Source organism: Pseudomonas sp. S9, assembly GCF_000222125.1.
Taxonomy (GTDB): domain Bacteria; phylum Pseudomonadota; class Gammaproteobacteria; order Pseudomonadales; family Pseudomonadaceae; genus Aquipseudomonas; species Aquipseudomonas segetis.
In genome coordinates, this window is the sequence record NZ_AFFX01000007.1 from 1 (window position 1) to 57,671 (window position 57,671).

Annotated in this window: 54 protein-coding genes and 1 pseudogene (1 of these 55 running past the window's edge); 41 read left to right on the forward strand and 14 right to left on the reverse strand. The window is 57.3% G+C overall.

The features are described 5' to 3' along the window. Positions 1–422 precede the first annotated feature (422 nt). The 5 genes from PSES9_RS0114905 to PSES9_RS0114925 all read left to right on the forward strand — a co-directional run bounded on the left by PSES9_RS0114905 (position 423) and on the right by PSES9_RS0114925 (position 6,072). On the forward strand, positions 423–1,805 hold the full coding sequence (locus PSES9_RS0114905; protein ID WP_010488211.1) for an enolase C-terminal domain-like protein: 1,383 nt from the start codon (positions 423–425) through the stop codon (positions 1,803–1,805). A gap of 34 nt (positions 1,806–1,839) precedes the next feature. Beyond that, positions 1,840–2,823 (forward strand): tripartite tricarboxylate transporter substrate binding protein, encoded by a 984-nt coding sequence (locus PSES9_RS0114910; RefSeq protein ID WP_010488213.1) that lies wholly within the window; start codon positions 1,840–1,842, stop codon positions 2,821–2,823. Positions 2,824–2,886: 63 nt separating this feature from the next. After that, positions 2,887–3,372 carry a tripartite tricarboxylate transporter TctB family protein gene (locus tag PSES9_RS0114915; RefSeq protein ID WP_010488215.1) on the forward strand — a complete coding sequence of 162 codons (486 nt, stop codon included), beginning with the start codon at positions 2,887–2,889 and terminating at the stop codon, positions 3,370–3,372. Between the two features lie 11 nt (positions 3,373–3,383). Further along, positions 3,384–4,904 (forward strand): tripartite tricarboxylate transporter permease, encoded by a 1,521-nt coding sequence (locus PSES9_RS0114920; RefSeq protein ID WP_010488217.1) that lies wholly within the window; start codon positions 3,384–3,386, stop codon positions 4,902–4,904. Between the two features lie 250 nt (positions 4,905–5,154). Further along, positions 5,155–6,072 carry a LysR family transcriptional regulator gene (locus PSES9_RS0114925; RefSeq protein WP_010488219.1) on the forward strand — a complete coding sequence of 306 codons (918 nt, stop codon included), beginning with the start codon at positions 5,155–5,157 and terminating at the stop codon, positions 6,070–6,072. Here the strand turns inward: PSES9_RS0114925 and PSES9_RS0114930 are convergent. The 3 genes from PSES9_RS0114930 to PSES9_RS0114940 form a co-directional block, all read right to left on the reverse strand. Beyond that, on the reverse strand, positions 6,060–7,217 hold the full coding sequence (locus PSES9_RS0114930) for an L-talarate/galactarate dehydratase (protein ID WP_010488220.1): 1,158 nt from the start codon (positions 7,215–7,217) through the stop codon (positions 6,060–6,062). The two genes, PSES9_RS0114925 and PSES9_RS0114930, sit on opposite strands and share 13 nt — an antisense overlap. Before the next feature lie 129 nt (positions 7,218–7,346). Further along, entirely contained in the window at positions 7,347–8,369 is a 1,023-nt protein-coding gene (locus PSES9_RS0114935) for a LacI family DNA-binding transcriptional regulator (protein WP_010488221.1), read from the reverse strand. A gap of 32 nt (positions 8,370–8,401) precedes the next feature. Further along, positions 8,402–9,166 (reverse strand): FadR/GntR family transcriptional regulator, encoded by a 765-nt coding sequence (locus tag PSES9_RS0114940; protein WP_010488222.1) that lies wholly within the window; start codon positions 9,164–9,166, stop codon positions 8,402–8,404. Positions 9,167–9,507: 341 nt separating this feature from the next. Here PSES9_RS0114940 and PSES9_RS0114945 point away from each other — a divergent pair, with 341 nt between their 5' ends. The 9 genes from PSES9_RS0114945 (at position 9,508) to PSES9_RS0114985 (ending at position 18,430) form a co-directional block, all read left to right on the forward strand. Next, positions 9,508–10,839 (forward strand): MATE family efflux transporter, encoded by a 1,332-nt coding sequence (locus PSES9_RS0114945; protein WP_036988272.1) that lies wholly within the window; start codon positions 9,508–9,510, stop codon positions 10,837–10,839. A 24-nt stretch (positions 10,840–10,863) separates the two neighbouring features. Then, complete coding sequence (locus PSES9_RS0114950; protein WP_010488224.1) at positions 10,864–11,895, forward strand: sensor domain-containing diguanylate cyclase; 1,032 nt, start codon at positions 10,864–10,866, stop codon at positions 11,893–11,895. Positions 11,896–11,940: 45 nt separating this feature from the next. Then, the gene (locus tag PSES9_RS0114955) at positions 11,941–12,393 is read left to right on the forward strand and encodes a DUF2214 family protein (protein ID WP_010488226.1); all 453 of its coding nucleotides are present in this window, start codon (positions 11,941–11,943) and stop codon (positions 12,391–12,393) included. A gap of 38 nt (positions 12,394–12,431) precedes the next feature. Beyond that, positions 12,432–12,740: a DUF2845 domain-containing protein gene (locus PSES9_RS0114960; protein ID WP_010488228.1), complete on the forward strand. Its 309-nt coding sequence runs from the start codon at positions 12,432–12,434 to the stop codon at positions 12,738–12,740. Positions 12,741–12,899: 159 nt separating this feature from the next. Continuing rightward, positions 12,900–13,820 carry a LysR family transcriptional regulator gene (locus PSES9_RS0114965; RefSeq protein WP_010488230.1) on the forward strand — a complete coding sequence of 307 codons (921 nt, stop codon included), beginning with the start codon at positions 12,900–12,902 and terminating at the stop codon, positions 13,818–13,820. Positions 13,821–13,915: 95 nt separating this feature from the next. Continuing rightward, the gene (locus PSES9_RS0114970) at positions 13,916–14,890 is read left to right on the forward strand and encodes a hydroxyacid dehydrogenase (RefSeq protein ID WP_029529578.1); all 975 of its coding nucleotides are present in this window, start codon (positions 13,916–13,918) and stop codon (positions 14,888–14,890) included. 12 nt (positions 14,891–14,902) lie between these two features. Next, positions 14,903–15,601 (forward strand): RraA family protein, encoded by a 699-nt coding sequence (locus PSES9_RS0114975; protein WP_010488234.1) that lies wholly within the window; start codon positions 14,903–14,905, stop codon positions 15,599–15,601. Between the two features lie 83 nt (positions 15,602–15,684). Beyond that, on the forward strand, positions 15,685–16,974 hold the full coding sequence (locus tag PSES9_RS0114980; RefSeq protein WP_010488235.1) for a CitMHS family transporter: 1,290 nt from the start codon (positions 15,685–15,687) through the stop codon (positions 16,972–16,974). A 262-nt stretch (positions 16,975–17,236) separates the two neighbouring features. Continuing rightward, positions 17,237–18,430, forward strand: coding sequence for an IS4 family transposase (locus tag PSES9_RS0114985; protein WP_029529579.1), 1,194 nt, complete (start codon positions 17,237–17,239; stop codon positions 18,428–18,430). Between the two features lie 75 nt (positions 18,431–18,505). Here PSES9_RS0114985 and PSES9_RS0114990 read toward each other — a convergent pair whose 3' ends face one another. The 6 genes from PSES9_RS0114990 to PSES9_RS0115015 all read right to left on the reverse strand — a co-directional run bounded on the left by PSES9_RS0114990 (position 18,506) and on the right by PSES9_RS0115015 (position 24,265). Further along, on the reverse strand, positions 18,506–19,000 hold the full coding sequence (locus PSES9_RS0114990; protein ID WP_010488237.1) for a DUF2569 domain-containing protein: 495 nt from the start codon (positions 18,998–19,000) through the stop codon (positions 18,506–18,508). Between the two features lie 146 nt (positions 19,001–19,146). After that, positions 19,147–19,557 carry a hypothetical protein gene (locus PSES9_RS0114995; protein ID WP_010488238.1) on the reverse strand — a complete coding sequence of 137 codons (411 nt, stop codon included), beginning with the start codon at positions 19,555–19,557 and terminating at the stop codon, positions 19,147–19,149. 161 nt (positions 19,558–19,718) lie between these two features. Further along, complete coding sequence (gene speA / locus PSES9_RS0115000) at positions 19,719–21,632, reverse strand: arginine decarboxylase (RefSeq protein WP_010488246.1); 1,914 nt, start codon at positions 21,630–21,632, stop codon at positions 19,719–19,721. A 129-nt stretch (positions 21,633–21,761) separates the two neighbouring features. Beyond that, the gene (locus PSES9_RS0115005) at positions 21,762–22,133 is read right to left on the reverse strand and encodes a translation initiation factor Sui1 (RefSeq protein ID WP_010488248.1); all 372 of its coding nucleotides are present in this window, start codon (positions 22,131–22,133) and stop codon (positions 21,762–21,764) included. 509 nt (positions 22,134–22,642) lie between these two features. Beyond that, the gene (locus tag PSES9_RS0115010) at positions 22,643–23,194 is read right to left on the reverse strand and encodes an NUDIX hydrolase (protein WP_010488254.1); all 552 of its coding nucleotides are present in this window, start codon (positions 23,192–23,194) and stop codon (positions 22,643–22,645) included. A gap of 3 nt (positions 23,195–23,197) precedes the next feature. Continuing rightward, on the reverse strand, positions 23,198–24,265 hold the full coding sequence (locus PSES9_RS0115015; RefSeq protein ID WP_010488256.1) for a DUF2333 family protein: 1,068 nt from the start codon (positions 24,263–24,265) through the stop codon (positions 23,198–23,200). A gap of 1,518 nt (positions 24,266–25,783) precedes the next feature. On the opposite strand from PSES9_RS0115015, the gene PSES9_RS25720 reads away from it, so the two are divergent. The 24 genes and pseudogenes from PSES9_RS25720 to ureC all read left to right on the forward strand — a co-directional run bounded on the left by PSES9_RS25720 (position 25,784) and on the right by ureC (position 51,940). Then, the gene (locus PSES9_RS25720) at positions 25,784–26,551 is read left to right on the forward strand and encodes a methyl-accepting chemotaxis protein (RefSeq protein ID WP_443216057.1); all 768 of its coding nucleotides are present in this window, start codon (positions 25,784–25,786) and stop codon (positions 26,549–26,551) included. A gap of 164 nt (positions 26,552–26,715) precedes the next feature. After that, on the forward strand, positions 26,716–28,503 hold the full coding sequence (locus tag PSES9_RS0115025) for a protein-disulfide reductase DsbD (protein WP_010488259.1): 1,788 nt from the start codon (positions 26,716–26,718) through the stop codon (positions 28,501–28,503). A gap of 121 nt (positions 28,504–28,624) precedes the next feature. Beyond that, on the forward strand, positions 28,625–29,068 hold the full coding sequence (aroQ, locus tag PSES9_RS0115030; protein WP_010488261.1) for a type II 3-dehydroquinate dehydratase: 444 nt from the start codon (positions 28,625–28,627) through the stop codon (positions 29,066–29,068). 22 nt (positions 29,069–29,090) lie between these two features. Next, positions 29,091–29,552 (forward strand): acetyl-CoA carboxylase biotin carboxyl carrier protein, encoded by a 462-nt coding sequence (accB, locus tag PSES9_RS0115035; protein WP_010488263.1) that lies wholly within the window; start codon positions 29,091–29,093, stop codon positions 29,550–29,552. 17 nt (positions 29,553–29,569) lie between these two features. After that, positions 29,570–30,919 carry an acetyl-CoA carboxylase biotin carboxylase subunit gene (accC, locus tag PSES9_RS0115040; protein WP_010488265.1) on the forward strand — a complete coding sequence of 450 codons (1,350 nt, stop codon included), beginning with the start codon at positions 29,570–29,572 and terminating at the stop codon, positions 30,917–30,919. Between the two features lie 148 nt (positions 30,920–31,067). After that, positions 31,068–31,946, forward strand: coding sequence for a 50S ribosomal protein L11 methyltransferase (gene prmA / locus PSES9_RS0115045; protein WP_010488267.1), 879 nt, complete (start codon positions 31,068–31,070; stop codon positions 31,944–31,946). Between the two features lie 91 nt (positions 31,947–32,037). Next, positions 32,038–33,360, forward strand: coding sequence for a DUF3426 domain-containing protein (locus PSES9_RS0115050; RefSeq protein WP_010488269.1), 1,323 nt, complete (start codon positions 32,038–32,040; stop codon positions 33,358–33,360). A 179-nt stretch (positions 33,361–33,539) separates the two neighbouring features. Then, a complete protein-coding gene (gene dusB, locus PSES9_RS0115055) occupies positions 33,540–34,538 on the forward strand; it encodes a tRNA dihydrouridine synthase DusB (protein WP_010488271.1) in 999 nt (332 codons plus the stop codon). Continuing rightward, entirely contained in the window at positions 34,535–34,855 is a 321-nt protein-coding gene (fis, locus tag PSES9_RS0115060; protein ID WP_010488273.1) for a DNA-binding transcriptional regulator Fis, read from the forward strand. The genes dusB and fis overlap by 4 nt, the downstream gene beginning before the upstream one ends. Before the next feature lie 72 nt (positions 34,856–34,927). Then, on the forward strand, positions 34,928–36,535 hold the full coding sequence (gene purH, locus PSES9_RS0115065) for a bifunctional phosphoribosylaminoimidazolecarboxamide formyltransferase/IMP cyclohydrolase (protein WP_010488275.1): 1,608 nt from the start codon (positions 34,928–34,930) through the stop codon (positions 36,533–36,535). Positions 36,536–36,761: 226 nt separating this feature from the next. After that, complete coding sequence (gene purD / locus PSES9_RS0115070; RefSeq protein WP_010488277.1) at positions 36,762–38,051, forward strand: phosphoribosylamine--glycine ligase; 1,290 nt, start codon at positions 36,762–36,764, stop codon at positions 38,049–38,051. Between the two features lie 113 nt (positions 38,052–38,164). Next, positions 38,165–40,933, forward strand: a pseudogene (locus PSES9_RS23720) (response regulator). A 147-nt stretch (positions 40,934–41,080) separates the two neighbouring features. Next, positions 41,081–41,677 carry a MarC family protein gene (locus PSES9_RS0115080; RefSeq protein ID WP_010488288.1) on the forward strand — a complete coding sequence of 199 codons (597 nt, stop codon included), beginning with the start codon at positions 41,081–41,083 and terminating at the stop codon, positions 41,675–41,677. A gap of 194 nt (positions 41,678–41,871) precedes the next feature. Further along, on the forward strand, positions 41,872–43,140 hold the full coding sequence (gene urtA, locus PSES9_RS0115085; RefSeq protein ID WP_010488290.1) for an urea ABC transporter substrate-binding protein: 1,269 nt from the start codon (positions 41,872–41,874) through the stop codon (positions 43,138–43,140). 123 nt (positions 43,141–43,263) lie between these two features. Continuing rightward, a complete protein-coding gene (urtB, locus tag PSES9_RS0115090; protein WP_010488292.1) occupies positions 43,264–44,841 on the forward strand; it encodes an urea ABC transporter permease subunit UrtB in 1,578 nt (525 codons plus the stop codon). After that, on the forward strand, positions 44,841–45,932 hold the full coding sequence (urtC, locus tag PSES9_RS0115095) for an urea ABC transporter permease subunit UrtC (protein WP_010488297.1): 1,092 nt from the start codon (positions 44,841–44,843) through the stop codon (positions 45,930–45,932). Before urtB ends, urtC begins: the two co-directional genes overlap by 1 nt. After that, positions 45,929–46,780, forward strand: coding sequence for an urea ABC transporter ATP-binding protein UrtD (gene urtD / locus PSES9_RS0115100; RefSeq protein WP_010488300.1), 852 nt, complete (start codon positions 45,929–45,931; stop codon positions 46,778–46,780). Before urtC ends, urtD begins: the two co-directional genes overlap by 4 nt. Positions 46,781–46,849: 69 nt before the next feature. Next, a complete protein-coding gene (urtE, locus tag PSES9_RS0115105) occupies positions 46,850–47,548 on the forward strand; it encodes an urea ABC transporter ATP-binding subunit UrtE (RefSeq protein WP_010488302.1) in 699 nt (232 codons plus the stop codon). A 79-nt stretch (positions 47,549–47,627) separates the two neighbouring features. Continuing rightward, positions 47,628–48,479, forward strand: coding sequence for an urease accessory protein UreD (locus tag PSES9_RS0115110; RefSeq protein WP_010488304.1), 852 nt, complete (start codon positions 47,628–47,630; stop codon positions 48,477–48,479). Positions 48,480–48,518: 39 nt separating this feature from the next. Beyond that, positions 48,519–48,821, forward strand: a complete 303-nt coding sequence (gene ureA, locus PSES9_RS0115115; protein WP_010488306.1) for an urease subunit gamma — start codon at positions 48,519–48,521, stop codon at positions 48,819–48,821. A gap of 26 nt (positions 48,822–48,847) precedes the next feature. Further along, positions 48,848–49,369: a GNAT family N-acetyltransferase gene (locus PSES9_RS0115120; protein ID WP_010488308.1), complete on the forward strand. Its 522-nt coding sequence runs from the start codon at positions 48,848–48,850 to the stop codon at positions 49,367–49,369. Between the two features lie 6 nt (positions 49,370–49,375). Further along, entirely contained in the window at positions 49,376–49,909 is a 534-nt protein-coding gene (locus tag PSES9_RS0115125) for a GNAT family N-acetyltransferase (protein ID WP_010488309.1), read from the forward strand. Further along, on the forward strand, positions 49,906–50,211 hold the full coding sequence (locus PSES9_RS0115130; RefSeq protein ID WP_010488310.1) for an urease subunit beta: 306 nt from the start codon (positions 49,906–49,908) through the stop codon (positions 50,209–50,211). Before PSES9_RS0115125 ends, PSES9_RS0115130 begins: the two co-directional genes overlap by 4 nt. 28 nt (positions 50,212–50,239) lie before the next feature. Continuing rightward, positions 50,240–51,940, forward strand: coding sequence for an urease subunit alpha (gene ureC / locus PSES9_RS0115135; protein WP_010488311.1), 1,701 nt, complete (start codon positions 50,240–50,242; stop codon positions 51,938–51,940). Positions 51,941–52,021: 81 nt separating this feature from the next. Here ureC and PSES9_RS0115140 read toward each other — a convergent pair whose 3' ends face one another. The 3 genes from PSES9_RS0115140 to PSES9_RS0115150 all read right to left on the reverse strand — a co-directional run bounded on the left by PSES9_RS0115140 (position 52,022) and on the right by PSES9_RS0115150 (position 54,078). Next, on the reverse strand, positions 52,022–52,288 hold the full coding sequence (locus tag PSES9_RS0115140; protein ID WP_010488312.1) for a DksA/TraR family C4-type zinc finger protein: 267 nt from the start codon (positions 52,286–52,288) through the stop codon (positions 52,022–52,024). A gap of 78 nt (positions 52,289–52,366) precedes the next feature. Next, positions 52,367–53,230 carry an isocitrate lyase/PEP mutase family protein gene (locus PSES9_RS0115145; RefSeq protein ID WP_010488314.1) on the reverse strand — a complete coding sequence of 288 codons (864 nt, stop codon included), beginning with the start codon at positions 53,228–53,230 and terminating at the stop codon, positions 52,367–52,369. A gap of 77 nt (positions 53,231–53,307) precedes the next feature. Further along, a complete protein-coding gene (locus PSES9_RS0115150) occupies positions 53,308–54,078 on the reverse strand; it encodes a substrate-binding periplasmic protein (RefSeq protein WP_010488315.1) in 771 nt (256 codons plus the stop codon). Between the two features lie 345 nt (positions 54,079–54,423). On the opposite strand from PSES9_RS0115150, the gene PSES9_RS0115155 reads away from it, so the two are divergent. From PSES9_RS0115155 to PSES9_RS0115165, 3 genes are all read left to right on the forward strand, one after another. Further along, positions 54,424–55,152, forward strand: coding sequence for a VC0807 family protein (locus PSES9_RS0115155; protein ID WP_029529582.1), 729 nt, complete (start codon positions 54,424–54,426; stop codon positions 55,150–55,152). 76 nt (positions 55,153–55,228) lie between these two features. Continuing rightward, positions 55,229–55,666, forward strand: coding sequence for a YqaA family protein (locus PSES9_RS0115160; RefSeq protein ID WP_010488325.1), 438 nt, complete (start codon positions 55,229–55,231; stop codon positions 55,664–55,666). A 99-nt stretch (positions 55,667–55,765) separates the two neighbouring features. Continuing rightward, complete coding sequence (locus PSES9_RS0115165; protein WP_010488327.1) at positions 55,766–57,031, forward strand: Hsp70 family protein; 1,266 nt, start codon at positions 55,766–55,768, stop codon at positions 57,029–57,031. A gap of 73 nt (positions 57,032–57,104) precedes the next feature. Here PSES9_RS0115165 and PSES9_RS0115170 read toward each other — a convergent pair whose 3' ends face one another. Beyond that, complete coding sequence (locus tag PSES9_RS0115170) at positions 57,105–57,548, reverse strand: GNAT family N-acetyltransferase (protein ID WP_010488329.1); 444 nt, start codon at positions 57,546–57,548, stop codon at positions 57,105–57,107. A gap of 92 nt (positions 57,549–57,640) precedes the next feature. After that, positions 57,641–57,671: the 3' portion of a YgiQ family radical SAM protein gene (locus tag PSES9_RS0115175; protein ID WP_010488331.1), read on the reverse strand. It continues 2,261 nt past the right edge of the window; only the last 31 of its 2,292 coding nucleotides appear in the window; its start codon lies beyond the right edge, outside the window — the gene reads right to left on this strand; its stop codon occupies positions 57,641–57,643.

Below are 57,671 nucleotides of genomic sequence, written 5' to 3' on the forward strand. Positions count from 1 at the left end.
GGATGGACTTCAGTTCTTGTGGATTCATTATGTGAACACCCTGGATGTTGAGTATGTTTGGCAGCCTCGGCTGAAGTGATACGTTATCGTACAACTATAAAAAAGAACACTCCTTTTCATTCGACTTAAGTCTAGCGCAACAGGTTTTGGGCATGCAGCCGTCTGCAATAGGCATAAGCGCCACAAAATAGCGCAGCCAGGAGTTGCCTTGCATCATTTGCGAACAGATGGTCGTTGACAGCCAAGCTTTTGGTTGGTACAAATTCGCCATGTCGTACGACGACGCATAACTACACCAATAAAAACAAATACGAGAATCAATCTATGCCTTCGATTCCAAAGCATTCTCAGGACACACCCTCTTTGAGGGGGCGCCTGGAAACGTCTCGCCAAGGGATCAATCGCCCAAGGGGGACGCTGCAATGAGCCAGCACCAAACCCCCAGCGTAATGAGCATGCAGGTGATCCCCGTTGCCGGCCAGGACAGCATGCTGCTTAACCTTTGCGGAGCCCATGCGCCCTACTTCACGCGTAACCTGGTGCTGCTCAAGGACAACGCCGGCAACATGGGCATCGGCGAAGTGCCGGGCGGTGAAGGTATTCGCCAGGCACTTGAGCGTATCCGCCCCCTGGTCGAAGGCCAGCCAATCGGCGCCTATAACCGTGTGCTGCGCAGCCTGCAACAGGCCCTGTCAGGCAAGGCTGACGGCCCTCAAACCATCGCTCACCAGGTCACCTCGGAAGCTGAAGCCGCCGTACTGCGCCAGCCCCACGAGATCAACCTGCGCCTGGATAACGTCATCACGGCGGTTGAAGCGGCCCTGCTCGACTTGCTTGGCCAGTACCTCAAGGTTCCAGTCGCTGAATTGCTTGGCGCAGGCCAGCAGCGCGATAGCGTGCCGATGCTGGCGTATCTGTTTTATATCGGGGACAGCAATAAAACCGACCTGCCCTATGTAAAAGGCACGGGTGATGACTGGTACAAACACCGGCACAGCGTTGCGATGACCCCGCAAGCCATTGCCGATCAGGCTGAATCTGCCGCCGCCCGTTACGGCTTCAGCGACTTCAAGCTCAAGGGTGGCGTAATGCACGGCAGCGAAGAAATGGCTGCCGTTGCCGCCATCAAGTCGCGCTTCCCGCAGGCCCGCGTCACACTTGATCCGAACGGTGCCTGGTCGCTGGATGAAGCCATTGCCCTGTGCAAGGGTCAAAACCATCTGCTGGCTTACGCCGAAGACCCCTGCGGTCCTGAGAATGGTTACTCCGGCCGGGAAGTCATGGCCGAGTTCAAGCGCGCAACCGGCATTGCGACTGCCACCAACATGATCGCCACCGACTGGCGTCAGATGGGGCACTCACTGCGCCTTGAAGCGGTGGAAATCCCGCTGGCCGACCCACACTTCTGGACCATGCAGGGCGCCGTCCGCCTTGGCCAGGTGTGCGCCGAGTTCGGCCTGACCTGGGGCTCGCACTCCAATAACCACTTTGACGTATCGCTGGCCATGTTTACCCATGTTGCCGCCGCCGTACCCGGGCGCATCACGGCCATCGACACCCACTGGATCTGGCAGGAAGGCCAGGAACGACTGACCCGCGAACCGCTGCAAATCATCGGCGGCAAGGTTCAGGTACCACAACGTCCGGGCCTCGGTATCGAACCCGACCTGGATCGTATACACAGCGCCCATGAACTCTATAAGCGCGTCGCCACTGGCGCACGTGACGATGCCATGGCCATGCAGTACCTCGTGGCGGGCTGGCAGTACGACCCGAAACGTCCAAGCTTGGGCCGCACCCGTTAAGGCGCGCCTATTTACAACCACCCGGAGAATTCCAATGAAAAAAACAATCCGTGCCTCCCTAATGTCTGCAATGATCGCCATGGGCGTATTAAGCGGCCCAGCCAGTTCCTTTGCAGCTGATGCAGCCAATTGGCCGACACGCCCGGTGCAAGTGGTGGTAATCGCCAACCCTGGCGGCGACACTGACTTCAACGCCCGCATGATGGCCAAGTACTTCAGCGAAATCACCGGCAAGAACATGGTCGTGACCAACGTCGCTGGCGGCGGTGGCACCCTGGCTGCCGAACAGGTCAAGGGCGCAGCGCCGGATGGCAACACCATACTGTTCACCCACACCGGCCAGTTGATCGTCAACGAAGTGGCTGGCCTGTCCAAAGACAGCTACGACGCCTTCGATATCTCCTGCATCGCAGGCGTGGACAAAGGCGCCATCTTTGTTGCCAGCGAACAAGCCGGCGTGAAAAGCCTCAAAGACCTGATCGAAAAAGCCAAGGCCAACCCAAACACCATCGCCTACGGCACCGAGATCGGCAGTTTCTCGCACATCCAGGGCTTGATGTTTGAACAGCTGGCGGGTGTAAAACTGAAAATGATCGACGCCGGCACAGTGTCCGAGAAAGTGGTTGCCCTGCTGGGTGGACGCATGGACCTGGGCGCGATCAGCTATGGCTCGGTACAGGACTACATCAAAGGCGGCCAGATGGTTGCGCTGGGCCAGCCAAACGCCGAGCGTAACGCGCTGCTGGGCGACGTTAAGACCTTCAAGGAACAAGGTGTCGACTTCACTATCGACAAGCCTTACGTGGTTGCCTTTCCAAAGGGTACTGATCCGGCAATCGTGAAAAAGATGGCCGACATCATGAAGCAGATCACTGAAAACCCTGAGTACGCAGAAGAGCTGAAGAAATCTTTCAAGCAACCTGTTGCCTACTACAACACCGAAGAAGCCATCGCGACCCTGAAAAAGACCCGCGAAGACTTCATGCAGTACAAGGACGCCCTGCGCCAGTCCAAATGATGTAAAGGTCGGGCCGGTCTGCTGACCGGCACGCGCCAAGCGACCATCACCAGAGGTTAAATGATGGCTACAAACAAGAAAACTGAACTGGCCATTGCCGGCTGCATGCTGGCTGTCGGCATTGGCTACCTGCTGATGACGACCCAGTTGCCCCACCATAGCGGTATCGACGCGACCTTCGTCCCTTACCTGCTCTCGGCCCTACTGTGCATGCTTGGCGCATTGCATATGCTGGCGGCGGTAAAAATGCCACAGGCCGTGCAAGCGGCAAGCACACCAGACGAAGCCGCCAGCGAGCCGCTAGACGCCAAGGCAGTTGTCAAAACCCTGGCGTTGATCGTCGCTTACATCGCTCTATTGAAAACGGTCGGCTTTCCGATCATGACCACGATTTACCTCTACCTGCAGTTCATCGTGCTCACCCCCGTCAACCAGAAGGTCAACCACCTGGTCTATGTGCTGATTGCACTGATCACCTCTGCAGTGGTGTACACCCTGTTCCGTGAGGCCTTTGACCTGATGCTGCCATCCGGCCTGTTTGGCTTCTAGGAGAATCGACCATGCTCGACTTATTGCAGCAAGGCTTCGGTGCTGTTTTTTCAATCCATATCATGCTGCTGATGGTCATTGGTGTCGCCGTCGGCATCGTCTTTGGCGCAGTGCCTGGTTTGTCAGCCACAATGGCGGTAGCCCTGTGCCTGCCACTGACCTTCACCATGGGCCCGCACGCCGGCTTGTCACTGCTGGTATCCCTGTTTATCGGCGCCACGTCCGGCGGCTTGATATCGGCCATTCTCTTGAAGATTCCGGGAACCCCCTCCTCCATTGCCACTGTGTTCGACGGTGGCCCGATGATGGAGAAAGGCGAAGGCGTTAAAGCGCTGGGAGTCGGTATTGTCTTCTCCTTCCTGGGCACCATCTTCAGCATCATCGCCCTGATGTTCCTGGCACCGCAGTTGGCCAAGTTCGCCCTGCGCTTTGGCCCGCAGGAATACTTCTCCATCGCCGTATTCTCATTGACCCTGATTGCCACGCTCTCCGCCGGCTCGATGGTCAAGGGCTTGTTCGCCGGAGCGCTGGGCTTTGCCGTTTCCACCGTGGGGATTGCCCCGGTTGAAGCGATTCGCCGCTTTACCTTCGACTTCGCCGAACTCAATGGCGGCTTCGCCATGCTCACAGTGATGATCGGCATGTTCGCAGTGGCCGAGATCATCAAGGTGGCCGAGCGCGGACGCCGCCCTGTGGAAGCCAAGGCTGAACCGGTCAGCATGAAGAACATCAAGGGCTTCGGCTTCTCGATGCGCGAGTTTCGCGAGCAGGTACCCAACGCAACGCGCTCCGGCCTGATCGGCCTGGGTGTCGGGATTCTACCGGGCATCGGCGCTGGCACCTCTAACCTGCTGGCCTACATCATTTCGAAGAAACGCGCGAAAGATCCAGACAGCTACGGCAAGGGCAACATGGGCGGTGTGGTTGCCAGTGAAACCGCTAACAATGCCGGTATCGGCGGTGCCATGCTGCCCCTGATGACCCTGGGTATTCCGGGCGATACGGTAACCGCGATTTTGCTTGGCGGCTTTTTGATTCACGGCATCCAGCCCGGCCCGTTGCTGTTCATCACCCAAGGTCCGCTGGTCTACACCATCTTCGCCGCCTTGCTGGTATCGACCGTACTGATGCTGTTCATGGAATTCTATGGCTTGCGCATCTTTATCAAGCTGCTGGAGATCCCCAAGCACATCTTGCTGCCGATCATCCTGGTTTTGTGCGTGGTCGGTGCATTCGGCCTCAGCAGCCGCCTGTTCGACGTTTGGTCGATCCTGGTATTTGGCGTACTGGGCTACGCCTTCGTCAAAGCGGGTATTCCACCGGCGCCGTTTATCATCGGCTTCATTCTTGGACCAATGGCCGAAACCAATCTGCGCCGTGGCCTGATGATGTCCGATGGCAACTTCGGCACTTTCCTCACCAACCCGATTTCGGCAACCTTCCTCGGTTTGGCGCTGGCCTTTGTAATCTGGCAACTGGTCAGCGCGATTCGCCCAAAGAAGAGCATGATCAACGAAATCATCCGCACCTGATGGGTGCTTAACCTTGAAAGGCCAGCTCTTGTAGCTGGCCTTTTTTATTGTCCGGGCGTTGATACAGGCCTGGGCGCGATCCACGGACGGCTTGCTTGAACGCAATCGAGCTCGGCCGCTTGAGGCTTTGGCGTTCATGTCCGGATGCATCGCGCTATCTCGCTGTGCAAATTCTTGAGAAGAAGCATGACGGCACGGATTGGCAAGGTCTATTCTAATTAACCATTCCATTGATACCCGAATTGAATCAATGTTCGAACTTGCCCAACTGCGCTGTTTCACCATGGTTGCCACGGAGCTCAACTTCCGGCGAGCAGCTGAACGCCTGCATATGACCCAGCCGCCCTTGAGCCGACAGATCAGGTTATTGGAGCATCAGCTTGGCGTCAGCCTGTTCAAGCGCAGCACCCGCTCTGTTTGCCTGACCGCTGCAGGACGCGCCTTTCTGATTGAGGCCAGCAGCCTGCTTGAGCGTGCCGAACAGGCTACGCAAAGGGCGCGCAGAATCGCCGCTGGTGACCTGGGCTCGGTAGCCTTGAATTTCGTCGCCAACGCGGTCCATGGCTTGCTGCCGCGAGCGCTCAACGACTTACGCGAACGCCTGCCGGATATAGAGGTGAAACTGCAGGAGATGACCAGCTTCGAGCAGATCGAAGCGCTGCGCGAGAGACGCATTGACATAGGCATTGTACGCACGCCAGTGATGCAGCCGGGCATTAGCAGTCTCAGCCTGCTGCATGAGCCGTTCGTACTCGCCGTGCCACGCCAGCATCCGCTGGCCAACCAAACGCTGGTCCGAGTCAGGGACCTCGATGCACAACCCTTCATCCTGTCGTCCTGGCAACCCTTCAATGAGTTGATCAACGGCTTGCTCCCCACCCATAACATCCAGCCAAGGGTGGTGCAGGAACTGAGCTCGACCCTGACAATCTTGACCCTGGTCAACTCGGGCATGGGGCTGGCACTGGTGCCACTGGGGGCCTCACGCCTGCGCCAGGATAACCTGTGCTTTCGCCCCATAGACTTGCCGGATGGCATGCACAGCACCCTGCACCTGGCCTGGCGCGAAGACGACGACAACCCAGCTTGCGCGGCGGTCAGGCAAGCTCTGCTCAGCGCCGCGCAGCTGGAAAGTCATGTGCTCAACGAGCAGGATCAGGGACGCTGACCGACCTCGGCCTGTTGCACGGTCCAACCTGCTACTTGCTCGCTTAGCGTCAGGCCCAACCCCGGACGGGTCGGCACCAGCATGCGGCCGTCGCGGGTTTCCAGGCGTTCCTCGAACAGCGGCTCCAACCATTCGAAGTGCTCTACCCAAGGTTCACGCGTATGGGTTGCAGCCAAGTGCACATGCAACTCCATGGCAAAGTGCGGCGCCAGCGTCATGCCCGCTTGTTCGGCCAATGTTTGCACCCGTAGATACGGGGTGATGCCACCCACACGCGGCGCATCCGGCATCAGGTAGTCCGCTGCGCGTTGTCGAATAAACTCCCAGTGTTCGGCTGGGCTGGTAAGCATTTCACCGGTGGCAATCGGGGTATCGAACTGGCGCACCAACTCGGCATGACCCTCGGCGTCGTAGCAATCGAGCGGCTCCTCGATCCAGACCAACTGGAAGTCCTCCAGGCGGCGGCACATGCGCCGCGCGGTGGTGCGATCCCATTGCTGGTTGGCGTCGACCATCAACGGGAAGGATTCCCCCAGGTGCTTACGCACCTTGGCCACCCGATGCAGATCCAGCGCGGCATCGGGCTGGCCGACCTTAAGCTTGATTCCACCAATGCCCTGTTCACGGGAGACATCCGTGTTTTTCAGCAATTGCTCCAGAGGGGTATGCAGAAACCCGCCGGAGGTGTTGTAGCAACGTACCGAGTCCCGCTGGGCGCCGAGCAAACGCGCCAGCGACAGGCCCGAGCGGCGCGCCTTGAGGTCCCAGAGCGCCACGTCAAAGGCCCCAATGGCCTGCGTCGCCAGGCCACTGCGTCCAACCGAGGCACCCGCCCAGCACAGCTTGTCCCAGAGCTTGGCGATATCACTGGGGTTTTCACCAATCAGGTTTGGCGCGATTTCCAGCGCGTGGGCAAACTGGCCAGGTCCACCGGCGCGCTTGGAGTAGCTGAACCCCATGCCTTGATGACCATCACGGGTCTGGATTTCAGCAATCAGAATGGCAATTTCAGTCATGGGCTTTTGCCGTCCGGTCAGGACCTTGGCATCACTGATCGGGTTAGCCAGCGGCAACGCCACGGAACGTATACGGAGCCAGGCGATACGGTCTTCGTCTGCGCAAGTCATAGCAGGCTGTTGGTTCATTGGAGTCTCCACCTTGGCGAATCAAATAGCGTCCGTGACCCGGTATTGGAGCCAAATCACAGGACATGGAAAAACCACAGCCCCTTTGATTCTAAAATGATTGCGAAATCATTCAACAGCCAAAAAAAATTATGTAGTGCCCCTTTCGATCACCTCGAAACCCGTGTCGAGACGCAAGGGCTTGCGCGCTAAAGATGGATCGGCAAAACGCGCCAGCAGTGCCTCGGCAATCGACCGGCCGATACGCAGGCCATCAACACGCACCGTTGAGAGTGCTGGATGAGTGTGCGCCCCGCTGGATAAATCACAAAACCCAATCACCGCCAACTCTGACGGCACTGCGATTTGCCGACTGGCAGCCTCCGCCAACACGCCCTGGGCAATGGTATCGGAGCTGCAAACCACCACTTCACCCGCTTTATCCTGGGCCAGCAGACGGCTCAACCCTTCGCGCCCGGTTGCCAGCGTTGCTGGTGCAGCTAAACGTTCAATCGCCACAGCGGCAACACCCTGCTGCGCAAGCGCCTGGGCCACGCTTTTGCTACGCCTGATGCCTCGCGGGTCGTCGAGTGTGATGACCGAGACGCGTCTATAGCCTTTGTTCAGCAGGTAATCCGCCACGGCCTGGCCAACAGCCTCATGGGAAAAGCCCACCAGCATGTCCAGCGGCTGATCGCATAGATCCCAGGCTTCCACCAGCGGAATTCCGACTCGCGCCAGACGTTGCCGGCTCTCCAGCGTGTGCTCGATGCCCGTTAGAACGATCCCGTCTGGCCGACGCCCCAACAACGTACTGAGCAATGCCTCTTCCTGCTCGGCTTCGTAGCCGGTCAGACCAAGCAAGGTTTGATAACCCGCCTCGGCCAGGCGCTCGGTGAGCGCTTGCACTGTGTCGGAGAAAATCGAATTGGCGATGGTCGGCAGCATGATCGCCACCAGACGGCTTCGGCTCGCAGCCAGTGAGCCAGCAGCAAGATTGGGGTCATATCCGGTGGCACGCACAGCTTCGAGCACCCGGCGGCGGGTTTTATCGGCAACCACTTCGGGCCGTCCCAGCCCACGCGACACGGTGATTGGCGAGACACCCGCAACTCGCGCAACATCAATCAGGGTTGGCGTGCTGGAGGAACCGGCTGGCTTGTGGCTCGCCATGATCAAGCTCCTGGCAACTGACTCACCGCTGACTAGATCGCAGTCGTCTGCTGGGCTTCGCTTTCAGCTTGCTCATGAGCCTGACGCAAACGCTCGCGGCTGTTGGTCAGGTGCAGACGCATCGCCGCTCGCGCAGCCTCAGCATCCTGGCGCTCGATGGCCTCGAATATCTGTTCATGCTCACGCTCAAGGCGAGCCATGTACAAGCCTTTGTCATCATGGGCCAAGGTCGCCGAGTTCACCCGCGTACGCGGAATGATATTGGTGCCCATGTGGCTCATGATGTCGGTGAAATAGCGGTTACCCGTGGCCTCTGAAATGGCAACGTGAAACTGGAAATCGGATGCGACGGCATCACTGGCGTGAGCCACGCTGTCTTTCAACGCATCCAGTGCGGCCCGCATCGCCAACAATTGCTCCGGGCTACGGCGCTGGGCCGCCAAACCGGCTGACTCGACTTCCAGGCTGATGCGCAGCTCCAGGATATTGAGTACATCGCGCAGGGTGACAATGGTGGCTGGGTCAATCCGAAATCCATTGGCGGTGGGCACATCGATGACGAATGTACCGATACCGTGGCGCGTTTCAACCAGACCCGAGGCTTGCAGCCGCGACAGCGCCTCGCGAACAACCGTGCGACTCACCCCCTGCGCCGCCATGATCGCCGACTCGGTCGGCAGCTTTTCACCGCGCTTGATCTCGCCATCGCGAATGCGCTGCGAAAGCTCAGCGACAAGCTCCTGGGCAAGGCTGCGATGCTTACGACGGGGAAGCTGCTGATTGTTTTGATTGAGCATGACTCTTCGGGCCTGTGGGTCAATGTGTATACATCATAACCCAATAGTTGTATGACAACAGCGCAATGATGGCAAGTCGGTTGCCATGCTTGATTGTGGAGCTAATCAAAAGTTAGGCACTAGTAGGTTTCGTCCGATTCAGGAGCCGTAAATCCTTTCTGGACAATGAGTTGCCAGCGTATTCGATCCAGCCTTGTCGATTAACCTGCGCATGCAAAACCTTGAGCGGGATATCGAGCAACAACCGAGGCAGATGCCTGGTCCGATCAGCCCAGCAATATTTATCTTTGTGTTACAGCCTGCCATGCTTGTTTGATTTGCAGTCAGGCGCAGCTAACTTGATCCAGTACTTAACCGAAGCATGGCGTCACCGCCCAACCCATAAACGCGTATGGGCCCTGGCTGCCCCCATGATCCTGTCGAATGTCTCGGTCCCAATGGTCGCCTTGGTCGACAGCGCAGTGGTTGGTCATCTGCCCCACGCCTATCAACTGGCTGCAGTGGCGGTAGGCGGAACCTTATATACCCTGCTGACCTGGGCCATGGGTTTTCTACGCATGGGCACCACAGGTTTTGCCGCCCAGGCCTCTGGTCGGCAAGACGGCGGGGCATTGCGCCAGGTACTCTGCCAGGGCTTGCTACTGGCTTGTACGCTCGCGGTACTGCTGATTGCCCTTGCCGTGCCTTTCAGTCGACTCGCCTTGAGCTTGATGCAACCCTCGGCTGAACTCAATCAACTGGCCCTCGACTACTTCCATATCCGCCTGTTTGGCCTGCCAGCAGCGCTGGCGACCTATGCCCTGATTGGCTGGCTACTGGGCACCCAGAACGCACGCGGCCCACTGGCGATACTACTGACCACCAACATACTGAATGTCGGGCTCGACCTGTTCTTGGTTCTGGGCCTGCAATGGGGCGTCAGTGGCGCGGCATGGGCCTCGGTCGTCGCGGAATGGACTGGTGCCCTGCTCGGCCTGTGGCTGGCACGCAAGGCCCTGCGCCCTTATGTGGGTGAGATCAACTGGCCAGTGCTGCGCCGCTGGACAAGCTGGCGGCCATTGCTGGCCGTCAACCGCGACATATTCATCCGCACCCTCGGACTACAGCTGGTATTTTTCCTGGTCACGGTGCAGGGCACGCGCCTGGGCGATGCAACAGTCGCCGCCAATGCCTTGCTCTTGAACGGCCTGCTGCTCACCGCCCATGCACTGGATGGCCTGGCCCATGCCGTCGAGGCGCTCTGTGGCCATGCGTTGGGCGCCAGGGATCGTAAGGCGCTGCGCCGTAGCTTGATCGTTGCCACCGGCTGGTCGTTAGTCGTAAGCCTGCTGTTTGCCTTGTTCTTTTTCCTGGCAGGAGACTGGTTCATCAGGCTGCAAACCAATATTGAACCCGTGCGTGACATTGCCCACATCTATTTGCCCTACCTGGCACTCTTGCCGCTGATTGCGGTCTGGAGCTATGTGCTGGACGGTCTTTTTATTGGCGCTACCCGAGCCAGGGAGATGCGTAACGCCATGCTCATTGCGGTCTCTATAAGCCTGCCATTGGGCTGGCTGCTGCAAGGATTGGGCAATCACGGCCTGTGGCTCGCATTTCTTGGCTTCATGGCGTTACGCGGTATCAGCCTTGGCGCCTATGCTTATCTTATGAACCGGCATGACAGTTGGTGAAATACCGAAGCGAGCAACCTCATTATGCTAAGTCTCAAACTGCCTGAAAATGAAACACAACGCCAAGCAGCCCTCGACGACCAGGAGTTGCTGGACACGCCGGCCGATCCCTATCTGGACACCATTGTGCGCGTGGTACGCGACCTGTTTTCCGTGCAAACAGTACTGGTGAGCCTGATAGATCGTGATCGCCAATGGTTCAAGTCGCGCCTGGGCCTAGATGTGGCCGAGACGCCGCGCAGTATCTCCTTCTGCGACCAGGCGATCCAGAGCGCAGACACCTTCGTCGTCAACGACGCCCATGTTGATCAGCGTTTTCGCGATAACGAACTGGTCACCGAAAATCCCTATGTGCGCTTTTACGCCGGCCAGCCACTGTTCTCCGAAGAGGGCCAGGCGCTTGGCACTCTGTGCATGATTGACCCACAACCGCGAAAACTCAGCCCGAGAGAAAAAGCGCTATTCAAGGACATGGCGACCCTGGCCGAGGGCTACCTGAAATTGCGCCGCGTCAGCCACCAGACCGAGCAACTGCGCGACGCCCTGAGCCGCGAACAACGCAAGGGCATGCTCGATCAACTGACCCAACTGTGGAACCGCGCTGGCCTGGAGCACTTTTTGGCCCATGAGCAACGCACCGCACAAGAGCGTGGCGCCCACCTGGGCATACTGTTTTGTGATCTCGACCGGTTCAAGCAAGTCAACGACACCCACGGTCATGACGCTGGTGATCAGGTCCTGTGGCAAACCGCACGGCGAATATCCAGCGCGGTACGCCCCAATGACATTGTCACCCGTAATGGCGGCGAAGAATTCGTTGTGCTGGCCCATGTCAATGACGTGCGTGAACTGGAGCACATAGCCGAACGCATCCGCAGCAAAATTGGCGACAGTCACTTCACCCTTGAGCAAGCAGAGCTACCATTGACTATCAGCATTGGCTGCACGCTCATCGGCGAAGCCGAGACCGGGGCCAATGCAATGAAACGTGCAGACCGAGCACTCTATCGAGCCAAGCACAATGGTCGCGACCGGGTCGAAACCGCAACGGACTGACGCATAACACTCCAGAAGAGTCTTGATAACCAGCAAGGAAACAACATGGGCGAGGCAATTGCGGCTTACCTGCATTACCTATCGATTTTTGGCTTGTTCGCACTGCTCAGCATCGAGCATGTGAGCTTCAGCAAGGAACTGGATGTAGCACGCGCGCGGCGCCTTGTTATCACCGACCTGGCCTACGGCGTCTGTGCAGGCCTGGTCCTGCTGACCGGTTTGGTACGGGTCATCTGGTATGGCAAAGGCTGGCAATACTACATTTCCAACAGCCTGTTCCACACCAAAGTCGGGCTGTTTATCCTGGTCGGCCTGCTTTCGGCATACCCCACCTACGTCTACCTGAACTGGCGTAACACCCTAAAGACAGGACAAGCGCCAGTGATCAGCCGCCGGGAAAAACTCCTGGTAACCATGATCATTCGCCTGGAGTTGCTGCTACTCCTGATCATTCCCCTGCTTGCCACATTGATGGCACGTGGGTTTGGTTCAGGCTGATGACATGCAGGTTCCGCCATCATTTGAGAAAGCCTTACATGTTGAAATTGCTATGCAGCGGCCTAATGGGCTTGCTTGTTTATTTAATGGCATTGAGTTCAGCACATGCATCAATGCGCTGCAGCAACGGCATTATTGACGAAGGCGATCTGACCCTTGTCGTGCTGGAAAAATGCGGCGAACCTAACACTAGACAAATCATCCCTCCCCAGACCGAGAGCAATGGCCAGATCAAGGCCAAGTCAGTCACCGTCGAAAACTGGGTTTATGGGCCAGATAACGGCGCGTATAAATATCTGAAATTCATTGATGGCAAACTGGTGAAAATCGACAGCGGTCGTCTTTAGGTCTGTTGGAAAAACAACGGGACTGAGGGATGGCAGGTTGGGTTTTGCTCAAATAGTCAGCCAGATGAACGTGCGGGCTTTTGTGAGCAGTAGTAACGATGGGCATTGATCCCTCCATATTCGTTTACCCTGAGATTCTTTATCGGGTTGGATGTGACTATGGATTTGCGAGATCTTTATTATTTCGAAATGGTTGCCGTCTACGGAAGTCTCGTACGCGCCGCAGACCGCGTGCACAAGACCCAGCCCGCTCTTTCGAAAAGTATTCAGCGCCTTGAAACTACACTCGATACAGCTCTGTTCAATCGCGAAGGCCGCCGCATGCGTCTTACTCCGGCAGGTGAGTTGTTGCTGCTACGGGCCCGACATTTACGTTTAGGCGTCGAAGAGACGCAGCGAGAAATTCAGGGTTTCGCCAAGGGAACAGCAGGTGTTGTACGCCTTGGCTGCGGGCCGACAGCTGCTGAGTTTTTACTGCCGCGCCTAGTGGAAATACTCCTTGAGCTGGCGCCTGAACTGACTCTTGATTTGATCACCGGCCAAAATGATCTGCTGGTCAACTCTCTACGTACCGGCCATGTCGACTTGCTGATCAGCCCGTTATCTGCAATTGATTCTGAAGTGTTCGAGACACATGCGTTACTTGAGGATGAGGTGGTAGTGGTCGCCAGCGGCGACCACCCGCTATTGGAAAAGGAGGTATCCCTGATTGACCTTTGCTCCTGTCGCTGGGTCTTACCAGCCCCTTCAGTAGCAACACGGCGCTGGTTGGACAATCCCTTTTTCAACCACCACTTGGATCTTCCCAAGATCCACATTCAGACCAACTCCCTAAGCGCTATGCCACGCTTGATCACTCACACGAAACTGCTCAGCTTCATTTCCCGACACAATCTCAAACTAGGCCACGCAGGGGCTAATTTGAAAGAAATCGTCCTGAAGCAAACCACCATGAACCGCAGTTTTGGTCTGGTGCGGCGTCGCGAGGCATACCTGTCGCCCCCAGCAGCGTTTGTCGTCGATCTTCTCCGGCGAGAAGGTAAAGCACTGTTCACTGCGCACTGCTCTCAGGATATATAAAACCAATTCATATAAAGATAAAAAACTGGAAATAGATTTATAGATGCGCCCATTGAATGATGAGGTCATTCAAACAAACACAAAGGGCGCACCTCATGTCTCACACCATTCTTGTCACAGCACCAACGCTGGCAAGTGCGGGCCTTGATTTGCTGTTATCTCAGGACTGCCGTGTTCTGTTCACTCCTTCAGGACAAGGCCCTGAAGATATTGCAAGGGTCATGACAAGCGAGCCAGTCGATGCAGTTATTTCTCGCACCCTGGAGCTGAATGCCGCCGCTATTACCAACTGCCCGACCTTGAAAGTGATTTCCAAGCATGGAGTCGGTGTCAGTAACATTGATGTCGCAGCGGCTACTCTTTGCCAGATTCCTGTCTACATCACGCCCGGAGCCAATGCGCAATCGGTCACCGAGATGACACTCGCGCTAATGTTCGCTGCGGCTCGCCGGGTCAACTGGCTGGATCGGGAGATCCGTGAAGGTCGCTGGTCGAGATCCCAGGACGGCCTGGAGCTAAGCGGTCGCACATTGGGTTTGATTGGTTTCGGCCAGGTGGCCCGACGAGTGTCGAGTGCTTGCCAAGCAATAGGCATGTCGGTCGTTGTGTATGACCCCCTCCTTCCCCATGACAGTGATATGGAAGGTGCAGAGCGCGTCGGTTCGTTAACTGATCTTCTTCCGCGCAGCCACGTTTTGAGCTTGCATGTTCCCCTCACATCACAGACGCGCAACTTCATTGGAGCAACGCAGTTGGCGATGCTGCCAGAAGACGCAGTATTGATTAATACCGCGCGTGGAGAAGTTGTTGATGAACAAGCCCTGGCACAAGCACTGAGCGAACGCCGCTTGTATGCCGCAGGCCTGGACACCATGGCCCTTGAGCCACTCCCTGAAAACAGCCCACTACTGATGCTCGAAAACGTAGTGCTTACCCCTCACGTGGGCGGCTCAACGCCTGCCGCACTTTCGGCCATGGCAATGGGTGCTGCACGCAACGTACTGGGTTACCTCAACGGCGAGCCGAGTGCTCGATCCGCCTGCGTTAACCCAAGCGTCCTCAATCACTGATCAGGTTCTCCAATGTCTAGTTGCAGCATTCAAAACTGGCCTACCGGCTATCGTATCAACCCGCGTGTCAACGCACTGAATGAGTCACTTATTGAAGCGTTTCGCGCGATTCCTGTCGCTGTTGCAGGCGACTGCATGGGACGCAGTATTGGCTCTCGCGGCCTGCATATGTATCACGGCGATCTGTCGTTGAAAATGTGCGGCCCGGCCTTCACCCTACGCATCCGCCCTGGCGACAACCTGATGGTGCATAAAGCATTGATGATGGTTCAACCGGGGGACGTACTCGTTATTGATGGCGGTGGCGATGTCAGCCAAGCAGTCATTGGTGGACTTGTCCGCACTACGGCACTTCGAGTCAAACTCGGGGGCATCGTAATCGATGGTGCCGTGCGTGATCTTGAGGAGCTCGCAGAGGGCATCCTTCCGGTGTTTGCCGCCGGCCATACTCATAGAGGCCCGAGCAAAGACGGCCCAGGTGAAATTAACGTGCCAATCGCCTGTGCTGGATTGTGCGTACTACCGGGCGATCTCGTGCTTGGCGATGCCGATGGCGTGATCTCAATTCCTGCTCTAGACGCTGAACAGCTCTTGCCAAAGACGTTGGCGCATCTTGAACGCGAAGCATCAATTCGTGAAACCAACAGGCTCGGCACCGCTGATCCTGAGCGTTTCGACGCGTTGTTACGCTCAAAAGGACTTCCAGTTTGAATCCTTTCTAACGTAGAACTCGCTCATTTGTCATTAGGGCGAATGCGGCCTACCTGTACAACTATAAAAAACAGGACGACGACATGCTTATGATCCTTAGCTGCGTAATGCTGGCTAGCTTTATCTATTTCTTGATGAGTAAGAAACTGTCTGCTCTCACAGCGCTGATTCTCATCCCGACCCTGTTCGCACTCATTGGAGGATTTCATGCTGAACTGGGTAAATATGTGATAGATGGTTTGCGCTTGGTTGCGCCCAATGGCGTGCTGATGATTTTCGCCATGCTCTACTTCCTGACGATGACCGAAGCTGGAATGTTTGATCCCCTGGTAGCCAGGATCGTAAGAGCCGTACGTGGTGACCCTGTAAGGATATTTATCGGAACCGTATTGCTCGCTTTCATCGTCGCGCTCGATGGCGACGGAGCAACTATTTACATGATTGTGCTTTCTGCGTTCCTGCCCATCTACAAACGCCTTGGCCTCTCACGCCCAATGGTTTGCTGCTTGCTACTGCAGGTATCAGGCCTGGGAAACATGGTGCCTTGGGGCGGGCCGACCGCACGCGCGGCCACCGCGATGCATGTCGATGTGGGCGAAATGTTCGTCCCAATGATTCCAGCAATACTCGCTTCCGTCGCTTGGACATTCGCCCTGGCTTATATGTTTGGGCGTCGCGAGAGAGTTCGCCTAGGGGGAGCCATTGACATCAATGGTGATTTCTCTGAACTGGGTGAGCATCGAGGTGCTGGAGGCTGGCGTTTCAACTTCAACTGGGCCCTTACGAGCCTACTGATCTTGGCGCTATGCCTGGAGCTGTTCCCCCTCAGTTACCTGTTTATGGTCGCGGCGTGCATGGCACTAATCGTTAACTTTCCTAGCCTTAAAGACCAGCAGGATCAACTGGCACTTCATGCACCGCCAATACTGGCAGTTTCCAGCTTGATCTTTGCAGCTGGCGTTTTCACCGGGGTACTCACCGGCACTGGCATGACAAAAACTGTTGCAACTGGATTGCTAGAAATCATTCCAGATAGTTTCGGCCCTTTCATGGCTCTGCTGACAGCGTTACTCAGTATTCCACTGACCTGGCTGGTTTCCAACGATGTGTTCTACTTCGGCATACTGCCTATCCTCGCAGATACAGCACAACATCACGGGATAAGTGCAATCGAGATGGCACGAGCCTCCTTGATCGGGCAGCCCGTGCACATACTCAGTCCGTTGGTGGCTTCGACTTACCTAGTGGTGAGCATGCTCAAGCTGGATTACGCCGAGAACCAGCGTTTTACGCTGAAGTGGTCTGTGGTAAGCAGTCTTATACTTCTCTGCGTTTCCCTCCTGACTGGGATTTTCCCTTTGTATGTTCGGTAAATCTATTGGGCTCAATTAACAACGCCGTAAGCGAAAAGGCTTGGTCTTTTACAGTTTCGGCTAAGAACTCATGGCCTGGAAATTATTTAGCCGACCTCCTCACGCAGATGGTGCAGAGCTCAATGTATCAATAGCAGAACAATAGGGGACAGACCCTGAGGAATCCCCACAAAATTCCCTTTTGCATCAGCTGGATAGCTTGAAAGAGCCTGCATGATTCGGGCAGTTTGGTAGTCGCCAAACAAAACAACTTCCGAGACTCATGCAGGCCGTACGATTTTTACACAAGTCACTTTCTCAAGCACTCCCAACCGTTCACGCTAAACGCCTTACCTCCTTGATGAGTTGTGTCGCATCTTTGCTTCGCGGTCATCGCTTAACGCTGACCAGCCTCGGTAGAAGCTTGCCCGGCAAGGCTTACGTCAAGCACTCGATCAAGCGCGTAGATCGTTTGCTTGGTAATCACCACTTACATCACGAACGGCCGTTGTTCTACTGGATGATGCTCAGGGCCTTGCTTGGCTCACTGCCTCATTCTGTGATCCTGGTGGATTGGTCGCCGATCAATGCTGCCTCTGATCTTTATTTGTTGCGCGCCTCTATTCCGCTCGCCGGGCGGGCGTTTCCAATTTACGAGGCAGTGCATGATCGGGAAGGATGTCCCAAGCGGCAGGGTCAACTGCTCGATGCCTTGGCGCTCATGCTCCCAGAACACTGTGTTCCGATTCTGGTGACTGATGCTGGTTTTCGGCGTCCCTGGTTTCAAGCCGTTGAGAGCAAAGGCTGGTATTACGTGGGCCGTGTGCGTAACAGGGATCTCTATCGCAATGAGTTAGGTCAGTGGCAACCAATCAAGCAGCTATACAAGCAGGCGACATCGGCCGCCCGATCACTCGGCTTGATCGAGATGACGCGCAGAGCCCCGCATCTCTTACCGCTTTATTGCGTGCACCAAACGCCCAAGGGGCGTAAGCATCGGCGGGTGAACGGAAGTATTGCCCGCAACAAAATGAGCCGACAGAACGCTCGACGTGAGCAGGAACCTTGGTTGCTGGCCAGCAACCTGCCACAACCACAATGGACGGCTCGCCAGATCGTTGGTATTTACCGCAAGCGGATGCAAATCGAGGAAGGATTTCGGGACGTGAAAAGCCTACGCTTCGGTTTTGCTTTCGACCTGCACCGCACGCGCTGCCCACGTCGCATTGAGATCCTGTTGCTGATCGTTGCGCTGGCCTGCTACATCTTGTATTTGGTAGGCCTGAGAGCTCGAACAACAGGTCAGGCTCGTCGTTTCCAAAGCAACAGTATCAAGCATAAAACTGTGCTGTCGCTCTGGCGAATCGGGCTCGAATACCTCGGGCGCTCAGAAAGTGATTTTTCCAATTCGGTACTTGCTGAAATGGAGCTACTGCTGCGTGATGAAGTGCGCCGCCAAGCTCTCCAACTGGAGTAGATTTGTGGGGATTCCTCAGGGGCAGACCACGTTTTATTCTAAACATCAGTCAGAAAACCGTGGTATGTCCCCTATTTACTCTTTGTTAGGCATGTGCCCCACAAACGTAGCTTCTACCCTTTTGGATACAAGCATGTACGGAACCCAAACTAAAACGACAAACAATGCTCGTAAAAATTCTTTTTTAGTTTCAGGGTCGAATGCAGGCCCGCTGTCAGGAATAAAAGTGCCAACCCAAACGTCAAGAGGAATAAAAACAACAGCCACGAGTGTTACGGTTATGAAAACCTTGGGGAATAAGTAGTGCTTAGAGAAAAACAAATAAATTAAATAAATATATACCATGACAATTGCAGAGTTATAAATTAGCTCTGCGATTAATAGCGGCCCCCAGAGTGGGTGGTATAGCTCTGTTCCAGGTGTTGTTAAAAAATTAAATGTACCATCTGTGAAAACAGGATAATACGAAGTAGCAAGCGTATGTGCTATGCGAAGAGGTGTAACGATTATGCCTAACCCTATAAGTACGAGCCAACCTTGCAAGCCTTTTAATACTTTGTCCTCTTGCATAACCTCTCCTTAGCTAGATAGATGACTTTATTAACAACGATTAGCTCAAGTTTTGATAGCGTAACGCAGGAACAATAAGAACAACAAGGGACAGACCACGCTTAATTCAAAATATCAGCTAGAAAACGTAGCCAGCCCCCTATTTACTATTTCTTAATACGATGCTCAACGAACTCGTAGTCAGCTTGACAGTCAGCGGAAGGGTCTTTAACCGTATTGACATACTTGATCGTATCGCTATCGATTACGGTGTAGAGATACACCTCTGCGGTTGGCACTCCATCAGTTTTCAACTCATTCTTTCCATCGATTGCTTTCCATCTGCCAACTTCGGTACTTATGGGTTTTGATTTATTTTTGTCAGCGTAAAACGAAATTTCAAATCGCCCGTCGGAAGTGAACTTTGAGTTCCATGCCAGAAACCGGCATTTCCCGCCTTGCTCCCTCATGCCTTCCCACTCACCAACGATCCGCTGATCCTGTAGCTCTTCAGCCTGTACAACGACAGGTGTAAGGCAAACACAAGCCAAAAAAGTAGCTAATACAAACTTGTTCATCGATAACTCCTTGTTATTGGGATTTCCCTGAGTGATGAATAGGGCACAGGCCACTGCTTAATCAAAGCCTCAGCTTGAGTAGCTTAAACGGCTTTTCTTCACTCCCTGCAACCCTAAACCAGAAAAACCGGCACATGGCCGGTTTTTTGTTCAGTTTCAGCTTATGAAGACAAGTACGAGGAGCGTGTCAGGCCCAGACGTAGCGCATCAAGGAAGGTGGTGCGCTCACGGGCTGTGATCTTGGCGCTGGCGACTTTGTCGCGGTAATGGGTCATCAGCTCTTCTGGCGACAAGTGCACGTAGCGCAGCATGTCTTCGATGGTGTCGTGGGTTTCGATCCCCGCGTGGTAAACACTGCCGTCCGGGTTCTGGTAGATATTCACCGAATCGGTATCGCCGAACAGGTTGTGCATATCGCCGAGAATTTCCTGATACGCACCCACCAGGAAGATACCCAGCAGGTAGTCTTCGCCCTCGCGCACTTCATGCACCGGCAAGCTGCTTTCGATGCTCTGCTCATCGACGTATTGACGAATCTTGCCGTCGGAATCACAGGTCAGGTCCTGCAGCACGGCACGGCGCAGTGGCTCTTCCTCGAGACGATTAAGCGGCAGTATTGGCAATACCTGGCCAATCGCCCAGGTATCCGGCAGGCTCTGGAATACCGAGAAGTTGCAGATGTATTTGTCGGCCAGCTTGTCGTTGAGTTCATCAAGCACCTGGCGATGCGAACGCTGGCGCGCCTTCATCGAGTTGTACAGGCGACGGCACACCGCAAAGTAGCACTGCTCGGCCAGGGCCTTTTCAACCAGGCCAATCTTGCCTTCGGCATACTGGCTGGCGACATCGCTCATGTAATGGGTGGCGCGCCAGTAGGTTTCGGTGGCCATTTCAAAATCAGTCGGCGCCAGCAGGTCCGCGAGGTAACCCACGGTTTCCGGAAGGCTTTGACGATCTTCGATCACCGGCACTTCATCATTGTGCTTTTCAACGTCGGTCACCTGCACCACCAGCATGGCGTGGTGTGCGGTCAGCGAGCGGCCGCTTTCCGAGAAGATATTGGGATGCGGCAACTCCTGCGCGTCGCAGAACTCCTTGAGCATGCCAACGACAACGCCTGCATAGTCGTCCATGTCGTAGTTGATCGAGCTGGCATTGCGCGAGTGGGTGCCGTCGTAGTCAACGCCCAGGCCGCCGCCAACATCGATGTGATCAACCGGCAAGCCAAGGCCACGCAATTCGCCGTAGTAACGAATCGCTTCCTTGAAGCCGTGTTGGTAGTCGGCCAGGTTGGCGATTTGCGATCCCATATGGAAGTGCAGCAGGCGGATACCCTGGTCCAGCTTGGCCTCACGGAAGCGCTCGACCACAGAAAGCAACTGGGCGGCAGACAAGCCGAACTTGGACTTTTCACCGCCCGTATCGGCCCACTTCGAAGACGCCAACGAAGACAAGCGCACACGCAGACCAATCTGCGGCGCCACCTTGAGCTCAGCGGCTTCATCGATCACCAGTTGAACCTCGGATTCTTTCTCGATGACGATAAACACATTGTGACCGAGCTTCTGGCCCATCAATGCCAACTTGATGAACTCGCGATCCTTGTAGCCGTTGCAAACGATGGTGCCGCCCTTTGGCGCCAGTGCCAGCACGGCCAATAGCTCAGGCTTGGAGCCGGCTTCAAGGCCAATGGCGACATCCTTGGTGGCGATGATGTTCTCGACCACCGCTTCTTGCTGGTTGACCTTGATCGGGTACAGCGCCATGTACTTGCTCTGGTATTCCAGGCGCGCGATGTTGGCGTCGAATGCACCGGTCAGCTGACGCACACGGTCTTGCAGGATATCCGGGAAGCGCACCAGCAACGGCAGGCTCAGGCCGCTGGCGCGCAGCTCGTCAACCTGCTGATAAAGATCAATCGGCGTGCTGTCGGGGCCATTGGGGCGCACTTCTACGCGGCCGCTGTCATTGATGGCGAAATAACCAGCGCCCCAATGACGAATTCCGTAAACGCTACGGCTGTCGGCAACCGTCCATTGGCTGCCGTCATCTTTACGTGTGCGTCGCGCAGACATTGAAGTCTCCCTTGCTTGCGATAGATAGCCCTGGCTGAGCCAGTGCCTCTACAGGTTAAAATCTGGAAATGACGATTTCTCAGTAGCTGACAAGCAACCTACCGAGCAAGTTTAGAATAGCCGCTTGGCTTAGCCGCCAGACTTCTTCGCTTTGAAACCGCGCTTTGTGAGTTCTTCGAGCAGCAACTCGACATGATCGCCCTGGATCTCAATCACCCCGTCTTTCAGCGAGCCGCCGCAACCGCAGCGTTTTTTCAGCGCAGAAGCAAGCTCTTTCAGGGGTTCTTCAGGCAGAGGCACACCGCTTACAGTGCTCACGATTTTACCGCCACGGCCTTTTGTTTCTCGGCGCACGCGGGCAATACCATCGCCTTCAGGGACTCGATTTTTTTTACAGATGCAGGCATCGACCGGCTGACTGCAATCCGGGCAATGCCGGCCTGTGTCAGTGGAATACACCAAACCGCTCAAGGCGGCGAATGACGAGGCTTTCTTGACCACCGGCTATCCTCTTTGGCAGGTCAGAAACGTGCTGGATGACAATCAATCCAACAGGTTTGAAAGCGATAGGCTGACAAGCGTCAACCGCGAAGCCCCACTCTGGCAGGGGCAGCGCACCACAACCCTTGGAATCCCCTGAATAACTACTGCGCTCGATATTAGGGCGTTAAAAACTGTTCAAAATGCTCATTTACAACACCTGAAGTCGAGCGCGACCCCGGTCGCTTTTTCACAGTTTTTGACTCGCTGGCACTCACCCTTCGGGCCAGCCTTTGGCTGTTACTCCCGTTGGTCGTTGCGCCTTGTCCTATCTTTGCTCGCAACCTTCTTCAGAGGTTCCCTTGGGCTGTGGTTTAAAGGGCGCGCAGTGTAACGAGAAAATTGCCGGATGCTAAGCATAAAAACGCGCCATTAATCGCTGATTTAGCGACGCTTACCGGCATGCGTTCAACATCGTGGACAGCCTGCCTGCATATCCTGAACAAAATCAGCCGGTAGCACGTAAAGGCTCAGCACCCGTTGTCTTGACGCTGCATTTCAAGATAGGCCCGCAAGGCCTGCAGTGAGTCTGGGCAGTAGTCCCTGACAACAGATTCGGCCAGAGCCTGCTCCACGCTTATAAACCGCGCCTCAAGTACTTCCTCCGGCTGCAGGATCAGCGGCGCGTCGGACACCGCCGAAAACACGGCGCACCACAATCGGTTGTCAGCCTGGTCAAAAAAGAAGCGCTGGCACTCACGCAATATGACCCCACCGATCCCCAGTTCTTCGTGCAGCTCACGGGCAGCCGATTCAGCGTAGCTTTCATCCGCCATGACCATGCCGCCAGCGGCTACATCCCAGTATCCGGGATACAGTGCCTTGCTCAACGTACGCCGATGCACGCAAAGCAAGCCTGCGGAGTTGAATAACAGGATAAAGGTCGCGCGACCAATCAGGCCGCGCTCTCGCAACTGCGCGCGGGGCAAGGCCCCGAGTTGACGGTCCTGCTCGTCAACCCAGGCGATTCGTTCCGCGTCTGAGGCCGCCCTGTGCGCGGCCTCGGCTTGCGAGATAGGCATCGATCAGCCCTGTGACAGCAGTTGGCGCAGGTCGATGATCCCGGCGTTGGCCCGTGAAATGTAGTTGGCCATGACCAGCGAGTGGTTGGCCAGCAATCCATAGCCGCTACCGTTGAGGATCATCGGGCTCCAAATGGGCTCTTGCGCCGCTTCCAGCTCGCGAATGATCTGACGCACGCTTACCGTGGCGTTCTTCTTGGCCAGCACATCGGCAAAGTCGACTTCCACTGCACGCAGGAACTGGGCAAGCGCCCATGCCTGGCCGCGCGCTTCATAGAACACGTTGTCGATCTGCATCCACGGGGTTTCGTAGGCGCTTTCGTCAACCTTGACCGCAGCTCCGGCGGCGACAAGATCTTGTTTGACGTCAGTGTTCAAACGTACCTGGCCGACACTTGCCGACAGCCGCTGCGACAGCGAACCCAGGCGTGTTGCGGCATCGCCCAGCCAGTTATTGAGGTTATCGGCACGGGTGTAGAACTGCGCTGCAGGCTTGGCGTCGCCCGCCAGGCGTGCGAGGTAGCGGTCCAGGGACTTGATGCCTTCGCGGTATTCAGACTCGGATGCAGGCAGTGCCCAGCTCTTGTTATCGAAGTTGAAGCGTGGCTCAGCCTTGGCCAGGTCAATGTCTTCGGTGGACTGTGATTGTGAGCGAGAAAAATCCTTGCGCATGGCGCGCGACAAGTCACGCACCTGTACCAGCACACCCAGTTCCCAGCTCGGCATGTTGTCCAGCCACAGGCCTGGAGGCGCGAGATCGTTGGACAGGTAGCCACCCGGCTTTTCGAGCAGGGTCGTGGCCACATATTTCAGGGTTTCGACTGTGGTGTAACCGTTGACCATCTGCCGCTGCGCATTTTGTGCGGCTGATTCGGCGTGCTGCTGCACAGGGAACTGCTCAGGCTCCTGGCTCCAGTACCAGCCAATGACCAGTGCCACCAACAGATAGATGCCAAGCAGCGTGCCAAATATCTTGGTCACCCAGCCTCCGCGAAAATAACTGCGTACGTTGCCGACTGAGTCGTCGACACTGTCACGCGCGCCAGTCGTGCGTTTCTTCCAATCCAGCATGGCAATGTCCTTCTTTGTACGGCGTTCGGTAGTTCGACCGCAACCTCAGGCAAGGGTTGCGCGACAGGTTTCCACTATAAGGGAAACGCGCAGCAATGCGCACCGTGAACCACAACCTTAGCATTGCACGCGGCGTTATACCCGCGCTCAATACCCTGAGACGCCAGCACCGGCTCAAAGACTGGTGCGCTGAACTGCAGGCCACTTGGCAATTTCCGGCAGCGTCATACTCCTGTAATGAAACCGCAATAACTTCATGGACTTACGGCAGATCGCAGCTGCTCGATTTTGCCCATACCGTTACGTTGTCGGTAGAGTCCTATGCGCCTTAAGTTCCTCACCAATCTCAATACCGCCCTGCTTGTTACTGCCTGCATTGCCTTGGGCGCGACACTCTGGTGGTCACAACACGCCCTTGAACGCCCCTATGCGCTGATGGAGCGCTACATGAATTTGTCTGAACGTTTCCAAAAAAACGTCAGCCGCAATATTTATGCTTACCTGCAAAGCGGCGATGCATTGCGCCACAGCGAAGCCCTTAAGGCCATTGATGAGCTGCAACCGGAGCTTGACCAGCTACCTGCAGCGCTCGCCGGCAACGTGCGCAACAACCTCGATGCGCTGCGTGACTTCAGTGCTGGCGAGCTGCTGGCCGCTGGCAAGCTGGCCGGTGATCCACAAGGCCTGCTGGTACAGGCCGAACGCGAAATGGCCAGCGCCCTGGAGCAACTCGCACAATATGCCGCCAGCGGTGATCCACAAGCGGCCAGTCGCTACCACGCACCGCTGTTCAATGCCTCGCAACACCTGCTCAAGCTTGCCCACGCCCGAAACAAAATGGTCGCCAGCGCCAACAGCGAACTGGCTGCCGACGTTGAGCGCGAACATCTGGCACTGGAGCAACAGGCCCAGATACTGGGCGAACTTCCCCTGCTGGGCATAAAAGAGAGCAATGAATCGGCCAGTGAGGGCTTTGCGGCCATGCTCGGGCTCGACACCGCCGACCAGCAAGGGCAGGCAGAGGATCGCGGCATCGGCCTGAAACGCGAGTTCTCCAGCCTGATCAAACGCTACCCGAACGAGCTCAAGAGAACGCTCAACCTGATCGAGCAACGCAATCAACTGAGCCAGGCCACTCGCACGCAAATCGACAACCTCAGCCAGGCCCTGAACGAACTGGAGCCCCTGGTCCGCGCCGAGCATGGCAAGATCCAGGGCGAAGTCCGGCTCTTGCAGGGGGCGATGATTGGACTGATCCTGTGTATTGCCCTGATCATCGATACCTTGCAGCGACGCCTGACCCGCGTGCTGACCTTGCTGGTTCCAGCGCTGTCGAACTGGGCACAGGGCAACTTTGCCACGCCGATCAAGCTCAACAACAAAACCCGCGAACTGGTGGATATCGAAGATTCGCTGAATCACTTGCGCAGCTACCTGGTCGAACTGGTTGGCACTATTCGCCAGCACGCCGAGCAAGTCGCAGGCTCAAGCCGAACCCTGGCCGACCTGAACGGCGGAATGCACCAGGGTGCCGAACGCCAAGCCGCGGACACCGCCCAGATTCGCGACGCACTGGGCAGCCTGGAGTCGACTATCGTCCAGGTTGCTGGTGACGCCAGCGACGCCGCAGATGCCAGCCGCAATGCCGACAAGGCCCTGGAGCAAGGCCAGCAGGTCATCAGCCAGAGTTTGTCCGGCCTGCATACTTTGGCCGGGGAAGTGCAAAACAACGCCCAGGCCATTGAGCGTCTGGCCGAGGAAACCACCACCATCGGCAATGTACTGACGGTTATCCGCGGCATCGCCGAGCAAACCAATCTGCTGGCCCTCAATGCCGCCATCGAAGCTGCCCGCGCCGGTGAAATGGGCCGTGGCTTCGCAGTGGTCGCCGAAGAGGTTCGCTCACTGTCGCAGCGCACCAGCGGCGCAACCGAACAGATCCAGGAATTGATCGCACGCCTGCAACAAGCGGCCAGGCACTCGGTCGATGCAATGCGCAGTCAACTGGAGCACGCGCAGGTCAGCGCCAACCAGGCGGCACAGGCGGATGGCGCACTGGATGAGATCGTCAGTTCGATTCGCACGATCACTGATATCGCCAATCGCATTGCAGCCGCTACAGCCCAGCAGAGTGGAGCCGTCAGTGAAATCCGCAGTCACAGCGAGCGAATCCACAGCCTCGGCGATGACAATTTGCAACGTATCGGCAAGGGCCGCGACCAGGGTAAGCAACTGCTCCAGCTCGGCGCGGAATTACGCACGGCAGTGGAAACCTTCAATTTATAGCCACTAGCCGCTGGATGCGTATATTTGTCGGACCAGCGCTGCACCTTGCCATCTGGACGTTTTGCGGCATTTCATCGGCCTGACAAAGCCGCTTACAGCTCAGTCGATGCCATCGCTTGCCCGGCTCCGCTATGATGGGCGGATACTTGTTTGTCGAGATTCACATGCGTCGCCTAATCAGTCTGATCCTGCTCATCATCGCAATCCCGGCCAGTGCCAGCCTGCTCGACAGCCGGCCCGCCCTCGCACCCATCGGCGCCGCGCTGAATAACAGCGCCGACTTTTTGCCCGTTCGCGAAGCCTTCAAGCTCAACCTGATCAGCAGCTCGGCCGATGGCGTTAAGCTACGCTTCGTCGCCACCGACGGTTATTACCTGTACAAGCACCGCTTCAAATTCAGCACCGAACCAGCCGATATCGGCCTCGGCGAGGCGCAAATGCCTGCCGGCGAACAGAAAACCGACGAGTACTTTGGCGAGGTCGAGGTTTACCACAACATTGTCGACGTGGACCTGCCGATCAGCCCGCCGACCGACCGCGCCTACACCCTCAATGTCACCTACCAGGGCTGCGCTGACAAAGGCCTGTGCTATCCGCCTGAAACCGAGCAGATCCAGATTGGTGGCGGCGCAGCGGCCAGCAGCGACACCCTCGGCGAAGCCACCGCCAGGTCCAGCTGGAAATGGACAGACCTGGCGCTGTTTTTCCTGGCAGGCCTGGGCCTGACCTTCACGCCTTGCGTGCTGCCGATGTTGCCGATCCTTTCTGGCGTGGTCTTGCGCGGCCGCCCAAGCAACCGTCGCGGCCTGGTGCTATCACTGGCCTACGTACTGCCAATGGCTGCCTGCTACGCAGCGCTCGGTGCATTGATGGGCCTGTTCGGCGCAAGCCTCAACCTGCAGGCCATGCTGCAATCACCTTGGGTGCTGATCCCATTCGCCTTGTTCTTCAGCCTGTTCGCCATTGCCATGTTTGGCATGTTCGAGATTCGCTTGCCGGCATTCATTCGCGAACGACTGGACCGCAAGGCTTCGCAAACCCAGGGCGGTTCGATCGCTGGCGCCGCCACCCTGGGCGTACTGTCCAGCCTGATCGTTTCGCCCTGCGTAACAGCGCCGCTGACCGGCCTGTTGCTCTATATCAGCAGCACCGGCGATGCCCTGGGTGGTGGCTTTCAACTGTTTGCCCTGGGCCTCGGGATGGGTGCGCCACTGGTACTGATTGGCGCTGGCGGCGGGGCATTGTTACCACGCAGCGGTGCCTGGATGAACGGTGTGCGCAACCTGTTCGGTGTGATGTTGCTGGCTGTTTCCATCTGGCTGCTTGATCGCTTGCTGCCAGGCCCTGTGACCTTGGCGCTGTGGGGCTTGCTGGCAGCGGGTTCGGCCCTATTTCTCGGCGCCCTGGAATTCAATGTCAAAAGTTCCAGAGGCAAGCTCGCGCAACTCGCAGGCCTTGCGCTGTTGGTCTATGCCTTGACTGCCTGGGTGGGCGCACTGCAGGGCCATGATGACCCGCTTCGCCCGCTCGGACGCATGCAACTGGGCAACACACAAATCACCTCAAGCGACCAGGCCCGGCATGGCAGCTGGCAAACCGTCACCAGCGGCGCAGAACTTGATGCCGCCCTGGCCGCCGCCAAAAGCAATGGCAAGCCCCTGCTGCTCGACTGGTATGCGGACTGGTGCATCAGTTGCAAAGTCATCGAGCGAGAAGTGCTCACCGATCCCAATGTCATGACCCGCTTGAACGACTATGCCTTGGTGCGCTTCGACATTACCGACAGCACCCCAGCTCAACGTTCGGTTTTGGATCGCTATTCTTTGTTCGCCCCCCCCGCCATTCTGTTTTTCGATAAAAACAGCGACGAATGGCATGACCTGCGCGTGGTGGGTGAAGTGGACGCCGAAACCTTCTCCGCCCGTCTGGATAAAGCCCGCGAACGCTTTTAGGTATCTCGGTCATAAAACTGGCGCAAACACCGGCTATCGTGCTGGCTACTGCATAGAACTAGACAGTCACGAGCCGACTCCGGCATAGTTCTGCGTGTGAAAACAACAAGGAACACCGAACATGGCGACCTTATTGGTCCTGCACGGCCCGAATCTAAACCTGCTTGGCACCCGCGAACCGGGCGTCTATGGCGCCACGACACTGGAACAGATCAACCTTGATCTGGAGCGCCGTGCCCGTGAAGCCGGGCATCACTTGCTGTACCTGCAAAGTAATGCCGAGTACGAGTTAATCGAGCGCATTCACGCTGCCAGAGGCGAAGGCGTCGACTTTATCCTGATTAATCCAGCCGCTTTCACACATACAAGCGTCGCATTACGTGACGCATTGCTGGCGGTGAGCATCCCATTCATCGAAGTGCATTTATCAAACGTGCACAAGCGCGAAGCATTCCGCCATCACTCCTACTTTTCGGATGTTGCTGTAGGCGTGATCTGCGGCCTTGGCGCCAGCGGTTATCGGCTGGCCCTGGAGGCTGCACTCGAACAACTTGAACGGCCCTGACCCAACTGGGAGTTGAAAAGCTATGGATATTCGTAAAGTCAAAAAACTGATCGAGCTGCTGGAAGAATCCGGCATCGACGAGCTGGAAATTCACGAAGGTGAAGAGTCGGTTCGCATCAGTCGCAACAGCAAGCAACCTGCTTATGCGCAGCAACCGGTGTACGCACCGGCACAGGCACCTGCCCCGGCTGCAGCACCTGCCGCGCCAGTTGCCGCTGAGGCCGCAGCGCCTGCAGCGCCAAAACTCAACGGCACCGTGGTGCGCTCGCCAATGGTCGGCACCTTCTACCGCGCGTCATCGCCAACCTCGGGTAACTTCGTAGAAGTGGGCCAGAGCGTCAAGAAAGGCGACATCCTCTGCATCGTTGAAGCGATGAAGATGATGAACCACATCGAAGCTGAAACCAGCGGCGTTATCGAATCCATTCTGGGCGAGAACGGCCAGCCGGTTGAATACGACCAGCCTCTGTTCACAATCGTTTGAACCGAGGAGAGCCAGCGATGTTGGAAAAAGTTCTAATCGCCAACCGCGGCGAGATCGCATTGCGCGTCTTGCGCGCGTGCAAAGAATTGGGCATCAAGACAGTTGCCGTGCACTCCACAGCTGACCGTGAATTGATGCACTTGGCTCTGGCTGACGAGTCTGTTTGCATCGGCCCTGCGGCCGGCACGCAGTCCTACCTGAATATCCCGGCGATCATCAGCGCAGCTGAAGTCACCGGCGCCACGGCGATTCACCCGGGGTACGGCTTCCTTGCGGAAAACGCCGACTTCGCGGAACAGGTGGAAAACTCGGGCTTTGCCTTTATCGGCCCAAAAGCCGAAACCATCCGCCTGATGGGCGACAAGGTTTCAGCCAAGGAAGCCATGATCAAGGCGGGCGTGCCTGTGGTACCCGGTTCCGACGGTCCGCTGCCTGAAGATGAAGAAACCGCCTTGGCGATCGCTCGCGAAGTAGGTTATCCGGTCATCATCAAGGCGGCAGGTGGCGGTGGCGGTCGCGGCATGCGCGTGGTCTACAAGGAAGAAGACCTGATCAAGTCAGCACGTCTGACGCGCAGCGAAGCCGGTTCGGTATTTGGCAACCCAATGGTTTACCTGGAGAAATTCCTCGGCAATCCGCGCCATGTGGAAGTCCAGGTACTCTCCGATGGCCAGGGCAACGCCATTCACCTCGGTGATCGCGACTGCTCGTTGCAACGCCGCCACCAGAAAGTGCTTGAAGAAGCACCGGCACCGTACATCAATGAGCAAGCCCGTGCCGAAGTGCTCAAGCGTTGCGTCGATGCCTGTATCGAAATTGGCTATCGCGGCGCCGGGACATTCGAGTTCCTCTACGAGAACGACAGGTTCTACTTCATCGAGATGAACACTCGCGTGCAGGTAGAGCATCCGGTGACTGAAATGGTGACCGGCATCGACATCGTCAAGGAGATGCTCAGCATCGCGGCTGGCAACAAGCTCTCGTTTACCCAGGACGACGTAGTGGTTCGCGGCCACGCGCTTGAATGCCGGATCAACGCAGAAGACCCCGATAACTTCATGCCCTGCCCGGGCAAGGTTAAGCACTTCCATGCACCCGGCGGCTTTGGCGTTCGCGTTGACTCGCACCTGTACAGTGGCTACACCGTACCACCGCATTACGACTCGTTGATCGGCAAGCTGATCACCTACGGGGCCACCCGTGACGAAGCCATGGCGCGCATGCGCAACGGCCTCGACGAGATGGTAGTCGATGGCATCAAGACCAATATCCCGCTGCACCGGATGCTGGTTCGCGACAAGGGTTTCAATGAAGGTGGCGTGAACATTCACTACCTTGAGAAGAAACTGGGCATGGACAAGCACTGATACCAGTGCCTGCATGACCGACCAGAACAAGGGCTGCCGTTTGGCGGCCCTTGTTGTTTACGCCGTTCTATATCTGGAAGCGCGCCAGCCCCTACAGTAAGCTTGCCCGCTCAAAAAGTTCACTTCTTTGCGTCTTCGAGGTTCCGCCATGCCCTGGTTACAAGTTCGTCTCGCCATCACTCCGGAACAAGCGCCGACCTATGAAGACGCCCTGCTTGAAGTGGGCGCAGTATCCGTGACCTTTATGGACGCTGAAGACAATCCGATTTTCGAGCCGGAGTTGAACACCACGCCCTTGTGGTCGCACACCCATTTGCTGGCTCTATTCGAAGCCGACACCTACGCCAACGCCCTGCTCGCTCATCTGGAGCTGCTCACAGGCGGCGCACTCCCAGAGCATCAGATCGAAGAGATTGCCGATCAGGATTGGGAGCGCAGCTGGATGGATAACTTCAAACCCATGCGCTTTGGCCAACGCCTGTGGATTGTTCCGAGCTGGACCGACGCCCCCGAGCCGGACGCAGTGAACCTGCTACTCGACCCCGGCCTGGCATTCGGCACGGGCACGCACCCCACTACCGCCTTGTGCCTTGAATGGCTCGACGGCCAGCCCCTGAAAGACTGCAATGTTATCGACTTCGGCTGCGGCTCGGGCATTCTGGCAATAGCTGCACTGCTGCTCGGCGCGCCACAAGCCGTGGGCACCGATATCGACCCACAGGCACTTGAGGCCTCGCGCGACAATGCCGGACGCAACGGCATCGACCCGGCGCGTTTCCCACTGTACCTGCCAGCCGATATGCCACAACAGCCAGCCGATGTAGTGGTTGCCAATATTCTTGCCGGCCCCTTGGTGAGCCTGGCCCCGCAAATCACCAGCCTGGTCAAACCCGGTGGTCGCCTGGCATTGTCGGGAATCCTCGCCGAGCAGGCTGAGGAGGTTCGCGCGGCCTATGCCGGTGACTTCGAGCTCGATCCAACCGCGACCAACGACGGCTGGGTACGCATCACAGGCGTGCGCCGTTAAACGCCTCGCCTATATGCAGCGCTATCTGTACTTGCGTTAGACTTGAGCCAAATAGCAGCAGAACCAACCCAATGTTCGACCGGACCGCCGCATGACCGAGAGTTTTGTCACCCAGTGCCCACAATGCCAGACCAGCTTTCGCGTGAACGCCACGGAATTGGCTGCGGCGCACGGTGCGGTCCGTTGCGGCGCCTGCCTGAATGTCTTTAATGCAGCCCAACAGCTGCAGCGCCTGGGTCATATCATTGCACCGGCGACCAGCAAAGCGGTCACTGGCGAAAAAACCACTGCTGCTACCAAACCCGCGCCACCCGAACCGCCCAAGACCAAGGAGCCTGGAGACACCCTGTGGATTCATGACGACCTTGACCTTGACGAGCTGGACCTGGACGAAGAACTGGCCAAGCTAGAAGAGCGCGAGCAACAAATCTCGCAAGAGATTCTCAACCTTGAGCGCAGCACCCACTTCAGCTCTGTATTCGCCTCACCGCCGCGTGACACACAGGTGGAGCACGATGAGCGCTGGGCAGAAGAACTGCTGCGTGAAGATGAAGCCAAGGCAGACGAAAAACCTGCACTCGCCTCCTTGGGCCTGAAACAACAAGACACCCGCAACAGCCCGCCGCCAGCGACCCAGCCCTTTGCGCAACAACCTGTGGCGCCACAACCAATAGAGCGCGAACCTGAGCTGAAACTGACCGACGCTGATTTCGGCGCAACCGACGGCGAAGCGGCAGAACCACCGCTCCAGGCCGAACCGCTGCAACGCGATGAGCCGCCCCTGAGCGACATGGATGATGACACCGACGAACCGCAACCCGCGCCTTTTATCCCCCTGGCGGTTTCTCGCCATGAGCCCAATGTTGGCCACAACAAACTGTTTGAACTTGAAGACGAACCCGTCGAGTTCGAGTGGCAAAAGCCCGGACCGTCCTGGGGCCGGATTATTGGCTGGGCAATCCTGATAGTGCTGGCTGGCGCGGCATTGGCCGGCCAGTATGTTGCCTACCATTTCGAGCAGTTGGCGCGCCAAGACCAGTACCGCCCGTTATTTGAGCAACTGTGCCCGAAAATTGGTTGCGAACTGCCATCAAAAGTCGACATCAGCATGATCAAGAGCAGCAACCTGGTGGTGCGCTCTCACCCCGAGTTCAGCGGTGCGTTGGTGGTCGATGCAATCATCTACAACCGTGCGGCCTTTTCGCAGCCCTTTCCGCTGCTGGAAATTCGCTTCGCCGACATCAACGGCAAACTGCTTGCCAGTCGTCGCTTCACCCCTGGTGAATATTTGGCAGGCGAAATCGCAAGACGCACCGAAATGCCCCCGCCAACCCCGATCCACATATCGCTGGATATCCTTGACCCAGCCGGCCAGGCGTTTAACTACAGCCTGAGTTTCCACTCGCCGCAATAGCTTGATCCCGACCACAAAGGTACGGCTTATCGCCCTCATAACCCTTGGCGATAAGCTGGCAACTGTTCAGATTTTGTTAAAACCAGCCTTTATCCGGTCATCCAGAGCAGGTATGATTCTCCCCCTTTTTCGCCGTCTCCTATTTGTCTCATCAGCTAGTCTCTTGAGCAGGGAACCCTATGTCGACGTTACGCATCGGCCCGTACACACTGCCGAACCAGTTGATCCTGGCGCCTATGGCCGGAGTCACTGACCAACCATTTCGCAAGCTCTGCCAGCGCTTGGGCGCGGGCATGGTGGTATCTGAAATGGTCACCAGCGATGTGCGGTTGTGGAATACGCGTAAATCAAGCCTACGCTTGATCCATCAGGATGATCCCGAGCCACGCTCGGTGCAGATCGCCGGTGGTGACCCGCAGATGCTTGCTGACGCGGCTCAGCGGAACGTCGAATTGGGCGCCCAGATAATTGATATTAATATGGGGTGTCCGGCGAAGAAGGTCTGTAACAAGGCGGCAGGTTCTGCGCTACTGAAAGACCAAGACCTGGTGCGTGAAATCTTGCATGCCGTGGTCGGTGCAGTCGATGTGCCGGTCACCCTGAAGATTCGCACCGGCTGGGATAGAAACAACAAGAACGGCGTAGAGGTGGCAAAGATTGCCGAACAAGCCGGGATTGTCGCGTTAGCGGTACATGGTCGCACCCGTGCGGATCTTTATACCGGTGACGCCGAATACGACACAATTGCAGCGATTAAACAGGCGGTTTCAATTCCGGTGCTGGCCAATGGCGACATCACCAGCCCGGAAAAGGCCAAGGCAGTGCTTGCTGCAACTGGAGCGGATGGACTACTGATAGGCAGGGCAGCTCAAGGGCGACCCTGGATATTTCGCGAGACCGATCATTACTTGCGTACAGGCAAAAAAATGCCGGCACCAAGCCTGGTCGAAGTAGAAAGCATTTTGCTGGAACACCTTGGCGCACTGCATGCCTTCTATGGCGAAGTGATGGGCGCTCGAATCGCCCGCAAGCATGTGGGTTGGTATCTAGCAACTCTGCCAGGCGCCAGAGAGTTTCGCGCCGAGTTCAATCGCCTTGAATGTACGGACGCACAGTGCGCCAACGTTCGCCAGTATTTCCGCGAACGGCAAAATGATGGAGATGGGGTGGCTGCATGACGATGTTGACCGAGACTTTAGGAAGTGGAATTGCACCTGTGAGTGACAACACCAGTTTGAAACAGCACCTCAACACGCCAAGCGAAGAAGGGCAAACCTTACGCGGCAATGTTGAGAAAGCGCTGCATAACTATTTCGCCCACCTTGAGGGCGCGGATGTCTCTGACGTATACAACCTGGTATTGACCGAGGTTGAGGCGCCACTGCTAGAAACAGTGATGAACTACGTCAAAGGCAACCAAACCAAGGCATCCGAACTGCTCGGCCTGAATCGCGGCACCCTGCGCAAGAAGCTCAAGCAGTACGACCTACTCTAATTTCTTCCTCTCAAAAAGGGCGACCTAAACAGTCGCCTTTTTGTTTATATCTCTGCTCTGATGGACTCTGAAATGACCGACCAGACCACCCGCCTCCCCGTTCGCCGCGCCTTGATCAGCGTATCTGACAAGACTGGCATCCTCGAATTCGCTCGCGAGCTCGTCGCCCTCAATGTGGAAATTCTTTCCACGGGTGGCACCTACAAGCTGCTCAAGGATAACGGCGTCGCGGCAGTTGAAGTCGCTGACTACACCGGTTTCCCGGAAATGATGGACGGCCGGGTCAAGACCCTGCACCCGAAGATCCACGGCGGCATCCTCGGTCGTCGCGCGATTGACGGCGACGTCATGACCCAGCACGGCATCAAGCCGATTGACCTGGTTGCAGTCAACCTGTACCCCTTCGAAGCCACTGTCGCCAAGCCCGACTGTGATCTTGCCGACGCCATCGAAAATATCGACATTGGCGGCCCGACCATGGTCCCCAGCGCTGCCAAGAACCACAAAGACGTGGCCATTTTGGTCAACACCGGCGACTACGCCAGCATCGTCGAAAGCCTCAAGGCAGGTGGCCTGAGCTACGCACAGCGTTTCGACCTGGCCCTCAAGGCCTTTGAGCACACCGCGGCCTACGACGGCATGATCGCCAACTACCTGGGCACTATCGACCAAAGCGCTGAAAAGCTCAGCACCGAAGATCGCGGCGCCTTCCCGCGCACCTTCAACAGCCAGTTCATCAAGACCCAGGAAATGCGTTACGGCGAGAACCCGCATCAGAGCGCCGCGTTCTACGTCGAGGCCAAAAAGGGCGAGGCCAGCATCGCCAGCGCCGTGCAGCTGCAAGGCAAGGAACTGTCTTACAACAATGTTGCCGATACCGATGCCGCGCTTGAGTGCGTCAAGAGCTTCGTCAAGCCTGCCTGCGTAATCGTCAAGCACGCCAACCCATGCGGTGTGGCCGTTGTGCCTGAAGACGAAGGCGGCATTCGCAAAGCCTACGACCTGGCCTATGCCACTGATACCGAGTCGGCATTTGGCGGCATTATTGCCTTCAACCGTGAGCTCGATGGCGAAACCGCCAAGGCCATTGTCGATCGCCAGTTTGTTGAAGTGATTATTGCGCCACGCATCAGCGCCGCCGCCCGCGAAGTGGTCGCCGCCAAAGCCAATGTGCGCCTGCTTGAATGCGGCGAGTGGCCAGCCGAGCGCAGCCCGGGTTGGGACTTCAAACGCGTTAATGGCGGCTTGCTGGTACAAAGTCGCGATATCGGCATGATCACCGCCGACGACCTGAAGATCGTCACCGCTCGCGCGCCAAGCGAGCAAGAAATCCACGACCTGATCTTCGCCTGGAAAGTGGCCAAGTTCGTTAAGTCCAACGCCATCGTCTACGCCAAGAATCGCCAGACCGTGGGCGTTGGCGCCGGCCAGATGAGCCGGGTCAACTCAGCCCGTATTGCCGGGATCAAAGCCGAGCACGCCGGGCTGCCAGTACCGGGCGCCGTAATGGCAAGCGATGCCTTCTTCCCGTTCCGCGACGGCATCGACAACGCGGCCAAGGCTGGCATTACCGCGGTGATTCAACCAGGTGGCTCGATGCGCGATAACGAAGTGATTGCTGCCGCCGACGAAGCCGGCATTGCCATGGTCTTCACTGGGATGCGCCACTTCAGACACTAAAAGACGGTCGCGTTCAAGCATCCGCCTGCGCTGTTGCATGTTGACGCTTGATCGCAACCTCGAAAGGTGTTGTCAGTTTTGAACACGGGCAGGGTTAGTTCGTAGGGTGGATGACGCTTTTTTTCATCCACCATGGGCAACACCAAACCTACAGTTTAGTAGGGTGGATAACGCTCAGTTTATCCACCAACAGGGCTAACCGGCCTACCTCCATCAGGGGACAGACATGAATGTTTTGATCATTGGCAGCGGCGGTCGTGAACACGCACTGGCCTGGAAAATCGCGCAAGACCCACGCGTCGAGAAAGTATTTGTCGCACCCGGCAACGCGGGCACCGCGACCGAGGCCAAATGCGAGAACGTAGCGATTGATGTGCTGGCGCTCGAGCAACTGGCTGATTTTGCCGAGAAGAACGTCGAGATCACCATCGTAGGCCCGGAAGCACCGCTGGTTGCTGGCGTGGTTGACCTGTTCAACCAACGCGGCCTGCATTGCTTCGGCCCCACCGCTGGCGCCGCTCAACTGGAAGGCTCGAAAGCCTTTACCAAGGACTTCCTGGCACGGCACAAGATACCCACGGCCGACTACCAGAACTTCACCGAAGTCGAGCCTGCCCTGGCCTACCTGCAAAAGGTTGGCGCTCCCATAGTGATCAAGGCCGATGGCCTGGCGGCCGGTAAAGGCGTGATCGTCGCCATGACCCTGGCCGAGGCCGAAGCAGCCGTGCGCGACATGCTCGCGGGCAATGCATTCGGTGAAGCCGGCTCCCGCGTGGTGATCGAGGAATTCCTCGACGGCGAAGAAGCCAGCTTTATTGTCATGGTCGACGGCGAAAACGTACTGCCGATGGCCACCAGCCAGGACCACAAGCGTGTAGGCGACCAGGACACAGGCCCAAACACTGGCGGCATGGGCGCTTACTCACCAGCGCCGGTTGTCACCGCTGAAGTGCACAAGCGCGTGATGGACGAGGTGATCTGGCCGACCGTCAAGGGCATGGCCGCTGAAGGCAACCTCTACACCGGTTTTCTGTATGCGGGCCTGATGATCGATAAGTCCGGCGCGCCCAAGGTCATTGAATTCAACTGCCGCTTCGGCGACCCGGAAACCCAGCCAATCATGCTGCGCCTGCAATCAAGCTTGTTGCTGCTGATCGAAGCGGCGCAAGCCAAGGCCCTGAACATTGTCGAAGCCCAGTGGGACCCACGCCCAAGCCTTGGCGTGGTCATGGCTGCAGGTGGCTACCCAGCCGACTATGCCAAGGGCGATGTGATCAAGGGGCTTGATAACGCCGCAACAGCCGACGGCAAAATCTTTCACGCCGGAACCGCGCTGAAAGACGACCAGATTGTCACTTCCGGAGGTCGCGTCCTGTGCGCAACCGCGCTTGGTGAAACAGTCCAGCAAGCGCAACACAATGCCTATGCCCTGGCCGCGAAGGTTGACTGGCAAGGCTGTTTCTATCGTAAAGATATTGGCTACCGCGCAATCGCACGTGAAAACGCCAAAGACTGACCCTTCCCGCGCAACAATTCATGACAAAGGCGTCCAATTGGCCGTCTTTGTCATGTTTGGCCATTAATCTATTACCCCATAATCCTTCAACTAACTTTCGAAGGGAATTCACTGTGCATCGGCTCCGGACTGCCACCAAAATGCTAATCGGCTTACTGCTGACAGTTTTCCTGCACCTGCCTGCCCATGCCGCAGCAAGCGCCAAGTGGTCGATCCTCAACGACTCCAGCGGCGAACTTCAGCTCAGTGACATCCGCTCCCCGCAACACAGTACCCAGTTCGCACCTGTCGATATCAGCGACCTGCTGACCAGCGGTGGCAATACTGCCGCGTGGCTGCATTACCGACTTGAGCCGAGCAACCAGCAGATCCTGATCAGAATCTTCGCGCCCTATCTCTCTTACCTAGACCTCTATGTAATGGATGGCGAAAAGCTGCTCGACCATGTCCGCACCGGCAACAAGCTACCGCTCTCGAGCCGGCCGTTGAGAAGTCTAGACTTTTTGTTGCCACTGCCTATTGTCGATAAACCTATCGACGTTTACCTGCGCCTGGCCTCCCCCCAGATGCTGCGCCCTGCCATTTCGATGGCCAACGCCCAAGACATTGCCGCCAATGAAAACCGGCCCCTGCTGTATGGCATTTTATTGGGCTGTATCTTCATGCTCGCACTGTACAACCTGGTGCGCTATTGGCTGAGCCGCGAGCTCTCCAACCTATGGCTCTTCGCAACCAATCTGTTCCTGTTGTTTGCCGCCTGTACCTTGCTCGGCATCACCAGCGACGGGGTTAATAGCCTGCAGCGCTACCAGGCGCTGGCGGCCAACCTGTCGATGCTGGCCGCGCTGCTCTGTTCGCTGGCTCTGACCTGGAGTTTCTTCCGCGACGGCCCGTCCTATCCTTTCCTCAAGCGCCTGATAGTCACGGAATTCATTGTGGTCGCTGGCCTGTGTGCCGCCACGCTGACCACCACGTTCATGTCGTTTTCCCTGTTGCTCTATATCGCTTCAGGCCTTTGTGGCCTGAGTATTTTGCTGGTTGCACTGCACCAGTGGCGCAGCGGATATGCACCGGCGCGGTTATTTTTCGTCTCGATTGCCATCCTCTGCGCAGCCTGCATCGCATCACTGCCCATCCACATTGGCATCTGGCCGATGCCCTCGGATTGGCTTTGGTACAACTTCCTTCTCACCATAATCATCAGCAGCAGCGTGCTGTGCCTTGCCATCAGTTAAAGACAACGACGCATCACCCACGAGCGATTCAGCTCAAGCCGTGAGTTGGCAGCCAGTTCAGCCGAGCTCAAGGCCAAAGGCGAATTTCTGGCCAAGATCAGCCATGAAATTCGCACCCCGATGAATGGGGTCCTGGGCATGACCGAATTGCTACTTGGCACCCCGCTTTCAACCAAGCAACGCGACTATGTGCAAACTATCCACAGCTCTGGCAATGAGCTGCTTAGCTTGATCAACGAGATCCTCGATATCTCCAAGCTCGAGTCCGGGCAAATTGAACTGGACGACGTACAGTTCGACTTGAATGCATTGATCGAAGACTGCCTGGACATATTCCGCGCCAAAGCCGAGCAGCAAAAAGTCGAGCTGATCAGTTTTATCCAACCCCAGGTCCCGCGTGTGATCAGCGGCGATCCGACGCGCATACGCCAGGCCCTGTTGAGCCTGCTGGACAATGCCTTCAAGCAAACCGACGAAGGCGAGATCCTGTTGATCGCAGCGCTTGAAAGCAGCGGCGGCAAACCGCGCCTGCGCCTTGCGGTGCAAGACAGCGGCAAGCCAATGGCCCCGAGCGAACGCAATGCATTGCTGCATGCCGAACTGCACAGCAAGGACTTCCTGGCGGCAACCAAACTTGGCGGGCGCCTGGGACTGATCATCGCCCGGCAACTGATCCGCTTGATGGATGGCGAGTTCGGCATCCAGAACGGCAGCAGCCAGGGCTCGACCTTGTGGTTGAGCGTGCCAATCGACAGCAAGCTTCTTGAGCAGCCTACCGCCGACCTCGACAGCCCGTTGCAAGATGCCCGGCTGTTGATCGTCGATGACAACGAGACCTGCCGCAAGGTACTGCTGCAACAATGCAGTGCATGGGGACTCAATGTCAGCGCTGTACCCTCAGGCAAGGAAGCGCTGGCGTTATTGCGTAGCAAAGTGCATATGGGCGAATACTTTGATGTGGTCTTGCTTGACCAGGAAATGCCCGGCATGAACGGCATGCAGCTGGCGGCGAAAATCAAGGAAGACCCAAGTTTGAATCGCGACATCTTGCTGATCATGCTCACCGGGATCAGCAACATGCCGAGCAAGATCATTGCCCGCAACGCCGGGATCAAGCGTATTCTGGCCAAGCCGGTTGCCGGCTACACATTGAAAGCAACCCTGGCGGATGAGTTGACCCACCGCCGCGATGACAAGCCGTTGCAGTCCGCGTCAGGCAAGGCTTCGACCTATAAGCCACCTGCCGACTTCCAGATCCTGGTTGCCGAAGACAACACCATTTCCACCAAGGTCATTCGCGGCATGCTCGGCAAGCTCAACCTGGAGCCAGACACTGCCAGCAATGGCGAGGAAGCCCTGCAGGCGATCAAGTCGAAACGTTATGACCTGGTGCTGATGGATTGCGAGATGCCAGTACTCGATGGTTTTTCAGCCACCGAACTGCTGCGCGCCTGGGAGGCAGCCGGACACCATCCTCGCACCCCTGTGGTTGCGCTCACCGCCCATATTCTCAGCGAGCACAAAGAACGTGCGCGCCAGGCTGGCATGGATGGGCACATGTCCAAACCCGTAGAGCTTTCGCAACTGCGTGAACTGATCAATTACTGGATAGACCAGCGCTCGGCACGCAATAGCACAGCCCCTTGATCCACAATCCAGGGGCTCGCCCCTCATCAAGACTGGAGATCGGCTGCTCGATCGCCGATCATATGCGCCATCACAGGGCAAGACTCTACACCCGGCCTGAGCCAATACGCTCGCCCATCAACCATTTTTGCAGTTAAGAGCCCGATAATGGCGTCCGACTTATTCAGCCTGTACCTCAAGCTCCTTGTGCTCTACAGCCCCTTCTTCGTGTTGTCGTGCTTTATTGGCTTGAGCCGTGGCTACACCATCAAGGAGCGCAAGAAACTGGCGTGGAAAGTCGCCACCGGCGTTCTCGTGGCCAGTGTATTGCTGTACCTGTTCGGCAAATACATTTTCACCTTGTTTGGCATCACCATCGATGCATTCCGGATTGGCGCTGGCAGCGTGTTGTTTATTTCGGCGCTGGGCATGGCCCAGGGGAAATCAGCGGTGCAGACCGATAACGTGCAGCAGGACGTGACCATAGTGCCGCTGACCATACCCCTGACTGTCGGCCCCGGAACCATAGGTGCGCTGCTGTTGATGGGGGCCAGCCAACCGCATTGGGCCGACAAGATCATCGCCATCCTGGGCATCGCCCTGGCCAGCGTTACCGTTGGCGTAGTGCTCTACTTGTCCAACCAGTTCGAGCGCTTGCTGGGCGACCAGGGCCTGCAGATAGTCAGCCGCCTGATGGGGCTTTTTGTCTGCGCATTGGCCGCACAAATCATCTTTACCGGGGTCAAGAACTACCTGATGCCCTAATCCGGTGCGCGACCGTCTGTCGAGTGTTTGTCTCGGCCATTCACGCACCATTGCAGCGCAACAACAAAGCTAGCAGTAGTCTAAAACACAAGTAAAACACTTTAAAAACAGCAAGTTACATTGTTTGGCACGGATGCTGCCATTGGAATCAAGACTCAAAGTCTCTTCCAACAGCTGCGCATGGAGCCATAAGAATGAAACGCCGTCCTTTCCTGAAAACAACACTTGCCGCAAGTGCCTTGCTTCTCAGCGGTCTATTCCCGTTCAGTGCACACGCAGCCGATACCATCAAGGTCGGCATTCTCCACTCGCTCTCCGGCACCATGGCCATTTCAGAAACCTCTCTGAAAGACATGGCGCTGATGACCATCGACGAGATCAACGCCAAGGGCGGCGTACTCGGCAAGCAACTGGAACCTGTGGTGGTGGATCCAGCATCGAACTGGCCGCTGTTTGCTGAAAAAGGTCGTCAACTGCTGACCCAGGACAAAGTCGCTGTGACCTTTGGCTGCTGGACCTCGGTCTCCGGCAAATCGGTGCTGCCGGTCTACGAAGAACTCAATGGCTTGCTGTTCTATCCGGTTCAGTACGAGGGTGAAGAGCTCTCACCCAATGTGTTCTACACCGGCGCAGCGCCAAACCAACAGGCAATTCCAGCTGTTGAATACCTGATGAGCGAAGATGGCGGCAGCGCCAAGCGCTTCTTCCTGCTGGGCACCGACTACGTCTACCCACGCACCACCAACAAGATCCTGCGCGCCTTCCTGCACAGCAAGGGCGTGGCCGACAAAGACATTGAAGAGGTCTACACCCCATTCGGCCACAGCGACTACCAAACCATTGTTGCCAACATCAAGAAGTTCTCGGCTGGCGGTAAAACAGCGGTTATCTCAACGGTCAATGGCGACTCCAACGTGCCTTTCTACAAAGAACTGGCCAACCAGGGCATCGAAGCCACTGACGTCCCGGTCATTGCCTTCTCGGTGGGCGAAGAAGAGCTGCGTGGCATAGACACCAAGCCCCTGGTCGGCCAGCTGGCGGCCTGGAACTACTTTGAATCGGTTGAAAACCCGGTCAACGAAGACTTCGTCAAAAAATGGAAAGCCTACGCCAAGGCCAAGAACCTGCCGGGCGCTGACAAAGCCGTCACCAATGACCCAATGGAAGCCACCTACGTGGGCATCAACATGTGGGCCCAGGCGGTTGAAAAAGCCGGAACCACTGATGTGGATAAAGTTCGTGACGCCATGGCCGGGCAAACCTTCGCCGCGCCATCGGGCTTCACCCTGACCATGGATAAAACCAACCATCACCTGCACAAGCCGGTGATGATTGGCGAAATTCAGGACAACGGTCAGTTTGATGTGGTCTGGCAGACCGACAGCCCAATCCGCGCCCAGCCTTGGAGCCCTTATATCGAGGGTAACGACAAGAAGCCGGACTACGCCGTTAAATCCGAGTAAAGGACTGGCGGCTCGCTCCAGGGCCGCCAGCGTTAATACGCCCAGCGCCTGGCTTGCCAGCCAAGCGCTGGTCACGCCAAAACCTCCATCAAGAGAGGTGGTGCTTTAACAGGGAACTGCATGATGACCACTGCCCTTTACCGGCTTTTATTCGCGCTATTGCTCTGCTTTCAATGGTCGAGCAGTTACGCAGGAGACGCTGCTGATTTCAGCGCCGCCAACTCCTCGAAACAGGCCAAGCTGCTGCAAGCCTGGGCGGCTGCACCCGATGCCGCTCGCCTGCCATTGCTTGAGTCGCTGCAAAACGGCCGTGTTGAAGCCGATAGCAACAAGACCCCCTTCTACAAGACCGACACAGGCTACCAAGCTGCCGAAGGCGGTGATCTGGAACCCGTCGGCAAGCTGCGCAAACTGCGTTTGAACAACCGCCTGCGCGGCCTGATCGCCATCACCATGGCCAGTCACCAATTATTTTCCACCGACCCGGCCGTTCGCCTGCTAGCCGCACAAGAACTGCAGAAAAGCGCCAAGCCAGCGCAGTTGCAACTGCTCAATGAACGCCTGGCCCAGGAAGATGATGCCGATGTCAGCGAAGCATTGTCACTGGCCCTCGCCAGCCTGCAGTTGATTGACAGCGACCCGCAGGTGCGTCTGGCGGCTGTGCGCCTGTTGGGTGAAACCGGCCAACCGCTGGCCCGTGTACGCCTGGAAAGACTGCTCGCCGACAGCAACGAAACCGATGCTGCGGTGCGCACCGCCGCTGAAACCAGCCTGGCGCAAGTCAAACGGCGCTTGATGATTGGCGAACTGCTCGGCCAGGCTTTCAGTGGCATGAGCCTCGGTTCGATCTTGCTGCTCGCAGCGCTGGGCCTTGCAATCACCTTCGGCCTGCTCGGCGTGATCAATATGGCCCACGGCGAGATGCTGATGCTGGGTGCCTACTCGACCTACATGGTGCAGGTCATGTTCCAGCGCTTCGCCCCTGAAGCAATCGCCCTGTATCCGCTGGTTGCGCTGCCCGTGGCCTTCTTCGTCACCGCCGCAATCGGCATGGCCCTGGAGCGTACGGTCATCCGCCACCTGTACGGGCGGCCACTGGAAACCCTGTTGGCAACCTGGGGGATCAGCCTGATCCTGATTCAATTGGTGCGGGTGCTTTTCGGCGCGCAAAACGTCGAGGTGGCCAACCCTTACTGGCTGTCTGGTGGTATCCAGGTGCTGCCAAACCTGGTGCTGCCCTACAACCGCATCGTGATCATCGCCTTTGCCTTGTTCGTGGTGGTCCTGACCTGGCTGCTGCTGAACAAGACCCGATTGGGCCTCAACGTTCGCGCCGTCACCCAGAACCGCAACATGGCGGCGTGCTGCGGCGTGCCGACCGGACGTGTGGACATGCTCGCCTTCGGCCTCGGCTCGGGCATCGCCGGCCTTGGTGGCGTGGCCCTGAGCCAGATTGGCAACGTCGGCCCTGACCTTGGCCAGAGCTACATCATCGATTCTTTCCTGGTGGTGGTTCTGGGCGGTGTGGGCCAGCTGGCCGGCAGTGTCACGGCGGCGTTTTGCCTGGGCATCGCCAACAAGATTCTCGAACCGCAGATCGGCGCTGTCCTCGGCAAGATCCTCATCCTTGCCTTGATCATCCTGTTTATCCAGAAACGCCCGCAAGGCTTGTTTGCACTTAAAGGACGGGTAATCGATTAATGACTATGCCCCTGAATCAAACCCTGCTGGCACGTACCAGCGCCAAGCTTGGCCCGAGGCTGTCAATTGCCGTGGGCGCTGTCGTCCTGGCCCTGTTGATCGCCCTGCCGCTGCTGCACCTGACGCCCGCCGACAGTGCATTTCATGTCAACGCCTATACCTTGACCCTGGTCGGCAAGATCCTGTGCTACGCCATTGTCGCCCTGGCCCTGGACCTCGTCTGGGGCTATGCCGGATTGCTTTCACTGGGCCACGGTTTGTTCTTTGCGCTGGGTGGCTACGCCATGGGCATGTACCTGATGCGCCAATCCGCCGGTGATGGTTTGCCAGCCTTCATGAGCTTTCTCGCCTGGAAAGAACTGCCTTGGTATTGGGTGGGAACCGACAACTTCATCTGGGCCTTGTGCCTGGTGGTGTTGGCCCCCGGCTTGCTGGCCTTGGTTTTCGGATTCTTCGCCTTCCGTTCGCGAATCAAGGGCGTGTACTTCTCGATCATGACCCAAGCGCTGACCTTCGCCGGCATGCTGCTGTTCTTTCGTAATGAAACCGGCTTTGGTGGCAACAACGGCTTCACCGACTTCAAGCGTATTCTCGGCTTTGATATCACTGCGCCCGCAACCCGCGCCGCGTTGTTTCTAGCCACGGTCATCCTGTTGGTTGCCAGCTTGCTGCTCGGCTGGAAGCTGGCCAGGAGCAAGTTTGGCCGGGTGCTGACAGCCCTGCGCGATGCGGAAAACCGCTTGATGTTCTGCGGCTATGACCCGCGCGGCTACAAGCTGTTTATCTGGGTGCTGTCGGCGGTGTTGTGTGGCTTGGCCGGGGCGCTCTATGTTCCACAGGTCGGCATCATCAACCCCAGCGAAATGTCACCAACCAACTCGATCGAGGCGGCGGTATGGGTGGCCCTGGGCGGTCGCGGCACCCTGATCGGCCCGTTGCTCGGCGCCGGAGTGGTCAATGGCATGAAGAGCTGGTTCACCGTGGCATTCCCCGAGTACTGGCTGTTCGCCCTCGGCGCGCTGTTTATCCTGATCACCCTGTACTTGCCGCACGGCATGATCGGCCTGCTCAAAAGAGGGGAAAAACAATGAGAGCCACACCCATCCCTGAGGCCATGCTCGAACCCATCCATGATCCGCTCGGCAGCGCCCGTGATGCAATCGGTGCCGGGCGCCTGGCGGAGAAAGGCCTTAACGTTCGCCACGGCACCATACTGACGCTGGAAGATATCAATGTCAGCTTCGATGGCTTTAAAGCCCTGACCAACCTCAACCTGTACATCGGCGTTGGCGAGTTGCGCTGCATTATCGGCCCCAATGGCGCTGGCAAGACCACCATGATGGATGTCATTACCGGTAAAACCCCCCCGGATAACGGCAGTGCCTACTTCGGCGAAACCCTGGACCTGACCCGCATGAGCGAGGTCGAGATCGCTCAATCCGGCATTGGCCGCAAGTTCCAGAAACCAACAGTATTCGAGGCGCTAAGCGTGTTCGAAAACCTCGAACTGGCGCAGAAGACCAATAAATCGGTATGGGCCAGTTTGCGCGCCAAACTCAGTGGCGAGCAACGCGAGCGGATTGACGAGGTGCTCGAAACCATTCGCCTGGAAGGCTCGCGTGAGCGCCAGGCAGGCTTGCTCTCCCATGGCCAGAAACAGTTCCTTGAAATCGGCATGCTGCTGGTGCAGGACCCGCAACTGTTGCTGCTTGATGAGCCTGTCGCGGGGATGACCGACGCCGAGACCGAATTCACCGCCGAGTTGTTCAAGTCCCTGGCGCGCAAGCACTCATTGATGGTGATTGAGCACGACATGGGCTTTGTCGGCTCAATCGCCGATCACGTCACCGTCCTGCATCAAGGCAGCGTGCTTGCCGAAGGTTCGCTTAATGATGTGCAGGCCGATGAGCGCGTGATCGAAGTTTATCTTGGCCGTTAAACCCCATAAGTAATTGTGTCTGGATGAGCGCCTCAGCATCCGCAAATATGCTCAAGCAAGGAATATCCCATGTTGCAAGTTCAACAATTGCACCAGTACTACGGCGGCAGCCACAACCTGCGGGGCTTGTCGTTCGAGGCCAGGATCGGCGAAGTCACCTGCCTGTTGGGACGCAATGGCGTCGGTAAAACCACTTTGCTCAAATGCCTGATGGGCCTGATCCCCGCCAGACAGGGCGACATCAACTGGGAAGACCAGGCTATCACCGGCTTCAAGCCGCACCAGCGTGTGCATGCCGGCATTGCCTACGTGCCGCAAGGACGTGAAATATTCGGCCGACTCACCGTAGAAGAAAACCTGTTGATGGGCCTTTCGCGCTTTCCCGGCAGCCAGGCCAAGGAAGTGCCCGGGTTTATTTATGAGCTGTTTCCGGTACTCAAGGAGATGAAGCTGCGCCGCGGTGGCGACCTGTCTGGCGGGCAGCAACAGCAACTGGCTATCGGCCGTGCCCTGGCCAGCCAACCACGCCTGCTGATACTCGACGAGCCGACTGAAGGTATCCAACCATCGGTGATCAAGGAGATCGGCGTGGTGATCAAGAAACTGGCTGAGCGTGGCGACATGGCGATCCTGTTGGTCGAGCAGTTCTACGACTTTGCCGCTGAGCTGGCCGATCAATATCTGGTGATGTCGCGGGGCGAAATCATCCAGCAAGGGCGCGGTGAAACCATGGAGGCAGACGGCGTAAGAGGCTTGGTGGCGATTTAAGGTTTCGGGCTTTTAAAAGCCGCGAGCAGCACCCAAACTAGCCCATACGCTTAACTAGAGTCTCAATAGTCAGCGCCTTATGAATGCACCAATTACCCAAGGCATTTTCACGCCCAGCTGGCACGCCGAGCTGGAGCTTGGCTATGCCCGCGACACCGACACGACAAGGCCGGTCATGCGCCGCCACAAAGGCCCGTTGCGGGTGCAGAAACACCTGTACGCCGAAGGCCCGCAAGTGTGCCAGCACATTATTGTCCACCCGCCGGGGGGCATCGCCGGAGGCGATCGCCTGGATATCGACATCCACCTCGGCGAGAACGCATGGGCACAATTAACCAGTCCCGGCGCCGCCAAATGGTATCGCGCCGCTGGCCCGGCTTATCAGCAATTGAATATACGGGTTGAAGCCGGTGCGACACTGGAATGGATGCCGCAGGAAACCATCGTATACAGCGCCGCCCATGCCGAGCTGGTCAGCAACATTGAGCTGATTGGCGATGGCAAACTATTTTACTGGGACATAGTCGCCCTGGGACGCCCGGCCAGTGATGAACGCTTCGATCTTGGCCACTTTCAGGCCGAGCTGAATATCCGCCGCGATGGCGAGTTGCTCTGGTATGAGCGTCAACGCGTAGTCGGCGATGACGGCTTGCTCGACTCGCCGATCGGCCTGGATGGCTATCCGGTGTTCGCCACCTTGCTGCTTAGCGCCGAGATTGCCCCTGAGTTGCTTGAGCAATGCCGCGAACTGGCAGCAGACAACAGGCTGGAGCTACGCGGCGACCTCAGCCAGTTGCCAGGCATATTGGTCGCTCGCTGCCTGGCCCGCGAGGCCCTGCATGCTCGTGCCTGGCTGATCCAGCTGTGGCAACTTCTGCGCCCAGCGGTACTTGGCCGTGAAGCCGTACCACCAAGAATCTGGAACACCTAATTTTCGACGCTTTTTCGCGTCCAGCCTGGAGATGCACAGATGGATTTAAGTCCACGGGAAAAAGACAAACTGCTGATTTTCACTGCCGGGCTGGTGGCCGAGCGCCGCTTGGCACGCGGGGTCAAGCTTAACTACCCGGAAGCCATTGCCTTGATTTCCGCAGCGCTGCTCGAAGGCGCGCGCGACGGTCAGACAGTCGCTGAGTTGATGCACTTCGGCACCACCCTGCTCAGCCGCGACCAGGTCATGGAAGGCATACCGGAAATGATCCCGGAGATTCAGGTCGAGGCGACTTTTCCAGATGGGACCAAACTGGTCACCGTGCACCAGCCCATTGCCTGACTGGACGCTGCATCGAGGAGTTTGCCGTGAATATCGACAACGCCACTGAACAAGACCTGCCCGAGTTGCTGGCGATTTATAACGATGCCGTGCTCAACAGCGCCCCCATCTGGAATGAAACGATGGTGGACTTGGAAAACCGGCGCCTCTGGCTACGCGAGCGCCTGGCTGCGGGTTTCCCCGTGCTTGCTGCGCGCAACAGCACGGGACGCCTGGTTGGCTACGCCACCTATGGCACCTGGCGCAGTATCGAGGGGTTCAAACACACCGTTGAGCACTCGGTGTACGTTTGCGCCGACCAACGCGGCCTGGGCATAGGTCCGGCGCTGATGAAAGCCCTGATTGAGCGCGCACGCAGCGCCAACCTGCATGTGATGGTCGCGGCGATCGAGAGCGAAAACCGCGCTTCGATTCGCCTGCACAAACAGCTGGGATTCATCACCACCGGGCAGATGCCCCAGGTGGGACGCAAGTTCGACCGCTGGCTCGACCTGACATTCATGCAGCTCAACCTGAACGCGGACGAACAGGACGACGACAAGGAGTAACGCCGAATGAGCAGGGCCCAACTACGTCGCGTACACCCCGAAAGCTTTGCCCACTACCGCCCGGGCCTGGTTGAACTGCTGTTCGATGCCGTCAGGCACGGCGCATCGGTTGGTTTCCTGGCGGACCTGAGCGAAGACCAGGCATACGACTACATGAGCCTTGTCCAAGCTGGCGTCAATGCTGGCAACCTGCTGCTTTGGGTGGTCGTAGACAACGAACAGGTGCTGGCCAGCGTACAGCTCGAGTTATGCCAAAAGGCCAATGGCCGCAATCGCGCCGAAGTGCAAAAGCTATTGGTTTTGCACCAGGTCCGCCGCCATGGCCTGGGCCAGCAACTGATGCGTGCGGTTGAACAAGAAGCCATCAAGCAAAGGCGCGGCCTGCTCTATCTAGATACAGAGGCAGGCTCGGCCGCCGAAGCCTTCTACCGCAGCCAGGGCTACCAGCGGGTCGGTGAGCTGCCCAACTATTGCCAAAGCCCCGACGGTAGTTATTCACCGACGGCCATTTATTTCAAAACCATGGGACAACCCGCATGATTCCAGGTGAATACCAGGTCCTGCCCGGCGACATCGAACTCAACGTAGGCCGGCGCCCCATCACCCCTGACGTAGCCAACAGCGGCGACCGCCCGATTCAGGTGGGTTCGCACTATCACTTCTTCGAAGCCAACGATGCTCTGACCTTCGACCGCACGGCAGCCCGAGGCATGCGCCTGAATATTCCGGCTGGCACCGCTGTGCGCTTCGAACCGGGCCAGTCGCGCCAGGTGGAGTTGGTTGACCTGGCTGGAGAGCGCCGCGTGTTCGGTTTTGCCGGACGAATTATGGGTGACCTTTGATACGCCAGCCTGACACAGGACATATTCAATGAAAATCAGCAGACAAGCCTACGCAGACATGTATGGCCCGACCGTTGGCGACAAGGTGCGCCTGGCCGATACCGAACTCTGGGTCGAGGTCGAGAAGGATTTCACCCATTACGGTGAGGAAGTAAAGTTCGGCGGCGGCAAGGTCATTCGCGACGGCATGGGCCAGGGTCAACTCTGCGCCAGGGATGTCGTCGATACCCTGATCACCAACGCATTGATCATCGACCACTGGGGCGTGGTCAAGGCCGATGTCGGCATCAAGGACGGACGCATCGCGGCCATCGGTAAAGGTGGCAACGCCGATATCCAGCCGGATGTAACCATCGCCGTCGGCGCGGGCACTGAAGTCATTGCTGGCGAAGGCATGATCCTCACCGCCGGCGGTATCGACACCCATATTCACTTCATCTGCCCACAGCAGATTGAAGAAGCCTTGATGAGCGGCGTGACCACCATGATTGGTGGCGGCACCGGCCCGGCAACCGGCACCAACGCCACGACCTGCACTTCTGGCCCCTGGCACATGGCGCGCATGCTGCAGGCGGCCGATGCCTTCCCGATGAACATGGGTTTCACCGGCAAAGGCAACGCCAGCCTGCCGGAGCCGCTGGTCGAGCAAGTCAAAGCCGGGGCCATTGGCCTCAAGCTGCATGAAGACTGGGGCAGCACGCCTGCGGCTATCGACAATTGCCTGAGCGTTGCCGACCAGTACGACGTGCAGGTGGCCATCCATACCGACACACTGAATGAGTCGGGCTTCGTCGAAACCACCCTTGGCGCTTTCAAGGGCCGCACCATTCACACCTACCACACCGAAGGCGCCGGTGGCGGCCATGCCCCGGACATTATCAAGGCCTGCGGCTTCCCCAACGTGCTGCCCAGCTCGACCAACCCGACCCGGCCCTTCACCATGAACACCATCGATGAACACCTCGATATGCTTATGGTTTGCCATCACCTGGACCCAAGCATTGCCGAGGACGTAGCGTTCGCGGAAAGCCGCATTCGCCGTGAAACCATCGCCGCCGAAGATATCCTGCATGACCTGGGCGCCTTCTCGATGATCAGCTCGGACAGCCAGGCCATGGGCCGCGTCGGCGAGGTCATCACCCGCACCTGGCAGACGGCCGACAAGATGAAACAACAGCGCGGCGCCTTGCCGGGTGACGGCGAGGGCAACGACAACTTCCGTATCAAGCGCTATATCGCCAAGTACACCATCAACCCGGCGATCACCCACGGCATCAGCCATGAAGTCGGCTCGATCGAAGTCGGCAAATGGGCAGACCTGGTGCTTTGGCGCCCGGCGTTCTTCGGCGTCAAACCCAGCTTGATTCTAAAGGGCGGGGCAATTGCCGCCAGCTTGATGGGCGACGCAAACGCCTCGATCCCAACGCCGCAACCCGTTCATTACCGCCCCATGTTCGCCAGTTACGGCGGTTCTCGCCATGCAACCTGCCTGACCTTTATCAGCCAGGCCGCGATGGAGGCCGGGGTCCCCGAGCAGTTGGGCTTAAAGAAACAGATCGCGGTGGTAAAAGGCTGTCGCGAGGTCAAGAAAACCGACCTGATCCACAATGACTACCTGCCAGATATCGAGGTCGATGCGCAGAACTACCAAGTAAAGGCCGACGGCCAGCTGCTCTGGTGTGAGCCTGCGCAAACCCTGCCAATGGCCCAACGGTACTTTCTGTTCTAGGAAGCGCTGCGGCTTTTTTTACGCCACAAAAACAACAAGGCCCGCAATTGCGGGCCTTGTTCCAGGTCATCAACAGGCGTGCTAGCGCAACTGGCTGTCCTTGCTGGCGCGGCGGTTGTAGCCCGCGCCGGCTGCGTTGGCTTTGTCTTCGGCCGCCTGGCAGGCCACGCACAGGCGCACCCCCTTGATGGCCTCACGCCTCGCTTGCGGGATAGGTGCATCGCACTCTTCGCAGTGGTGCAGGCTTTCGCCTCGTGGTAACTGGCTGCGCGCCCTCGCGACGGCATCCTCGATACTGCTGTCGATCTGCTCCTGTACCGCACCATCACTTGCCCAGCCCCCCGCCATGGGAACCTCCGGATAAATAACCCTGGTTCATTAGGATACCAATCCCGAGTAATTGGCAAGGGCAGGTCGTCGCCCGTGTTACTCCTTGACGTCCATGAACTCTTCAGCCCAGACAATGTACTCTTCGGGCAGGGTGTACTTGAGCGCCAGCTCCGAGGCGCTCAGCTCAGAGGCAACGGCCCCACGCTGTTCACGCAGGCAATCGTAGGTAGCCTTGATCGCAGCAAAATAGGCGGCGTGGCCATTCACCACGATACGCACGCCAAGCTTGGCCAGGCGTGCGTCATCACGCAGCTTCGGGTTGCCGTAAGTCACCAGCATCAATGGCACGCTCAGGTGCTCGGCAATTTTCTCAAGGTGCTCGAAATCCTCGATACCCACGATGCAGATGCCGTCAGCTCCAGCTTGTTGATAGGCCAGGGTGCGGCTGATCACTTCGTCAATGCTGAGCACGCCAGCATGGGTCCGGGCGATGATCGCCAGGTCGGGGTCAACCCGCGCCTCAAGCGCCGCACGAATCTTGCCGACGCCTTCGGCGACACTGATCAAGTCCGTTGACTTACGCCCGAACTGAGCAGGCAACAAGGTATCCTCGATGGTCAGCGCGGCTATGCCGGCTCGTTCCAGTTCAACCACGGTACGCATGACATTGAGCGCGTTGCCATAACCGTGGTCGGCATCGGCTATGACCGGCAAGCGACTGACACGGCCAATACGGGTGGCCTGCTCGACAAATTCGCTGAGGGTGATCAAGGCAAAATCTGGTGCGGCGATGACCTGCAATGAGGCAACCGAACCGCCGAGGATACCCACTTCAAAACCCAGGTCGGCTGCGATGCGGGCTGACATCGGATCAAAAACCGAAGCTGTATGAAAACAACTCTCTGTGGCGAGCAAAGCGCGAAAAGCGCTGCGCAACTCATGGTGGGAAGCACGTTGCATGATTGGCATAGACTGAATTTTCCAAAAACTGATAGTGAAACGACGCTCGCTTTCGCCACGTTCCGTACTGGGCAGGATCAGGGCTGCACAGGTGGCGCACTTTGCCGAGGATCGGCATCGGGTAACCAGTGCTTCAAAATGGCTGAGAAACTGCCGTCATGGCGCATATCATCAAAGGCCCGTTGCCAGGTCGCGACAATTTTCGGGTCTGTCTTTAACGAAAAGGCAATGTAATAGGCCGATTGCATAAAAGGCACATGGCTCTGTACCTCAGCAACTTTCAGACCACCCGTGGCCAGTTCGTCCTTGAGCGTGACATCCTGAGTGGCAATCAGCTTAACCCGGCCATGTTTCAACATGGTCACCATATTCTTTGGGGTGCTGACGCCGTATAGATTTTCAAAGCCCAACTCACTCAGCGCATCATAGGTGTACCACTTCTTGGGTACAGCCAACGGCCCGCTCGCCTTGGCATCAAGCAGGCTATTGAACGTCAAGTGGCGCGATTTCAGCGAGTAAAAGCTGGTTGTGCCGACCAGAATCGGCCCCACCCATTGGAACAGTTTTTCGCGCTCAGGGGTACGCACCGTTGAGAAAATCGCGGTATTGGGCTCATGCAAGGCTTTATAGTAGCCGCGCGCCCAGGGCCTGATTTTTTTCACCGCATCATGGCTGCCAGTACGTGAAATCAACTCGCCGGAAATCTCTACCGACATTCCGCGCAGCTGATTTTCTTCGGTAAAAGCCAGGGTTGCAGCCTCTTCGGTATACAGGCGTATGGCCGCACCGGCGCTGGTCGTTAACAGACTCAGCAGCACGGCGACACATTTCTTCTGCAATGAACGCATCAAGCCCGCCCCCTGTACTCACAATTATGATGGCGTTCATTGACCCCCAACGCTCAAAGCCTCGTCCAGTAGACGCCCAAACAGGCCCGTACATTACATTGATCGCAATGTTATCGGCCAACGCTTGGTGTTTGCTTAGCAAATGCCTAACACAGCGCAGTTTATCAATGCGTGCAAAAAACGATCTATAGACCCTAACACGACTCAATTGGGCACAACTTTCAGCGCAAATCGCACGCTTTGCTAACAGGCAGAACAAAAATCACACACTTGAACCGACAATCGGACTAGCCTCGAAGGCTCAAGCAGGCGATGATCGCCCTTCAACCCAGCACCATGACAGATATGATCGACACTACAGAAGCCACAACCCCTAAACACAAACCTCGCCCGCTCATCGATTTGCTTGTCAGCATCGTCATACCGTCACTGGTACTGATGAAGCTCAGCGGTGAAACACGTCTCGGCCCGGATGGTGCCTTGATGCTGGCATTGGCATTCCCCATTGGCTGGGGCGCGTTCGAGCTGATCAAGTACCGCAAATTCAATTTCATTGCGCTGCTGGGGCTGGTCAGTGTCTTGCTGACTGGCGGCATTGGCCTGTTGCACCTGAACAACCAGTGGCTGGCGATCAAGGAAGCCGCGGTACCCGGCGTAATTGGTATCGCCGTACTCGTGTCGACACGCACACGCTACCCCCTGATTCGTACCATGCTGTTCAACAAGACCGTACTCAATGTCGACAAGATTCAGCAGCGGCTCGATGAAGGCGGCAACACCCAGCAGTTTGAAGCCCGCCTGCTCAAGGCCACCTACTTGCTCAGCGCCACCTTCTTTTTCTCATCGGTGATGAACTACATCCTGGCGCGCTGGATCGTTGTCAGCCCGGCGGGCAGCGAAGCCTTCAACGATGAACTGGGCCGTCTGACGCTGCTGAGCTATCCAATGATCGCGATCCCGTCGATGATCATGATGATGGCGATCTTCTATTACCTGTGGCGCACTATCCATGGCCTGACCGGCCTGAAACTGGAAGAAATCATGCACCAGGCTGAGCAAGACAAGCAGCCCTGAGCCCCAACAACGAGCATGACGGCTTGCGCCCTGGCATGGCTGAGCCCGTGCCAGTAAAGCGACGAGTCGCGCCTGCGTGCTGACACTTTCGGTTTACCTGGGGTTATTTCTCTCGGCCCTGGGGGCGGCGACCTTGCTGCCGCTGCAGTCTGAAGCCCTGTTGGTTGGCCTGTTGCTCAGCCATGACTACTCGACAGGACTGCTGCTACTGGCAGCCAGCGGGGGGAATGTTCTCGGTTCGCTGATCAACTGGTGGCTCGGCTGCTACATTGAACACTTCAGCAAGCATCGCTGGTTTCCGGTCAAGCCACAGCAGCTTGAGCGCGCCCAGGACTTTTATGCACGCTACGGCCGCTGGAGCCTGCTGCTCAGCTGGGCGCCGGTTATTGGCGACCCACTGACCTTGGTCGCCGGGATCATGCGTGAGCCGTTGTGGCGCTTTCTATTGCTGGTCACCCTCGCCAAAGTCGCGCGCTACGGCATTTTGGCCGTAATTACCCTGAACCTCGGCTAGCCCACTTCCCTTCATTTGTCGCAAAGCGCAACACATGGGGAGCATTCGTGCGCCAGCTCGCATAGAATGCGCGGCCGTTTTTCAGGAACAGCGCGCAGCATGTCTTTTTCTACTCCAGCCCGCGCCTGCGGCATCGACTTCGGCACATCCAACTCAACCGTCGGCTGGCAGCGCCCAGGCGCTGACGCCTTGATTGAGCTCGAAGATGGCAAGATCACCCTGCCCTCGGTTATTTTCTTTAACTTCGAGGAACGTCGCCCGGTTTACGGCCGACTGGCCTTGCACGAATACCTGGAAGGTTACGAGGGACGCTTGATGCGCTCCCTGAAAAGCCTGCTGGGCTCAAAGCTCCTGAAGAGTGAAACCACGGTGCTCGGCAGTGCGTTGCCCTTCAAGGACTTGCTGGGTTTCTTTATTGGCGAACTGAAAAGTCGCGCCGAAACCGTTGCTGATCGCCCCTTTGAAGAAGTGGTGCTCGGTCGCCCGGTATTTTTTGTCGACGATGACCCTGTTGCCGACCAGGAAGCACAAAATACCCTGGTCGCCGTTGCCCACAAGCTGGGATTCAAGGACGTTTCCTTCCAGTACGAACCCATTGCCGCCGCGTTCGACTACGAAAGCACCATTGGCAAGGAAGAGCTCGTCTTGATCGTCGACATCGGCGGTGGTACTTCCGACTTCTCACTGGTACGCCTGTCTCCCGAGCGCCGTGCCGTTGCCGAACGCCATGAGGATATTCTGGCCACCGGCGGCGTACACATCGGCGGCACCGACTTCGACAAACAACTGAGCCTGCAAGGCGTCATGCCCCTGTTCGGTTACGGCAGGCGCATGAAAAGCGATGCCTTAATGCCAACCAGCTTTCACCTCAACCTGGCGACCTGGCACACGATCAACGCGGTGTACGCGCAAAAATCCCAGCTTTCGCTGAAAAGCATGCGTTACGACATCGTCGATCCAACGGGTATCGATCGCCTGTTCAAGCTGATCGAACAACGCGCCGGCCATTGGCTAGCCATGCAGGTTGAAGACAGCAAGATCGAGCTGACCGAAAAAGATGTGCGGCCAATTGACCTCAAGCGCGTCGAGCCTGGCTTGGTTGCAGAGCTGAGCCGCGAGCTGTTTGACAGCTCTATCGAGCCGCTGCTTGAACGTATTCGCGCCAGCGTCAGTGAGTTGCTGAGCAGCGCTGGCGTCGGTGTTGCCGATGTCGATACTGTGTTCTTCACTGGCGGCTCCAGCAGCATTCCGGCGCTGCGCCAGAGTGTTGCGGCCATGCTGCCCAACGCACGCCATGTCGAAGGCAATAACTTCGGCAGTATCGGCAATGGACTGGCAATTGAGGCACAGAAGCGTTACGGCTGATGTATTGTGCGAGGCAGGCCTGAGCATGCAAATGCGGGCTTCGCTGGATTTGATAGAGGCCTCGGATAGCTATTCAGAGCCGCTTTTCAAAATAGACGCGCTTGTAGCCGTCTTCTGTGCGACGCCCTACTTGTACATAGCCGAGCCTGGGGTAGATTGACAGGTTATCGCCCATAAGCTCATTGGTATAAAGCTGCACGCTACCAATTGCGAGCTTGCGGCCGGCCTGTTCACAAAAGCCAATCAGCAACTTGCCCACGCCACGCCCCGCAGCACTGGGCAAGACGGCTACGTTCTCCAGAAGTAGCCGCCCGGCGCTGGCATAGAACACAATAAAGCCAAGCAAATTGTCGCTTGCATCTGTCGCGACGTAGACGACACCCGCGGCAATCTGCGCGGCGTAATCGGCGAGCATGGGTGCGGGCTTGCGCCCGATCACCGGCACATAGCGCGCATAGGCTTGCTCAGCACAGCCTTGAATGCTCGGCAGGTCACTGGCCACAGCCAATCTGATCATGACGACCTCTAGCAACTAACGCCTTGCACGGTTAGCCCAAGAGCCAGGCAGTTGTTGCCTGGCTTGCAGCGCCCCTCGGGTCTGCGCGTCAATCAACGCGGAACCGCAGGCGCCTTGACTGGT

Coding starts and splice junctions, on each gene's coding strand:
- PSES9_RS0114905 (WP_010488211.1), top strand. CDS start 423: ATGAGCCAGCACCAAACCCCCAGCGTAATGAGCATGCAGGTGATCCCC.
- PSES9_RS0114910 (WP_010488213.1), top strand. CDS start 1,840: ATGAAAAAAACAATCCGTGCCTCCCTAATGTCTGCAATGATCGCCATG.
- PSES9_RS0114915 (WP_010488215.1), top strand. CDS start 2,887: ATGGCTACAAACAAGAAAACTGAACTGGCCATTGCCGGCTGCATGCTG.
- PSES9_RS0114920 (WP_010488217.1), top strand. CDS start 3,384: ATGCTCGACTTATTGCAGCAAGGCTTCGGTGCTGTTTTTTCAATCCAT.
- PSES9_RS0114925 (WP_010488219.1), top strand. CDS start 5,155: ATGTTCGAACTTGCCCAACTGCGCTGTTTCACCATGGTTGCCACGGAG.
- PSES9_RS0114930 (WP_010488220.1), bottom strand. CDS start 7,217: ATGAACCAACAGCCTGCTATGACTTGCGCAGACGAAGACCGTATCGCC.
- PSES9_RS0114935 (WP_010488221.1), bottom strand. CDS start 8,369: ATGGCGAGCCACAAGCCAGCCGGTTCCTCCAGCACGCCAACCCTGATT.
- PSES9_RS0114940 (WP_010488222.1), bottom strand. CDS start 9,166: ATGCTCAATCAAAACAATCAGCAGCTTCCCCGTCGTAAGCATCGCAGC.
- PSES9_RS0114950 (WP_010488224.1), top strand. CDS start 10,864: ATGCTAAGTCTCAAACTGCCTGAAAATGAAACACAACGCCAAGCAGCC.
- PSES9_RS0114955 (WP_010488226.1), top strand. CDS start 11,941: ATGGGCGAGGCAATTGCGGCTTACCTGCATTACCTATCGATTTTTGGC.
- PSES9_RS0114960 (WP_010488228.1), top strand. CDS start 12,432: ATGTTGAAATTGCTATGCAGCGGCCTAATGGGCTTGCTTGTTTATTTA.
- PSES9_RS0114965 (WP_010488230.1), top strand. CDS start 12,900: ATGGATTTGCGAGATCTTTATTATTTCGAAATGGTTGCCGTCTACGGA.
- PSES9_RS0114970 (WP_029529578.1), top strand. CDS start 13,916: ATGTCTCACACCATTCTTGTCACAGCACCAACGCTGGCAAGTGCGGGC.
- PSES9_RS0114975 (WP_010488234.1), top strand. CDS start 14,903: ATGTCTAGTTGCAGCATTCAAAACTGGCCTACCGGCTATCGTATCAAC.
- PSES9_RS0114980 (WP_010488235.1), top strand. CDS start 15,685: ATGCTTATGATCCTTAGCTGCGTAATGCTGGCTAGCTTTATCTATTTC.
- PSES9_RS0114985 (WP_029529579.1), top strand. CDS start 17,237: ATGCAGGCCGTACGATTTTTACACAAGTCACTTTCTCAAGCACTCCCA.
- PSES9_RS0114990 (WP_010488237.1), bottom strand. CDS start 19,000: ATGCAAGAGGACAAAGTATTAAAAGGCTTGCAAGGTTGGCTCGTACTT.
- PSES9_RS0114995 (WP_010488238.1), bottom strand. CDS start 19,557: ATGAACAAGTTTGTATTAGCTACTTTTTTGGCTTGTGTTTGCCTTACA.
- speA (WP_010488246.1), bottom strand. CDS start 21,632: ATGTCTGCGCGACGCACACGTAAAGATGACGGCAGCCAATGGACGGTT.
- PSES9_RS0115010 (WP_010488254.1), bottom strand. CDS start 23,194: ATGCCTATCTCGCAAGCCGAGGCCGCGCACAGGGCGGCCTCAGACGCG.
- PSES9_RS0115015 (WP_010488256.1), bottom strand. CDS start 24,265: ATGCTGGATTGGAAGAAACGCACGACTGGCGCGCGTGACAGTGTCGAC.
- PSES9_RS25720 (WP_443216057.1), top strand. CDS start 25,784: ATGCACCAGGGTGCCGAACGCCAAGCCGCGGACACCGCCCAGATTCGC.
- PSES9_RS0115025 (WP_010488259.1), top strand. CDS start 26,716: ATGCGTCGCCTAATCAGTCTGATCCTGCTCATCATCGCAATCCCGGCC.
- aroQ (WP_010488261.1), top strand. CDS start 28,625: ATGGCGACCTTATTGGTCCTGCACGGCCCGAATCTAAACCTGCTTGGC.
- accB (WP_010488263.1), top strand. CDS start 29,091: ATGGATATTCGTAAAGTCAAAAAACTGATCGAGCTGCTGGAAGAATCC.
- accC (WP_010488265.1), top strand. CDS start 29,570: ATGTTGGAAAAAGTTCTAATCGCCAACCGCGGCGAGATCGCATTGCGC.
- prmA (WP_010488267.1), top strand. CDS start 31,068: ATGCCCTGGTTACAAGTTCGTCTCGCCATCACTCCGGAACAAGCGCCG.
- PSES9_RS0115050 (WP_010488269.1), top strand. CDS start 32,038: ATGACCGAGAGTTTTGTCACCCAGTGCCCACAATGCCAGACCAGCTTT.
- dusB (WP_010488271.1), top strand. CDS start 33,540: ATGTCGACGTTACGCATCGGCCCGTACACACTGCCGAACCAGTTGATC.
- fis (WP_010488273.1), top strand. CDS start 34,535: ATGACGATGTTGACCGAGACTTTAGGAAGTGGAATTGCACCTGTGAGT.
- purH (WP_010488275.1), top strand. CDS start 34,928: ATGACCGACCAGACCACCCGCCTCCCCGTTCGCCGCGCCTTGATCAGC.
- purD (WP_010488277.1), top strand. CDS start 36,762: ATGAATGTTTTGATCATTGGCAGCGGCGGTCGTGAACACGCACTGGCC.
- PSES9_RS0115080 (WP_010488288.1), top strand. CDS start 41,081: ATGGCGTCCGACTTATTCAGCCTGTACCTCAAGCTCCTTGTGCTCTAC.
- urtA (WP_010488290.1), top strand. CDS start 41,872: ATGAAACGCCGTCCTTTCCTGAAAACAACACTTGCCGCAAGTGCCTTG.
- urtB (WP_010488292.1), top strand. CDS start 43,264: ATGACCACTGCCCTTTACCGGCTTTTATTCGCGCTATTGCTCTGCTTT.
- urtC (WP_010488297.1), top strand. CDS start 44,841: ATGACTATGCCCCTGAATCAAACCCTGCTGGCACGTACCAGCGCCAAG.
- urtD (WP_010488300.1), top strand. CDS start 45,929: ATGAGAGCCACACCCATCCCTGAGGCCATGCTCGAACCCATCCATGAT.
- urtE (WP_010488302.1), top strand. CDS start 46,850: ATGTTGCAAGTTCAACAATTGCACCAGTACTACGGCGGCAGCCACAAC.
- PSES9_RS0115110 (WP_010488304.1), top strand. CDS start 47,628: ATGAATGCACCAATTACCCAAGGCATTTTCACGCCCAGCTGGCACGCC.
- ureA (WP_010488306.1), top strand. CDS start 48,519: ATGGATTTAAGTCCACGGGAAAAAGACAAACTGCTGATTTTCACTGCC.
- PSES9_RS0115125 (WP_010488309.1), top strand. CDS start 49,376: ATGAGCAGGGCCCAACTACGTCGCGTACACCCCGAAAGCTTTGCCCAC.
- PSES9_RS0115130 (WP_010488310.1), top strand. CDS start 49,906: ATGATTCCAGGTGAATACCAGGTCCTGCCCGGCGACATCGAACTCAAC.
- ureC (WP_010488311.1), top strand. CDS start 50,240: ATGAAAATCAGCAGACAAGCCTACGCAGACATGTATGGCCCGACCGTT.
- PSES9_RS0115140 (WP_010488312.1), bottom strand. CDS start 52,288: ATGGCGGGGGGCTGGGCAAGTGATGGTGCGGTACAGGAGCAGATCGAC.
- PSES9_RS0115145 (WP_010488314.1), bottom strand. CDS start 53,230: ATGCAACGTGCTTCCCACCATGAGTTGCGCAGCGCTTTTCGCGCTTTG.
- PSES9_RS0115150 (WP_010488315.1), bottom strand. CDS start 54,078: ATGCGTTCATTGCAGAAGAAATGTGTCGCCGTGCTGCTGAGTCTGTTA.
- PSES9_RS0115155 (WP_029529582.1), top strand. CDS start 54,424: ATGATCGACACTACAGAAGCCACAACCCCTAAACACAAACCTCGCCCG.
- PSES9_RS0115165 (WP_010488327.1), top strand. CDS start 55,766: ATGTCTTTTTCTACTCCAGCCCGCGCCTGCGGCATCGACTTCGGCACA.
- PSES9_RS0115170 (WP_010488329.1), bottom strand. CDS start 57,548: ATGATCAGATTGGCTGTGGCCAGTGACCTGCCGAGCATTCAAGGCTGT.